At 67.6% G+C, this 57,671-nt stretch carries 49 protein-coding genes and 2 pseudogenes; 33 read left to right on the forward strand and 18 right to left on the reverse strand.

Translation table 11 applies throughout. The features are described 5' to 3' along the window. The 13 genes and pseudogenes from AC5Y7D_RS25030 to groL form a co-directional block, all read left to right on the forward strand. Window positions 1-364 (forward strand): hypothetical protein (locus AC5Y7D_RS25030; protein ID WP_499928520.1); only part of this gene is annotated, 364 nt, incomplete at its 5' end. 51 nt (window positions 365-415) lie between these two features. Next, window positions 416-733 carry a hypothetical protein gene (locus tag AC5Y7D_RS25035; RefSeq protein WP_499928521.1) on the forward strand — a complete coding sequence of 106 codons (318 nt, stop codon included), beginning with the start codon at window positions 416-418 and terminating at the stop codon, window positions 731-733. A gap of 4 nt (window positions 734-737) precedes the next feature. Then, window positions 738-1,610, forward strand: coding sequence for a hypothetical protein (locus AC5Y7D_RS25040; protein WP_499928522.1), 873 nt, complete (start codon window positions 738-740; stop codon window positions 1,608-1,610). A 110-nt stretch (window positions 1,611-1,720) separates the two neighbouring features. Further along, window positions 1,721-1,876: pseudogene (locus AC5Y7D_RS25045) on the forward strand (glutamate decarboxylase); the annotation flags it as partial. 155 nt (window positions 1,877-2,031) lie between these two features. After that, window positions 2,032-6,177: a PE family protein gene (locus AC5Y7D_RS25050; RefSeq protein WP_499928523.1), complete on the forward strand. Its 4,146-nt coding sequence runs from the start codon at window positions 2,032-2,034 to the stop codon at window positions 6,175-6,177. A 25-nt stretch (window positions 6,178-6,202) separates the two neighbouring features. Then, the gene (gene alr / locus AC5Y7D_RS25055; RefSeq protein WP_499928524.1) at window positions 6,203-7,369 is read left to right on the forward strand and encodes an alanine racemase; all 1,167 of its coding nucleotides are present in this window, start codon (window positions 6,203-6,205) and stop codon (window positions 7,367-7,369) included. Then, window positions 7,359-8,486 (forward strand): alpha/beta fold hydrolase, encoded by a 1,128-nt coding sequence (locus AC5Y7D_RS25060; protein ID WP_499928525.1) that lies wholly within the window; start codon window positions 7,359-7,361, stop codon window positions 8,484-8,486. Before alr ends, AC5Y7D_RS25060 begins: the two co-directional genes overlap by 11 nt. Beyond that, window positions 8,479-8,988 carry a tRNA (adenosine(37)-N6)-threonylcarbamoyltransferase complex ATPase subunit type 1 TsaE gene (gene tsaE, locus AC5Y7D_RS25065; protein ID WP_499928526.1) on the forward strand — a complete coding sequence of 170 codons (510 nt, stop codon included), beginning with the start codon at window positions 8,479-8,481 and terminating at the stop codon, window positions 8,986-8,988. Before AC5Y7D_RS25060 ends, tsaE begins: the two co-directional genes overlap by 8 nt. Then, window positions 8,967-9,605, forward strand: coding sequence for a tRNA (adenosine(37)-N6)-threonylcarbamoyltransferase complex dimerization subunit type 1 TsaB (gene tsaB, locus AC5Y7D_RS25070; protein WP_499928527.1), 639 nt, complete (start codon window positions 8,967-8,969; stop codon window positions 9,603-9,605). The genes tsaE and tsaB overlap by 22 nt, the downstream gene beginning before the upstream one ends. Further along, complete coding sequence (gene rimI / locus AC5Y7D_RS25075; RefSeq protein WP_499928528.1) at window positions 9,602-10,069, forward strand: ribosomal protein S18-alanine N-acetyltransferase; 468 nt, start codon at window positions 9,602-9,604, stop codon at window positions 10,067-10,069. Before tsaB ends, rimI begins: the two co-directional genes overlap by 4 nt. Beyond that, window positions 10,070-11,104, forward strand: a complete 1,035-nt coding sequence (gene tsaD, locus AC5Y7D_RS25080; protein ID WP_499928529.1) for a tRNA (adenosine(37)-N6)-threonylcarbamoyltransferase complex transferase subunit TsaD — start codon at window positions 10,070-10,072, stop codon at window positions 11,102-11,104. A 252-nt stretch (window positions 11,105-11,356) separates the two neighbouring features. Then, entirely contained in the window at window positions 11,357-11,659 is a 303-nt protein-coding gene (gene groES, locus AC5Y7D_RS25085) for a co-chaperone GroES (RefSeq protein ID WP_011739140.1), read from the forward strand. Window positions 11,660-11,766: 107 nt separating this feature from the next. Beyond that, complete coding sequence (groL, locus tag AC5Y7D_RS25090; protein WP_499928530.1) at window positions 11,767-13,383, forward strand: chaperonin GroEL; 1,617 nt, start codon at window positions 11,767-11,769, stop codon at window positions 13,381-13,383. A 165-nt stretch (window positions 13,384-13,548) separates the two neighbouring features. On the opposite strand, the gene AC5Y7D_RS25095 is transcribed toward groL, so the two are convergent. Next, entirely contained in the window at window positions 13,549-14,055 is a 507-nt protein-coding gene (locus AC5Y7D_RS25095) for a hypothetical protein (RefSeq protein WP_499928531.1), read from the reverse strand. 128 nt (window positions 14,056-14,183) lie between these two features. On the opposite strand from AC5Y7D_RS25095, the gene AC5Y7D_RS25100 reads away from it, so the two are divergent. The 4 genes from AC5Y7D_RS25100 to AC5Y7D_RS25115 all read left to right on the forward strand — a co-directional run bounded on the left by AC5Y7D_RS25100 (window position 14,184) and on the right by AC5Y7D_RS25115 (window position 17,102). Further along, complete coding sequence (locus AC5Y7D_RS25100; RefSeq protein WP_499928532.1) at window positions 14,184-14,939, forward strand: alpha/beta fold hydrolase; 756 nt, start codon at window positions 14,184-14,186, stop codon at window positions 14,937-14,939. Between the two features lie 46 nt (window positions 14,940-14,985). After that, window positions 14,986-15,378, forward strand: coding sequence for an ester cyclase (locus tag AC5Y7D_RS25105; protein WP_499928533.1), 393 nt, complete (start codon window positions 14,986-14,988; stop codon window positions 15,376-15,378). Between the two features lie 150 nt (window positions 15,379-15,528). Then, complete coding sequence (locus AC5Y7D_RS25110) at window positions 15,529-15,888, forward strand: YciI family protein (RefSeq protein WP_499928570.1); 360 nt, start codon at window positions 15,529-15,531, stop codon at window positions 15,886-15,888. Next, window positions 15,846-17,102: an RNA polymerase sigma factor gene (locus AC5Y7D_RS25115; protein ID WP_499928534.1), complete on the forward strand. Its 1,257-nt coding sequence runs from the start codon at window positions 15,846-15,848 to the stop codon at window positions 17,100-17,102. Before AC5Y7D_RS25110 ends, AC5Y7D_RS25115 begins: the two co-directional genes overlap by 43 nt. Before the next feature lie 9 nt (window positions 17,103-17,111). Here AC5Y7D_RS25115 and AC5Y7D_RS25120 read toward each other — a convergent pair whose 3' ends face one another. Next, window positions 17,112-17,606 carry a hypothetical protein gene (locus AC5Y7D_RS25120; protein ID WP_499928535.1) on the reverse strand — a complete coding sequence of 165 codons (495 nt, stop codon included), beginning with the start codon at window positions 17,604-17,606 and terminating at the stop codon, window positions 17,112-17,114. Between the two features lie 123 nt (window positions 17,607-17,729). Continuing rightward, window positions 17,730-19,079 carry a WS/DGAT/MGAT family O-acyltransferase gene (locus AC5Y7D_RS25125; protein ID WP_499928536.1) on the reverse strand — a complete coding sequence of 450 codons (1,350 nt, stop codon included), beginning with the start codon at window positions 19,077-19,079 and terminating at the stop codon, window positions 17,730-17,732. Between the two features lie 198 nt (window positions 19,080-19,277). Between AC5Y7D_RS25125 and AC5Y7D_RS25130 the strand changes: the two genes are divergently transcribed. Further along, window positions 19,278-20,552 (forward strand): PucR family transcriptional regulator, encoded by a 1,275-nt coding sequence (locus AC5Y7D_RS25130; RefSeq protein WP_499928537.1) that lies wholly within the window; start codon window positions 19,278-19,280, stop codon window positions 20,550-20,552. Window positions 20,553-20,671: 119 nt separating this feature from the next. Then, window positions 20,672-21,151 (forward strand): 2,4'-dihydroxyacetophenone dioxygenase family protein, encoded by a 480-nt coding sequence (locus AC5Y7D_RS25135; RefSeq protein WP_499928538.1) that lies wholly within the window; start codon window positions 20,672-20,674, stop codon window positions 21,149-21,151. A gap of 50 nt (window positions 21,152-21,201) precedes the next feature. On the opposite strand, the gene AC5Y7D_RS25140 is transcribed toward AC5Y7D_RS25135, so the two are convergent. From AC5Y7D_RS25140 to AC5Y7D_RS25150, 3 genes are read right to left on the reverse strand one after another with little or no spacing between them, the layout of a single operon-like run. Beyond that, on the reverse strand, window positions 21,202-22,767 hold the full coding sequence (locus AC5Y7D_RS25140) for an MFS transporter (RefSeq protein ID WP_499928539.1): 1,566 nt from the start codon (window positions 22,765-22,767) through the stop codon (window positions 21,202-21,204). A 21-nt stretch (window positions 22,768-22,788) separates the two neighbouring features. Continuing rightward, window positions 22,789-23,898: a PPE family protein gene (locus AC5Y7D_RS25145; protein ID WP_499928540.1), complete on the reverse strand. Its 1,110-nt coding sequence runs from the start codon at window positions 23,896-23,898 to the stop codon at window positions 22,789-22,791. A 15-nt stretch (window positions 23,899-23,913) separates the two neighbouring features. Then, complete coding sequence (locus AC5Y7D_RS25150; protein ID WP_499928541.1) at window positions 23,914-24,213, reverse strand: PE family protein; 300 nt, start codon at window positions 24,211-24,213, stop codon at window positions 23,914-23,916. Window positions 24,214-24,365: 152 nt separating this feature from the next. On the opposite strand from AC5Y7D_RS25150, the gene AC5Y7D_RS25155 reads away from it, so the two are divergent. Further along, window positions 24,366-25,580, forward strand: coding sequence for an Rv1453 family transcriptional regulator (locus AC5Y7D_RS25155; RefSeq protein WP_499928542.1), 1,215 nt, complete (start codon window positions 24,366-24,368; stop codon window positions 25,578-25,580). On the opposite strand, the gene AC5Y7D_RS25160 is transcribed toward AC5Y7D_RS25155, so the two are convergent. Then, a complete protein-coding gene (locus AC5Y7D_RS25160; protein WP_499928543.1) occupies window positions 25,577-27,781 on the reverse strand; it encodes an N-acyl-D-amino-acid deacylase family protein in 2,205 nt (734 codons plus the stop codon). The genes AC5Y7D_RS25155 and AC5Y7D_RS25160 overlap by 4 nt on opposite strands. A gap of 304 nt (window positions 27,782-28,085) precedes the next feature. On the opposite strand from AC5Y7D_RS25160, the gene AC5Y7D_RS25165 reads away from it, so the two are divergent. Next, window positions 28,086-29,738, forward strand: coding sequence for an amidohydrolase (locus AC5Y7D_RS25165; RefSeq protein ID WP_499928544.1), 1,653 nt, complete (start codon window positions 28,086-28,088; stop codon window positions 29,736-29,738). A 345-nt stretch (window positions 29,739-30,083) separates the two neighbouring features. Here the strand turns inward: AC5Y7D_RS25165 and AC5Y7D_RS25170 are convergent. Further along, window positions 30,084-30,482: pseudogene (locus AC5Y7D_RS25170) on the reverse strand (superoxide dismutase family protein); the annotation flags it as partial. A 191-nt stretch (window positions 30,483-30,673) separates the two neighbouring features. On the opposite strand from AC5Y7D_RS25170, the gene glnA reads away from it, so the two are divergent. Next, complete coding sequence (glnA, locus tag AC5Y7D_RS25175) at window positions 30,674-32,110, forward strand: type I glutamate--ammonia ligase (RefSeq protein WP_499928545.1); 1,437 nt, start codon at window positions 30,674-30,676, stop codon at window positions 32,108-32,110. Here the strand turns inward: glnA and AC5Y7D_RS25180 are convergent. The 4 genes from AC5Y7D_RS25180 to AC5Y7D_RS25195 form a co-directional block, all read right to left on the reverse strand. Continuing rightward, window positions 32,107-33,876: an NAD-binding protein gene (locus AC5Y7D_RS25180; RefSeq protein ID WP_499928546.1), complete on the reverse strand. Its 1,770-nt coding sequence runs from the start codon at window positions 33,874-33,876 to the stop codon at window positions 32,107-32,109. The two genes, glnA and AC5Y7D_RS25180, sit on opposite strands and share 4 nt — an antisense overlap. A 179-nt stretch (window positions 33,877-34,055) precedes the next feature. Further along, window positions 34,056-34,364 carry a WhiB family transcriptional regulator gene (locus tag AC5Y7D_RS25185; protein ID WP_065043238.1) on the reverse strand — a complete coding sequence of 103 codons (309 nt, stop codon included), beginning with the start codon at window positions 34,362-34,364 and terminating at the stop codon, window positions 34,056-34,058. A gap of 542 nt (window positions 34,365-34,906) precedes the next feature. Beyond that, window positions 34,907-36,247, reverse strand: a complete 1,341-nt coding sequence (locus tag AC5Y7D_RS25190; protein WP_499928547.1) for a PPE family protein — start codon at window positions 36,245-36,247, stop codon at window positions 34,907-34,909. Window positions 36,248-36,741: 494 nt separating this feature from the next. Continuing rightward, window positions 36,742-38,394 (reverse strand): PPE family protein, encoded by a 1,653-nt coding sequence (locus AC5Y7D_RS25195; protein WP_499928548.1) that lies wholly within the window; start codon window positions 38,392-38,394, stop codon window positions 36,742-36,744. 601 nt (window positions 38,395-38,995) lie between these two features. On the opposite strand from AC5Y7D_RS25195, the gene AC5Y7D_RS25200 reads away from it, so the two are divergent. From AC5Y7D_RS25200 to AC5Y7D_RS25210, 3 genes are all read left to right on the forward strand, one after another. Then, complete coding sequence (locus tag AC5Y7D_RS25200; RefSeq protein WP_499928549.1) at window positions 38,996-39,835, forward strand: hypothetical protein; 840 nt, start codon at window positions 38,996-38,998, stop codon at window positions 39,833-39,835. 80 nt (window positions 39,836-39,915) lie between these two features. Further along, window positions 39,916-40,491 carry an ECF RNA polymerase sigma factor SigD gene (sigD, locus tag AC5Y7D_RS25205; protein ID WP_499928550.1) on the forward strand — a complete coding sequence of 192 codons (576 nt, stop codon included), beginning with the start codon at window positions 39,916-39,918 and terminating at the stop codon, window positions 40,489-40,491. Then, entirely contained in the window at window positions 40,484-41,530 is a 1,047-nt protein-coding gene (locus tag AC5Y7D_RS25210) for an anti-sigma-D factor RsdA (protein ID WP_499928551.1), read from the forward strand. Before sigD ends, AC5Y7D_RS25210 begins: the two co-directional genes overlap by 8 nt. 15 nt (window positions 41,531-41,545) lie before the next feature. Here AC5Y7D_RS25210 and AC5Y7D_RS25215 read toward each other — a convergent pair whose 3' ends face one another. Continuing rightward, window positions 41,546-41,959: a DUF5319 domain-containing protein gene (locus AC5Y7D_RS25215; protein WP_065135424.1), complete on the reverse strand. Its 414-nt coding sequence runs from the start codon at window positions 41,957-41,959 to the stop codon at window positions 41,546-41,548. A 177-nt stretch (window positions 41,960-42,136) separates the two neighbouring features. On the opposite strand from AC5Y7D_RS25215, the gene guaB reads away from it, so the two are divergent. From guaB to AC5Y7D_RS25230, 3 genes are all read left to right on the forward strand, one after another. Next, a complete protein-coding gene (gene guaB / locus AC5Y7D_RS25220; protein WP_499928552.1) occupies window positions 42,137-43,726 on the forward strand; it encodes an IMP dehydrogenase in 1,590 nt (529 codons plus the stop codon). An 8-nt stretch (window positions 43,727-43,734) separates the two neighbouring features. Further along, window positions 43,735-44,862 (forward strand): GuaB3 family IMP dehydrogenase-related protein, encoded by a 1,128-nt coding sequence (locus tag AC5Y7D_RS25225; RefSeq protein WP_499928571.1) that lies wholly within the window; start codon window positions 43,735-43,737, stop codon window positions 44,860-44,862. Between the two features lie 109 nt (window positions 44,863-44,971). After that, complete coding sequence (locus tag AC5Y7D_RS25230) at window positions 44,972-46,708, forward strand: GMC oxidoreductase (RefSeq protein WP_499928553.1); 1,737 nt, start codon at window positions 44,972-44,974, stop codon at window positions 46,706-46,708. On the opposite strand, the gene AC5Y7D_RS25235 is transcribed toward AC5Y7D_RS25230, so the two are convergent. Then, the gene (locus AC5Y7D_RS25235) at window positions 46,709-47,608 is read right to left on the reverse strand and encodes a TauD/TfdA dioxygenase family protein (protein WP_499928554.1); all 900 of its coding nucleotides are present in this window, start codon (window positions 47,606-47,608) and stop codon (window positions 46,709-46,711) included. Between the two features lie 157 nt (window positions 47,609-47,765). Between AC5Y7D_RS25235 and AC5Y7D_RS25240 the strand changes: the two genes are divergently transcribed. After that, window positions 47,766-48,335, forward strand: a complete 570-nt coding sequence (locus AC5Y7D_RS25240) for a TetR/AcrR family transcriptional regulator (protein WP_499928555.1) — start codon at window positions 47,766-47,768, stop codon at window positions 48,333-48,335. A 98-nt stretch (window positions 48,336-48,433) separates the two neighbouring features. Next, a complete protein-coding gene (locus tag AC5Y7D_RS25245) occupies window positions 48,434-49,066 on the forward strand; it encodes a C39 family peptidase (RefSeq protein ID WP_499928556.1) in 633 nt (210 codons plus the stop codon). A gap of 156 nt (window positions 49,067-49,222) precedes the next feature. On the opposite strand, the gene AC5Y7D_RS25250 is transcribed toward AC5Y7D_RS25245, so the two are convergent. The 3 genes from AC5Y7D_RS25250 to AC5Y7D_RS25260 all read right to left on the reverse strand — a co-directional run bounded on the left by AC5Y7D_RS25250 (window position 49,223) and on the right by AC5Y7D_RS25260 (window position 52,859). Next, window positions 49,223-51,598 (reverse strand): glycoside hydrolase family 65 protein, encoded by a 2,376-nt coding sequence (locus AC5Y7D_RS25250; protein ID WP_499928557.1) that lies wholly within the window; start codon window positions 51,596-51,598, stop codon window positions 49,223-49,225. Then, window positions 51,595-52,386 carry a beta-phosphoglucomutase family hydrolase gene (locus AC5Y7D_RS25255; protein WP_499928558.1) on the reverse strand — a complete coding sequence of 264 codons (792 nt, stop codon included), beginning with the start codon at window positions 52,384-52,386 and terminating at the stop codon, window positions 51,595-51,597. The genes AC5Y7D_RS25250 and AC5Y7D_RS25255 overlap by 4 nt, the downstream gene beginning before the upstream one ends. 74 nt (window positions 52,387-52,460) lie before the next feature. Further along, a complete protein-coding gene (locus AC5Y7D_RS25260) occupies window positions 52,461-52,859 on the reverse strand; it encodes a cold shock domain-containing protein (RefSeq protein ID WP_499928559.1) in 399 nt (132 codons plus the stop codon). Window positions 52,860-53,015: 156 nt separating this feature from the next. Between AC5Y7D_RS25260 and guaA the strand changes: the two genes are divergently transcribed. Continuing rightward, the gene (gene guaA, locus AC5Y7D_RS25265; protein WP_499928560.1) at window positions 53,016-54,569 is read left to right on the forward strand and encodes a glutamine-hydrolyzing GMP synthase; all 1,554 of its coding nucleotides are present in this window, start codon (window positions 53,016-53,018) and stop codon (window positions 54,567-54,569) included. A 42-nt stretch (window positions 54,570-54,611) separates the two neighbouring features. Here guaA and AC5Y7D_RS25270 read toward each other — a convergent pair whose 3' ends face one another. Next, window positions 54,612-55,409, reverse strand: a complete 798-nt coding sequence (locus AC5Y7D_RS25270; protein WP_499928561.1) for a hypothetical protein — start codon at window positions 55,407-55,409, stop codon at window positions 54,612-54,614. On the opposite strand from AC5Y7D_RS25270, the gene imuA' reads away from it, so the two are divergent. Both imuA' and AC5Y7D_RS25280 read left to right on the forward strand, forming a co-directional pair. Further along, a complete protein-coding gene (imuA', locus tag AC5Y7D_RS25275) occupies window positions 55,408-56,037 on the forward strand; it encodes a DnaE2-dependent mutagenesis accessory factor ImuA' (RefSeq protein WP_499928562.1) in 630 nt (209 codons plus the stop codon). The two genes, AC5Y7D_RS25270 and imuA', sit on opposite strands and share 2 nt — an antisense overlap. 2 nt (window positions 56,038-56,039) lie before the next feature. Beyond that, window positions 56,040-57,620, forward strand: coding sequence for a DNA polymerase Y family protein (locus tag AC5Y7D_RS25280; RefSeq protein WP_499928572.1), 1,581 nt, complete (start codon window positions 56,040-56,042; stop codon window positions 57,618-57,620). Window positions 57,621-57,671 lie beyond the last annotated feature (51 nt).

A 57,671-nucleotide genomic window follows, 5' to 3' on the forward strand; every position in this document is an offset into this window, starting at 1 on the left:
GACCGGTGGCTTTGGTGGGGTCGGCGGGGTTGGGGGTATTGGTGATCTGGTGCAGGCCGGCGGGACCGGTGGGGTCGGCGGCACTGGTGGTGGGGCGGGTGCAGGGGTGCCGGTGGGGCCGGCGATTGGTTCGCGGCGCCTGGTGCGGTCGGTGCTGACGGGCGCGGCGGTGTCGGCGGTGTCGGGTGGGGTGGGAGGTGCGGGGTTCTCGGGCGGAGGCAGCAACGTGGCCGGCGCGGGTGGTGTCGGGGGTGCGGGGGGTGTTGGCGGTGCGGGTATCGGTGGTGTGGACGGCGGTGATGGCGGTGTCGGTGGGGTCGGTGGCCGCGGCGGTGACTGCGACGGCTTTGGTACCAGCTCATAGGTTGCGCAGTCCGGCGGTCTCGGGGGTGTCGGGGGTGTCGGGGGTGCGGGTGTGGATGGCGGCATGTTCGGCGCTGGTGGGGACGGGGGTGCCGGCGGTGCGGGTGCGGCCATCGGTGTGCAGGCCATCGCCGGCAGCGGCGGTGGGGGCGGGGCCGGGGGTGCTTCCTCTGCTAGTGGGCCCGGTTTTGGCGGCGGTGGGGGCGGCGGCGGCGGCGGTGCCCTCTTCGCGCAGTTGGACGGGGGTACCGCGGCGGGTAGCGCGACCGGTGGAGATGGTGGCGTGGGTGGGGCCGGCACGACCAGTGCCGCGGGCGGAACCGGTGGTACCGGGGGGGGCTGCGGCCGTCATCGCCGACGGGGCGGGTAGTTCTGTGGGCTTGGGCACCGTGCGTGCTGGCGATGGCGGTGGCGGTGGCGGTCGCGGCGGCGCGGCTGGCGTGCGCGTTTTTGGTGGCGGGGCCGCCGCCACCGTTGCGGCCACCGGTGGCAGCGGGGGCGATGGTATCGGCGGCGGCACCGGCGGTGCCGGCGGCGGCGCGCTGATTTCGGCTTTAGGTGCCGGCAGCACTATCGATGTCAGTGCTACCGGCGGTGCGGGCGGTGCCGGCAACGGTATCGGCAGCGTCGGCGGATTTGGCGGCGTGGCTTTTACATTCGCTGAGTCAGGCGGGACGGCGACCGGCACTATCGCCGGCGGTAGTGGAGGTGATGGCGTCGCCGGCGGCCGCGGCGGCGTCGGCGGCCGCGCGGATTTTTCAGTTGTCGGCGCCGGTAGCACTGCCGACGCAACTGTTGTCGGCGGTGAGGGCGGTGTGGGCAACGGTATCGGCAGCGTCGGCGGTCGTGGCGGCGCCAGTGTCGTGATAGTTGATTCCGGCGGGGCGCTGACCGGTACTGCCACCGGCGGCGGTGGAGGCGATGGCATCGCCGGCGGAAAGGGCGGTGCCGGCGGCTCCGGGAGGATGGAGGCCATCGCCAGCGGCACTGTCGGTGGTGATGTGGTCGGCGGTAACGGCGGTGTGGGCAGCGGTGTCGGCAGCATCGGCGGAGTTGGCGGCGGCGTGGTGGTGGCCGACGGTGCGGGTAGCTCTGCCGTCGGCTGCAGCGCGACCGGCGGTAGCGGCGGCAACGGCGGGGCGGGCCTGACCGGCGGCAACGGCACCGACGGATCCATCTTTGCCAGCCTCGGCCAGAACTTGGACGGGTCGACCGCTGTAGGTAGTCCCGGCGTCAACAATCCGTAGCATCCGGGCTGATCGCCCACCGTCGTTCCGGGGTCAAACCCAGCAGACCTTGGATGCCGGGTTCGCCGTCAGTGTGACGCGCAACTGATGGGTGCGCGCTACCCCGCTGAAACGCCACCGACGTGTCGGTGCTGCGCATCGTGGTCCGTGAGGAGCTGTCCGCCGACCTGGCTCGCGCGTTGCACGATGACGCCGTGAAGGCGCTGGCGTCGTTGGACAAGCTCCAGCTGGCAGGGCATCACGACGCCGAGCACTTCCCGCACTAAGTATGTGGATGTCGTGAGGCGATCCGATTCCCTGGTGCAGTGCCCGCCGATGAAGTAGAAAAAGAGGACGAAGTCTGCGGTACAGCATCCGTGGTCCGCACCACGCATCGATTGCCGGGCAGTAGGCGCCGGTCTGCTGAAAGGCTGTGATGTCCTTGTCGTTCGTTTCTCTCGCTCCGGATATCCTGTCAGCCGCTGCGGCCGACTTGGCCGGCATCGGTTCGTCGCTCTCGACGGCCACCGCGGCGGCGGCGACTCCCACCGTCTCGCTAGTGGCTGCCGCAGGCGACGAGGTGTCGGCGGCCATCGCGTCGCTGTTGTCCCGGCACGCGCAGGATTATCAGGCGCTCAGCGCTCGCGCGGCGGTGTTTCACACTCAGTTCATGCAGGCCCTCAGTTCGGGTGCCGAGTCCTATGCCGCCGCCGAGTCCATCAACGCGGGGCCGTTGCAACCTGTGCTGGATCTGATCAATGCGCCGACGAACGCGTTGTTGGGGCGTCCGCTGATCGGCGATGGAATCAATGGGGCGCCCGGAACCGGGGCTGCCGGCGGGCCGGGCGGACTGTTATGGGGCAACGGCGGCGCCGGCGGGTCGGGCAGGCCCGGGTTGTCCGGTGGGGCCGGCGGCGCGGCCGGGCTGATCGGCAGCGGCGGGGTCGGCGGCGCCGGCGGGGTGGGCGGTGGATCCGGTGGTTTGGGCGGTGCTGGCGGGTGGTTGTGGGGTAACGGCGGCGCCGGCGGGGTCGGCGGGGTGGGCGCCGCGGGCGTTACCGGCGGATCAGGCGGGTTGGGCGGCAGCGCGCTGTTGTTCGGCAACGGCGGCCCCGGCGGCGTGGGTGGGGCCGGGGTTGCCGGCACTGTGGGCAGCGCGGGCAGTCCGGGTACGTCGACGGCAGCGGGCGGCCTCGGGGGCGTCGGCGGCGACGGCGGCAACGCCGGCAACGGCGGGGCCGGTGGTAACGCCGGAGTGCTTTTCGGCACCGGCGGGCCGGGCGGGGCCGGCGGGGTGGGGGGTGTTGGCGGAACCGGTGGTGTCGGCGGGGCCGGGTGGGACGCCACTACCCCGGGGACGGCTGGCGGCGATGGTGGTGATAGCGGTGCTGGTGGCGATGGTGGTGACGGCGGCGTGGGCGGGGTCGGTGGCAAAGGATCGGCCTTGTTCGGGGTGGCCGGTGCGTACGGCAATGGCGGTGCCGGCGGGGCTGGTGGTAATGCCGGCGCGCCGGGCAATGGTGGCACCGGGGGGCCGGGTCTGCCTGCGTCGACGGCGGGTCCGGGCGGCAATGGCGGGGACCCGACCGGGGTGGGTGCCGGTGGTTCCGGTGGGGCGGCTGGTGGGCCGGGTGCGGCTGCGGGTGTCAACGGTGGGGCCGGTGTGATTATCCCCGGCAACGGCGGCAACGGTGGTACCGGCGGGACGGGCTTCAGCGCGATCTTCTCCGGCACCGGCGCGGACGGCGGTGCCGGTGGGGCCGGCGGGCTGTACGGCAATGGCGGTCAAGGCGGGGCGGGCGGCAACGGGGCGGGCAACGGCAACGGCGGCGCGGGCGGTGCCGGCGGCACCAGCGGGTCACTGGCCGGCAGAGGTGGTGACGGCGGCAACGGCGGCAACGGCGCCGGAACTGGCAACGGCGGCCGCGGCGGCGACGGTGGCGGCGCCATTTTCGGCGGGAGCACCAACCCCAACGCCGCCGACGGCGGCACCGGCGGAAAGGGCGGTAACGGTGTCAGCGGCGGGAACGGTGGTGGCGGCGGTCTGGCGTTTACCAGCGGAACGGGCAGTGCCACCGGCGGCACCGGGGGCGCCGGCGGTACGGGTAGCACCGGTTCCGGCGGGTCCGGTGGCCCGGGAGGTGCCGCGTCGATCGACAACAGCATCTCCACGGCGGCCGCGACCGGCGGTGTCGGCGGAAATGGCGGCGGCGGTGTCAACGGCGGTGCTGGCGGCATCGGCGGTTTGGCGCAGACCACCGGCCTCGGCGGCGTCAACGGCGGGTCCGGCGGCGGTGGCGGAGACGGGAGCACCGGCGGCGGGGGAGCCGGCGGCACCGGCGGCAACGCGATCATCAGCAGCAGTGCCTCCGCGGCGACCACGACATCGGGCAAGGGCGGCCACGGCGGCAACGGGGTCACCGGTGGCGGCGGCGGCAATGGCGGATTGGCGTCCACCAAGGGCACCGGCAGCGGCATCGGCGGGGCGGGCGGCGACGGGGGCGCTGGGACCACCGGTGTCGGCGGGTTCGGTGGCGGCGGGGGTTTCGTCGAGATCGCCAACAGCATCTCCAACGGGACCGCTTCGGCCGGCGACGGCGGCAAGGGCGGCACCGGCGGCACCGGCGGCTCCGGCGGGGGCGGTGGCTTCGGCGGAAGGGTGACCACCAATGGAGCGGGCAGCGCCTTCGGTGGCGACGCTGGTCAGGGGGGCGATGGAACGGTCTTCGGCGGGCCCGGGGGCCGTGGCGGCAGCGTGACCAGCAAAGGAATAGGCAGCATCACGGCCGGTCGCGGCGGTGATGCGGGTTCTGGGATCACCAGCGGGGCAAATGGTGGCACTGGCGGGGACGGCGGTCAGGCGAATATCGACAATGTCGCCTCTACCGGCATCGCGACCGGCGGCCGGGGCGGCGACGGCGGCGACGGCCGCTTCGCGGGCAGCGGCGGCTCCGGTGGGGATGCTAGCTCCTCCGGAACCGGGAGCGTGATCGCTGGTGATGGCGGCGACAGCGGCACCGGCACCGACGGAGCAGGATCTAGCGGCGGCGGCGGCGGCTCTGCGCGGATCGGAAACAGTGCCTCTGCCGGGACCGCCATCGGCGGCAAGGGCGGCAACGGTGGCGACAGTGGCGCCAGCGGCGGGTCCGGCGGTACAGGTGGTTCGGCGAGCAGCGACGGCCTGGGCAGCGTGACCGGCGGTGCCGGCGGGCTGGCCGGCAACGGGATCACCAGCAGCGGCGGCTTCGGCGGCTCGGGCGGTGCCGCGACTAACTCCAACAGCGCATCCACCGGAACCGTCACCGCCGGCGGCGGCGCGAACGGTGGAAACGGCACCTCCGGCGGGCTCGGCGGCTCCGGCGGCTCGGTGTCGACCCAAGGCCTCGGCAGCGCCATCGGCGGCACGGGCGGTGACGCCGGCAACGGGACCGCCGGCGGCGGCGGGATAGCCGGAGGCGGCGGTTTTGCCACTATTACCAACAGCGCCTCTACTGCCTCCGCCATCGCGGGCAACGGCGGCAAAGGGGGCAGCGGTACCACCAACGGCGGCACCGGCGGTCAGGGTGGTTCCGCGTCCACGCTGGGGACCGGCGCCGTGAATCCCGGCGCGGGAGGTGCCGGCGGTAACGGAGGCACCAGCAGCGGCGGATCGGGCGGCTCCGGCGGCAACGCGAGCATCAGCAACAACGCCAATGCGCAGGACGCCGCCGCCGGGGTCGGCGGCCGGGGTGGCGACGGGGCGAGCGGCGGGGGCGGCGGCTCGGGCGGTTCGGCGCTTTCCTCGGGAACCGGCAGCATCGCTGGCGGCAAAGGCGGCGACGGCGGCAACGGCACCACGGGCGGCGGTGGGCAGGGCGGCCTGGGCGGTTTTGCAAATAACTTCAACAGCGCCGCAACCGCCTTCGTGACCGCCGGCGACGGCGGGAATGGCGGCTCCGGCACCTTCGGCGGCGACGGCGGCGCCGGCGGCGGGGCGTTCACCCAGGGAGCCGGTACGGTCAACCCGGGTGCCGGCGGCAAGGGTGGGGTAGGCAGCGCGGGCATGGGCGGTGCCGGGGGCGACGGCGGATTCGTCGGCATCAACAGCAACGTCAACGCCAATGACGCTGTCGGTGGAGCCGGGGGCGCGGGCGGGGCCGGCAGCACCGATGGTGGCAGGGGCGGGGCGGGCGGCGGCGCCGCCAACATCGCCGACGCCTCACGGGCCATCGGCGGCGACGGCGGCGACGGCGGTGTCGGAGGCACCGGCTCCGGCGGGGTGGGTGGCGCGGGTGGTTCGGCATCAAACCAGGGGTCCGCCGGCGCGGCCGGCGGCATCGGCGGCGACGGCGGCGACGGCGTCAGCGGAGGGGTCGGGGGCGGCGGCGGTTCGGCGAAGGCTTCCGGCGGCGGACTTGCCACCGGTGGCAACGGCGGCGACGGCGGCAACAGCACCGCAATAGGTTTCGTGGGCGGTAAGGGTGGCAACGGCGGCGACGCCTTCGCCAACCCGGTGTCTGCTGCCACCGCCGGCACGGGCGGGACCGGCGGCGACGGTCCGGGTGGCCAGGGCGCTAACGGTTCGCCCGGCATCACCGGACCTGCCTAGCCGCGGCTCTGGGACAATGGTCGGCGTGTCCGTCACGCCGATCTCCCTGACTCCGGGTATCCTCGCCGAGGCCGTCATCGACCTGGGCGCCATTGCGCACAACGTGCGGCTGCTGCGCGATCACGCCGGAGATGCGCAGGTCATGGCCGTGGTGAAGGCCGACGGCTACGGCCACGGCGCCACCCGCGTCGCCTACACCGCGCTGGCCGCCGGTGCCGCCGAACTGGGCGTAGCCACCGTCGACGAAGCACTTGCACTCAGGGCCGACGGCATCGTCGACCCGATCCTGGCCTGGCTGCACCCGCCCGGCTTCGACTTCGCCGCTGCGCTGCAGGGCGACGTGCAGATCGCGGTCTCCTCGGTGCGCCAGCTCGAGGAGTTGCTGGACGCGGTGCACCGGACCGGGGTACCGGCCACCGTCACCGTCAAGGTGGACACCGGCCTGAACCGCAACGGCGTGGCCGCAGCGCACTACCCGGCCATGCTGACGACGCTCAAGCAGGCCGTCGCGGACGAGGCGATCAGGTTGCGCGGGCTGATGTCCCACCTGGTCTTCGCCGACGCTCCCGAGCAGCCCATCAACGACATCCAGGCCGGGCGATTCCGCGAGATGCTGGCCTACGCCGCCGACCAAGGGGTGCGGTTCGAGGTGGCGCATCTATCCAACTCGTCGGCCACCATGGCCCGGCCCGACCTGACGTTCGACCTGGTGCGGCCGGGCATCGCGATCTACGGGCTGAGCCCGGTGCCCAACCTGGGCGATATGGGTTTGATTCCGGCAATGACCGTCAAATGCCCTGTGGCACTGGTCAAGTCGATCGGCGCCGGGGAGGGTGTGTCCTACGGGCACACCTGGATCGCCCCGCGCGACACCAATGTGGCGCTGCTGCCGATCGGCTACGCCGACGGTGTGGTCCGATCCCTCGGCGGCCGCCTGGACGTGCTGATCAACGGCCGGCTGCGGCCCGGGGTGGGGCGGGTCTGCATGGACCAGTTCGTCGTCGACGTGGGACCCGGGGAGCCCGACGTGGCCGAGGGCGACGAGGCGATCCTGTTCGGGCCCGGCACCCAGGGCGAGCCCACGGCACAAGACTGGGCGGAGCTGATCGGGACCATCCACTACGAGGTGGTCACCGGGATCCGCGGGCGAATCAGCAGAACCTACCGCGAGGTCGACGCCGTTGAGCGCTGACGACACGCACCGTACCCAGAAGGGCAAGGCCTGGCTTGCCGGCAGCGCCGGGCTGACCGCGGTGGCCACCCTGGTCGGCGCGTCGGCCCGCAAGTCAATCATCGAACGCACCTCATCCGACGAAGATCCCTGGGCCGGTGAGGATTTCGAGCGACTCGACAGCGATCGCGCCCACGTGGTGACCACGCCCGACGGCGTGCCGTTGGCGGTACGCGAGGCCGGACCGGCGGACGCCCCGCTGACCGTCGTCTTCGCGCACGGGTTCTGTCTGCGGATGGGCGCCTTCCACTTTCAGCGGATGCGACTCGGCGAGGTGCTAGGCGCACAGGTACGCATGGTGTTCTACGACCAGCGCGGGCACGGTCAGTCCGGCGAGGGCGAGCCCGACTCCTACACGCTCACCCAACTCGGCCAGGACCTGGAGGCGGTGCTGCAAGTGACCGCGCCGCGTGGGCCGATCATCCTGGTCGGCCACTCGATGGGCGGCATGACCGTCCTGTCGCATGCCGGACAGTTCCCCGACCGGTACGGCCGCCGGATCGTGGGCGCGGCGCTGATCTCCTCGGCCGCCGAGGGTGTCACCCGCTCACCGCTGGGGGCGTTCCTGAAGAACCCGGCGTTGGACGCCATCCGGTTCACCGCCAAATCGGCACCCAAGCTGATGCATCGCGGGCGCAACGTGTCGCGCTCGCTGATCGGCCCGATCCTGCGCGCCGCGTCCTACAGCGATCTGCAGGTCAGCCGCAGCCTGGACGCCTTCTCGCAGCGGATGATGAACGGCACGCCCATTGCCACCCTGGTCGGCTTCCTGCGAGCCCTGGAGACCCACGACGAAACGGCCGGATTGTGGACGCTGCTCAAGATCCCCACGTTGATCGCCTGTGGTGACCACGATCTGCTGACTCCCGACGAGTACTCCCGGTTGATGGCGGCGTCGCTGCCGCGGTCGGAGTTGGTGATCGTTACCGGCGCCAGCCACCTGGCGCTGCTGGACAAACCGGAAACGATCAACGACGGGCTGATCCGGCTGATCGAGCGGGCGCAGCCCGGGAAGCTGACGTGGCGCTACCGGCGATTCGGCGAGCGGTTGCGCGAACGGTTCCGGCGTCATGGCTGAGCCCGATGGCGGCGACCCGCAGCGCCCGGCTTCGCCGCCCTTGCGATCGCCGCGGCAGGAGACCCTCGAGCGCGTCGAGGACACCGTCGCACTCGGATCGAAGCTGGGCAAACAGCTGCGCGCCGGCGACGTGGTGGTGCTCTCCGGCCCGCTCGGCGCCGGAAAAACCGTGCTGGCCAAGGGTATTGCGACGGCGATGGACGTCGACGGCCCGGTGACCTCGCCGACGTTCGTGCTGGCGCGGGTGCACAAGGCGCGCCAGGCGGGTCGTCCGTCCATGATCCACGTCGACGTCTACCGACTGCTCGACCAGCACGGCGCAGACCTGCTCGGCGAGCTCGACTCGCTGGACCTTGATACCGATCTCGAAGATGCGGTTGTGGTGGTGGAGTGGGGTGAGGGACTCGTCGAACGCCTCGCCGAGCGCCACCTCGACGTCCGGCTCGAACGCGTCACCCATTCCGACGTGCGGATCGCCACGTGGGAGTGGGTGAGCTCGTGATCCTCCTCGCCCTCGACACTTCCACCCCGGCCGTCACCGCAGGCATCGTCAGGGTCGACGACTTCGCGACGCTGGCCCAGCGGGTCACCGTCGACGCCCGGGCGCACGCTGAACGGCTGACGCCCAATGTCGTTGCCGCACTTGCCGATGCGAGCCTGACAATGGCCGACCTGGACGGTGTGGTGGTGGGCTGCGGGCCTGGTCCGTTCACCGGACTGCGGGCCGGCATGGCGACCGGTGCCGCCTATGGGCACGCTTTGGGCATCCCGGTGCACGGGGTGTGCAGCCTGGACGCCATCGGTGTGCTCACCAGCGGCGAGACGCTGGTGGTCACCGACGCCCGCCGCCGCGAGGTCTACTGGGCTCGCTACCGCGACGGTGTCCGCACCGCCGGCCCGGCTGTGAACGCCCCGGCCGACGTCGACCCGGGTTCGGCGCGGACGGTCGCCGGGTCACCCGAGCAAGCGGCCCTCTTCGGTCTGCCGTATTGCGAACCCGCGCACCCAACCCCGGCCGGTCTGGCGCGCGCGGTGCCCGATTGGTCGGCCGAGCCTGCACCGCTGGTGGCGCTGTATCTGCGTCGCCCCGACGCAAAGCCGTTGGTGGCCAAGCGATGACCGCCCATGTCGAGCCCGTCACCATCGGCCCGCTGACTCGCGCGGACGCCGACCGGTGCGCCGAACTCGAGGCGCTGCTGTTCGACGGCGACGATCCCTGGCCGGCCGTCGCTTTCGAACGCGAACTGCACAGTAAGACCAACCACTATGTGGGCGCCCGCAGCGGCGGCACCCTCGTTGGCTATGCCGGCATCTCCCGGCTCGGGCGGGTGGCGCCGTTCGAGTACGAGGTGCACACCATCGGAGTCGACCCTGGCTGCCAGGGGCAGGGCATCGGCCGCCGGTTGCTCGAGGAGTTGCTGGACTTCGCGGACGGGGGAGTGGTGTTCCTGGAAGTCCGGACCGACAACGAGGCCGCCATCAGCCTGTACCGCAGCATGGGATTCGAGCAGATCGGGCTGCGCAAGCGGTACTACCGCGTCAGTGGCGCCGATGCCTACACGATGCGACGAGAGGCGCGGTAGATGACAACCATTTTGGCCATCGAAACCTCCTGTGATGAAACGGGTGTCGGGATCGCTCGGCTGGACGGCTCCGGTCCCGGTGCCACCGTGACCCTGCTGGCCGACGAGGTGGCGTCCAGTGTCGACGAGCATGTCCGGTTCGGTGGAGTGGTACCCGAGATCGCGTCCCGCGCGCATCTGGAAGCGCTGGGTCCCGCGATGCGCCGGGCGCTGGCCACCGCCGGTGTCGACCGGCCCGACATCGTCGCGGCCACCATCGGACCCGGGCTGGCGGGTGCCTTACTGGTGGGAATCGCTGCGGCCAAAGCGTATTCGGCCGCCTGGGGCGTGCCGTTCTACGCGGTGAACCACCTGGGCGGACATCTGGCCGCCGACGTCTACGAGCACGGCCCACTGCCCGAGTCGGTCGCCCTGCTGGTATCGGGCGGGCACACGCATCTACTGCACGTCCGCTCGCTCGGTGAGCCGATCGTCGAACTCGGCAGCACCGTCGACGACGCCGCCGGTGAGGCTTACGACAAGGTGGCGCGGCTGCTGGGCCTGGGCTACCCCGGCGGCCGGGTGCTCGACGAGCTGGCACACACCGGTGATCGCGGCGCCATCGTGTTTCCGCGGGGCATGACCGGGCCGCGTGACGATCGCTACGCCTTCAGCTTCTCCGGGCTCAAGACCGCTGTCGCGCGTTACGTCGAGAGCAACCCGGGCTTCGCGGCCGCCGACGTGGCCGCTGGATTCCAGGAGGCCGTCGCCGACGTGCTGACCCGCAAAGCAATTCGTGCGGCGACCGAGCTGAATGTGTCGACGCTGCTGATCGCCGGGGGGGTGGCCGCTAACTCGCGGCTGCGCGAGCTGGCGATCGAGCGTTGCCGCGATGCGGGCCTGACGCTTCGGATTCCCAGGCCCCGGCTGTGCACCGACAACGGGGCGATGATCGCTTCGTTCGCTGCGCACCTGGTGGCCGCGGGCGCCCCGCCGTCAGCTCTGGACGCGCCCAGCGACCCGGGGTTGCCGGTGGTCAACAGTCAGATTCGGTGATGTTCGCCGTGGGCGTACCCGACGACACGCAAGAAGCACCGGGGTACCCTTGAGTGCTAGCACTCTCATGTATAGAGTGCTAGGTGGCAGTCGGACGACCCCTGTGTCGGCACCCGCGACGACGGCGCGAGGGCCCGGACGATTGCCGAATCATCTGGTAATTCGGACGGTGCGGGGTAGCCCCGGGCCGACCGCCAACTCCGGTCAGGGCATACGCTCCGGACCCGATTCAACTAGTGGAGGGCTCCAATCGTGGCGAAGGTCAACATCAAGCCACTCGAGGACAAGATTCTCGTACAGGCCAACGAGGCCGAGACCACGACCGCATCCGGTCTGGTCATTCCCGACACCGCCAAGGAGAAGCCCCAGGAGGGCACCGTCGTCGCAGTCGGCCCCGGCCGTTGGGACGAGGACGGCGAAAAGCGGATCCCGCTCGACGTCGCCGAGGGCGACACCGTCATCTACAGCAAGTACGGCGGAACCGAGATCAAGTACGGCGGCGAGGAATACCTCATCCTGTCGGCGCGCGACGTGCTGGCTGTCGTTTCCAAGTAACACGGTCGTTTTTCAAGTACCAACGTGTCCCGCCCCGGCGATCCCCGCGCGTAAGCGCGGGTGATTTCCGGGGCGGCACGCGTTAGGCAGTTTGGCGAAGGAGCCTCATGAGCAAAATTATCGAGTACGACGCGACCGCGCGTCGCGCTATGGAAGCGGGCGTGAACAAGCTCGCGGACGCGGTCAAGGTGACGCTCGGGCCCGGTGGTCGCCACGTGGTGCTGGCAAAGGCGTTCGGCGGACCCCAGGTAACCAACGACGGCGTCACCGTCGCCCGTGAAATCGACCTGGAAGACCCGTTCGAGAACCTCGGTGCGCAGCTGGTGAAGTCGGTTGCCACCAAGACCAACGACGTCGCGGGCGACGGCACCACCACCGCGACGGTGCTGGCCCAGGCCCTGATCAAAGGCGGACTGCGACTGGTCGCCGCCGGGGTCAACCCGATCGCCTTGGGTTCGGGCATCAGCAAGGCGGCCGACGCGGTATCCGAGGCCTTGCTGGCCGCCGCCACGCCCGTGTCCGGCAAGGAAGCGATCGCCCAGGTGGCCACCGTCTCCTCGCGCGACGAGCAGATCGGCGAACTGGTCGGCGAGGCCATGAGCAAGGTCGGCCATGACGGCGTGGTCAGCGTGGAGGAGTCTTCGACGCTGAACACCGAGTTGGAGTTCACCGAAGGCGTCGGCTTCGACAAGGGTTACCTGTCGGCCTACTTCGTCACCGACTTCGACGCCCAGCAGGCGGTGCTCGACGACCCGCTGATCCTGCTGCACCAGGACAAGATCAGCTCGCTGCCCGACCTGCTGCCGCTGCTGGAGAAGGTCGCCGAATCGGGCAAGCCGCTGCTGATCATCGCCGAGGACGTCGAGGGTGAGGCGCTGGCGACGCTGGTCGTCAACTCCATCCGCAAGACGCTCAAGGCGGTAGCGGTCAAGTCGCCCTACTTCGGCGACCGGCGTAAGGCGTTCCTGCAGGACCTCGCCGCCGTCACGGGTGCCGAGGTGGTCAACCCCGACGCCGGCCTACTGCTGCGCGAGGTGGGTCCGGAGGTGCTGGGCTCGGCCCGACGCGTGGTGGTCAGCAAGGACGACACCATCATCGTCGACGGCGGCGGCTCCGCTGAAGCGGTGGCTGCGCGCGTCCAACTGCTGCGCAACGAGATCGAGCGCAGCGACTCCGACTGGGACCGCGAGAAGCTCAGCGAGCGGCTGGCCAAGCTGGCCGGCGGAGTTGCCGTCATCAAGGTCGGCGCCGCCACCGAGACCGCGCTCAAGGAGCGCAAGGAGAGCGTCGAGGACGCGGTCGCCGCGGCCAAGGCTGCGGTCGAGGAGGGCATCGTCCCCGGCGGTGGCTCGGCGCTGATCCAGGCCCGCCACGTGCTCGAGTCGCTGCGCAACGAGCTCGACGGCGACGAGAAGCTCGGCGTCGACGTGTTCGCCGAGGCGCTGACCGCTCCGCTGTACTGGATCGCGACCAATGCCGGGCTCGACGGCGCCGTGGCGGTCAACAAGGTCAGCGAGCTGCCCACCGGGCAGGGCCTGAACGCGGCCACCCGGGAGTATGGTGACCTCGGCGCCGCCGGGATCGTCGACCCGGTCAAGGTGACCCGTTCGGCCGTGCTGAACGCCTCGTCGGTGGCCCGGATGGTGCTCAGCACCGAGACGGCCGTCGTCGAGAAGCCGGCCGAGGAGGCCGACGACCACGGGCACGGTCATCACCACCACTGAGTAGTCGACGGAACACCCCCGGATCATGTGGTCCGGGGGTGTTTTCGTCGTGGCGACGAGCTCGCTGCGCGAGATATAAGCCACGCACACGCTTCTCGGCGTGTCGTGTGCGTCGTTTTAGTGTCGCGTCGGATGTGGTTGGGTCGCGGTGTTCGTAGTGCGGGACTAGTGCGACGTCGGCTGAATGGATACCAGCCGGAACCAACCCTGCTGAGAGTCGTCGGGCGTGAACCGGACCACCAGGACGTCGGGCGGGAACTGGCTGGCGAGGTCGTTGAGAGTCCTCGGCAGGAACGCTCTGGCCTTGGCGTTGCCGTACCAATTGGGATCGTTCGGATCGAGACTGCCGACACCGTCGATCGTGGTGTCCCAGCGTTGAATCGGGCCCGGGGGCGTGGCTCCGAATCCCGCGGACTTCAGGTAGGCCTCAGCTTGGCCGCTGAGAGTGATCGCCGTCCCGCCGCCGACCGGCTTCCCGGTGATCGTCCCGTCGGTCACGTTGGCCGTCACCGATGCCAAACGCACCGTGCAGACATTGTCGACGACAGACTGCGGCGCGCAGAAATCAGGCAGCGGTGCGCCCTGGGCTTGTGGAACGTTCAGAACGGCCGGAAGCGACAGTACGGTGATGGCGGCGCCGATGGCGGCTACCGCACGACTGCGGGTCGACATCCCTGCACCTTATATAGGCTTCGGGCATGCAGTCATTGCCGCAGGCGCGGGAGGCGTCGAGCGCGCGATCGGCGTCACTGTCCAACGGTGTCACCGCCTACCACGTCGCAGGTGACCACGGTCCGTGGGTGGTGCTGGTGCACGGCCTTGTCACGCCCGGCTACGCGTGGGAGCCGCTGTCGGAACTGCTTGTCGCGCAAGGATATCGGGTACTGCGCTACGACCAGTTCGGTCGCGGCCTCTCCGACCGGCCGCGAGTCAGGTATGACCTCGACCTGTACGTCCGGCAACTTCGTGAACTGGTGGACACGGTCGGCATTGAGAGCATGCATCTGATCGGTTGGTCGATGGGTGCCGTGATCGTGACGCGGTTTGCCGCGGAGTGTCCCGACCGCGCCGCCAGTATCGCGCTCATCGCGCCCGGCCTCTATGCGAGTGGATCAGTCAAGGTCGCGGCTCAGCTCCTGCTCCGCCTGCCGGGCGCGCGCAAACTCGTCGCCTCCCGCATCGGTGACGTCATCGACCGATTGCCGCAGCAGCACCTGAGCCGTCCACACACGTTCCCGGACTACAGCGAACGCGCTCGGGAACAGCTTCGTTTTCCGGGAATGGCTGAGTCCTTCGCGTCGACGGTCGCGCACTATCCTGCTCAAGCCGGCGACCAATGGGCCTCGGTCGCAGAACATTCGCGCCCGGTGCTGGTGGTATGGGGCACCGAGGACGCCGTCACCCCGTTCGCGAACAGCGCCCGCGTCTTGCGTCTGTACCCCGGCGCGGAATTCCTGGCGGTCAAGGGTGCGAAGCACGCCCCGCATCTGGACCACGCCGAGGTCGTCTTCCCGGCGATCCTGCGGCACCTGGAGCCGGCGGGCGACCGATCCTGACCGGGCCGCCGCCACCGCGAGCAGGTCAGCGTTGGATCATGTTGCGGTGACTGAATACAACGACTACCGATCCCTTTATCAGGCCTATCTCGAACACTGCAACAACCACGATTTCGGATCAATGGCCTCGTTCTATTCGCCCTCCATCCGGGTCAACGGCGACCCCATGGACCCGGCGAAGGTGGCCGAGCAATTCGCGCCGATCATCGCGGCTTTCCCCGATTGGCACTGGGACATCAGGCACATCGTCACCGACGACGAGACCATCGTCGTCCACTTCGCGGTCACCGGCACCCATCGGGGAACGTTCCAGGGGATCGAGGCGACCGGTCGGCGGTTTGAAGTTTCCGAGTTCACGCTGTACCGCGTCGAGCAGGGCAAGTTCGCCGAGGTGTGGGATCTGCTCGACATGGATGCGCTGATGAAGCAGATCGGTTGAGGGCCCGCGTCGCGGGGTAGGACTGTCATCGTTCCGGCATGACGTCCGATGAATTTTCTTGCCGGGGGATGTCATATCCGGCGTGCCGTCTTCGTAGACATCATGACGGGCAGCCATCCGGGGCCGTCCGCGGAGTTCAAGGAGCTTGTGATGCCGCAATACTTCCTGGCCGTCCACCACGACGCCGCTGACACCGCCGCGATGGCAGAGATGACCGCCGAGCAGATACAGCCGATCTTCGAGGCGGTCGACGCGTTCAACAATAAGTTGCAGGCCGAAGGCGCCTGGGTCTTCGCCGGTGGTCTGACGGCACCCGAGTCGGCAACCACCGTCGACAACACCGGTGATAAGCCGATCGTCACCGACGGGCCGTACACCGAGTCGAAGGAGTACCTCGGCGGATTCTGGATCATCGAGGCGGCCGACCTCGACGCCGCCCTGGACTGGGCGAAACAGGGGTCCAGGGCATGTCAGGGCCGGGTCGAGGTGCGGGCGTTCCAGGAGGGTTGAACGAGCGCGTGGACGCGATCGAGCGGGTCTACCGCGAAGAGTACGGGCGGGTGGTCGCCTCGCTGGTGCGTCGCTTCGGTGACATCGATGTCGCCGAAGAGGCGGCCGGCGAGGCACTGCTGGTCGCCCTGGAGCGCTGGCCGCGGGACGGGATTCCACCCAATCCGGCCGGCTGGCTCACGACCACCGCGGCCAACAAGGCGATCGACCGGCTGCGCCGAGAATCACGACGCTGGTCAAAACATCTGGCGGCAAACATGATTCACGACGGCACCGCACCTGAACCGACCGGTCCGGTCGATGACGACCGGCTCCGGTTGATCTTCACCTGTTGTCATCCGGCGCTCGCGCCCGAGGCCCGGGTGGCGCTGACGCTACGACTGCTCGGCGGGCTCACCGTCGCCGAGATCGCCGCCGCGTTCCTCGTCAGCGAGACGACGATGGCTCAGCGGATCAGCCGGGCGAAGAAGAAGATCGCGGATGCGCATATCCCTTATAGCGTGCCCGCGACCGAGGACCTCGGCGAGCGGGCCGCGGCCGTGCTCGCCGTGATCTACCTCGTGTTCAATGAGGGTTACCTGTCCACCTCTGGCCTCCCGGTGCGCGACGACCTCACCGCAGAAGCGATCAGACTCGCCCGGATCCTGCACGCGTTGCTACCCGAGGTGCCCGAAGTGATGGGTCTGCTGGCCCTGATGCTGCTAACCCAGGCCCGGCGTGCGAGCCGGATCGCCGCCGGCGAACTGGTCCCACTGCACGAGCAGGACCGCAGCTTATGGGATCGCGAGCTCATCGACGAAGGACACGCTCTGGTTCGAAAGTGCCTGTCCGTCAACAGACCCGGTCGCTACCAGGTGCTTGCGGCGATCAATGCGGTACACACCGACTCGGCGACCGCTGCCGACACCGACTGGTCTCAGATCGCCGAACTGTACAAACAACTGATGATTTTCGACGCCGGCCCGGTCGCCGAACTCAACTACGCGATCGCAATCGCTGAACTGGACGGTCCCGAGGTTGCGCTGGCCCGGGTGGACCGACTGCCACTCGCGAACATGCAGCGCTACCACGCATTCCATGTCACGCGCGCCGAATTGATGCGTCGCCTCGGGCGGTCGGATGAGGCGAGGGCAGCCTACGAGGCGGCTATCGACCTCGTCGACAATTCCGCAGAGCGGGCGTATCTCACTCGCCGTCGGGACCAACGGTACTAGCGGACGTGCCTATTGCGCCGTCGGCTGAATGGATACCAGCCGGAAAACGCCCGGCTGCGAATCGTCGGGTGTGAACCGGACAACAAGGCTGCCCGCGGGAAACTGGGTGGCAAGGTCGTTCAGCGTTCTGGGCAGGAACGCCAGGGACTTGGCATTGCCGTACCAGTTGGGATCGGACGGGTCGGGACTGCCGACACCGTCGATCGCAGCGTCCCAGCGTTGCACCGGGTTCGGTGGCGTGGCGCCAAAGCCGATCGATTTGAGATACGCATCCAATTGTCCCGCAAGGGTAATCGCCGTCCCGCCACCGGTCGGGGTCCCAGTGATCGTCCCGTTGACGACGTCGGCCGTCACCGATGTCAGCCGTGCGGTGCAAACGTTGTCCACTACGTTGGGCGGCACGCAGAAGGCCGGTAACGGGGCGGCGTGCGCGTGGGCGCTGTTCAGTAGGGCCGGAAAAGCCAGGGCAGCGATCGCGGCCAGTGCGGGGCGAGCACTCGGCATAGGGACCTCCTTCGCAAGGAGGGCGTCATTGCACTGTATTCGGTGGAGTTTTGCGCAGCGAGGCGCGGTTGCACGCCCGCGGTACCCGAGCCGGGGGCGTGCTCGAATCGGCGGCTGGAGCACTCAGATGCCTACGGCCCGCTCCAGGTCTTTGAGAGAGGTCTCCAAGTGGTCCAGCAATCGCTGCAGGTGCGGCACCGCGCGGCGGCACCCCACCAGGCCGAAGTCCAGCCTGTCGGCACTGCCCACCAGCGTGATGTTGAGCGCCTGCCCGTTGGCGGCGATCGACATCGGATAGCTACCTTCCAGCCGGGCACCCCTGGCGTACAGCGGGTTGCGGGCAGCAGGAACATTCGAGATGCACACGTTGAAAGGCGGAGGGGCAGCCGCGCTTCCGGTCAGACCGCCCAGCGCGACCGGCGCCAGCAGCATCATTCCCATAGCGATGGCCTGCTGCCTGGGCAGGCCGGCCACGACGGCCTTGCTCGCGCGCATGGACGAGCTGATCGTGGCCAGCCGCTTCGCGGGATCATCGAGGTGCGTGGCCAGATCGGCCAGTACGGCGGTCACCGCGTTTCCTCCGGCGCCCTCGCCCGCGGTGCGCAGGCTGACCGGAACCATTGCCACTAAGGGCTTTTCGGGGAGGGCGTGCTGATCGGAGAGGTAAGCGCGCAGTGCGCCGGCGCACATGGCCAACACGACGTCGTTCACGGTGACGCCGGCGGCGTTCTTGACGTCCATGATGCGCTGCATCGACCATGACTGCGCGGCGCACCGGCGGGCTCCGCCGATCGGCACATTGAGCATGGTGCGCGGTGCGCGGAACGGCAACGTCAGCTGCTGTTCGAGCAACGCGGCGCGTGCTAGCCGAAACGTCGAAGTACCGGAACGCGGAATGGCTTTGACCGCTCGGGCCAGCATTTGCAGTCGGGATGTCGCGGCGGCCGGATCCGCGACGCGAGGCGGCAGTGACCACGGTGCCCGGACCCCGTCATCGAGCGGATCGGCACTGAGCGACCCCTGCAGAAGGTCGATCGCCGAGACGCCGTCGACGAGGGCGTGATGGATTTTGGTGTAGACGGCGAACCGTCCGTCAGCCAGCCCTTCGATGACGTGGGTTTCCCACAACGGGCGGTGCCGGTCGAGTATGCCGGAATGCAGCCGCGAGGTCAGTTCCAGCAGTTCCCGCACCCGCCCCGGAGCGGGCAGCGCCGAGTGCCGCACGTGGTAGTCGAGGTCGACGTCGGCCGCGGAAGACCAGCCGTAGTTGAGGCCGCCGGGTAGCGCCGCCGGGCGCTTGGCGAACAGGGGTGCGACGTCATCGCACGCCCGCAGCGCCTGGTAGTAGTCGCGGATGAATTCCGGCCCGGCGCCCTCCGGTGTCCGGAAGAGCTGCACTCCGGCGACATGCATCGGGTGCCCGGGCGACTCGGCGAGCAGCATCATCGATTCGACGGGTGACATCAGGTCCATGACGTGTCCTCTGGTGCGTAGTTGGTTCGGTGTGTTGCGGCCCGCCGGTTACGCAGAAGTTAGGCCCTCGGCGTCGATGAGCGCTCGTCCTCGGGTGCCAAGATCGATGCCCGGTTTTGTAAGGCGATCACAAAAGGCCGTGATCAAATTGACCGATGTCGGTGGCCTCGCGGCGGCGACAGAGTATGTTCAGCCGCCATGAAGCCCACCTGGGAACCCTTCCGTGAACCCGATGCGCAACGGGTGTGGGAGGCCTTGCTACGCCCTCTGGCGATCGAGTTACGTTCGTGTGCAGAAGAATTCGCCGAACAGGCGGTCGCCCGCGTGCAGGACGAGATGCCGGGGTTGTTTCCGGACCCGCAGTCGGTCGAGGAGAACGTCGTCAGCACCGCGGCGAGTTTGCGCAATGTCGCTGACCTCCTCGACATCGGTGGCGACCCTCGCGACGCCGAACTATCGGCGCCAACCCGGGCCGTCGCTCGCGCCGGGGTGAAGCGCCAGGTACCGCTGGCCAGCCTGCTGCGCTTCTATCGCGTGACGCACGAGTTGCTGTGGCAGTGGATGTGGGATCGCATCACGGCCAGCGCAGTGGATCAGTCGCAGCAGGCCGCGACGCTGCGACTGGCCACCAGCTGGACGTTCGGTTACGTCGACGCCGCTCAGAACCGTGCGGAGGAAGCCTACGAAGCCGAACGGGAAGTCTGGCTGCGGAACGCGGCAGCCGCCCGCACCGGCGCCATCGAGGAGATCAGGGCACAGCGCGAACGTGACCCGCAGCGGGCCTCCAAGAGGTTGCGCTACGACGTCAACCGCCATCATGTCGGGGCGGTCGCATGGCTGGACGCGATGGGCGATGACGGCGACGCGCAGGCTGTGTTGAGTGAGGCGCTGAACGTGGTTTCGCGCGCCATCGGCGGCGAGACCACTCTGATCCACCCCGCCGGCTCGCTGGTGGCATTCGGTTGGTTCAGCGGCCGAAATGCCTTCGGCACGACCGATCTCGATGTGCCAGTGCCCACTTTTGCGGCGGGCGTCCGGGTGGGCATCGGCGAACCGGGCTACGGCCTGAAAGCTCTCCGCTGCAGTCACCTGGAAGCCTCGAATGCTCGTCGGGTCGCGGCATTGCTCGGGGCAAACGCCGGCACGTTGACCCGCTATCGCGATGTCGCGGTGGCCGCGCTGGCCAGTTGCAACGGCGAACTCGCCGAGGGGTTCGTCCACCGGGTGCTGGGGCCGCTGGCCGCCGACGACGAGGCCACCTCCCGGGTCGCTTCGACGTTATCGGTGTACCTGCAGGAGAACCGAAGCCGGGCCCGAACCGCGCGTCGACTCATCGTGCATCCGAACACGGTGAGCTACCGCGTCGATCAGGCGCAGATGATCCTGGGTCGCAGCATCGACACCGATAGCCTCGATCTCGCGGTGGCATTGGCGTTACTGCCCACGTTGTCGGGTCTGGCCGGGGAGTTGTGATGTCAGTACAAGTGGGGCCACCGAGTCTGGTACCGGGTGCCAAGTATTTCGCGGGATCCGTCCCTACCGTTTGGGGCAGTTGGCCGACCGGCCACCAACGTGCAGGCAAGGAGACCCCGATGCAGACCCCGATGCAGACCAGGCAAGAACTCGACGTCAACTACATGAGCGGTGCCGACAACCCCTGGATTCCGTTCACCCCGCTCAGCGAACAGGTGTTTCTGAAGTACTGGAAGGTGGATCCGGTCCGAGCCGAGATCGTCGTCTCGATGAAATTTCCGGCGGGACTCGAACTGGCTCCGCACTACCACACCGGAATCGTGGTCGGGCACACCGTCAAGGGGGCATGGCGCTACAAGGAGAACAACTGGGTCTCGCGCGCGGGTGACACCGTCTACGAGGTCGCCGGCTCGCGGCACACTCCGGAGAGTGTGGAAGACACCGAGGTGTTCTTCTTCATCGTCGGTGAGCTGCTGTTCATCGACGAGAACAACACCATCCTGTGGCAGGAGAACCACCGGACCTCGATCGAGCGGTACACGAATTACTGTGCTGCTCAGGGCATTCCCGCTCGCGATCTGACAAGTTGGGACGCCTAGACTGGTTCGGGGTCCGGTGCGTGCGGCGGCAGGGTGTCCGACGTCCCGTGTCATCCAGCCTCCAGCGCGGGACCGCGCGGGAGGAGCAGCCATACGGCTACCGCGGCGGCCGCGGGGACCAGGGCCATCAGCAGGCACGTGGCGTGCAGCGCGGAAACCATTGATTCCTGGCTTGCCGCCATGACTCGGTGAGCCAACTGGTAATCGAGGTGGTCGAGTGCGCCGCCCGGGTTGCCCGCCCGCGAGCGCGACGCCTCCAGGGCGTTGGCGGCTTGGCCAGGAGAGACGCCCGTGCCGGCCAGCGCCGTATGCGCGTGCGCGGTGTAGAGCGTGGTAGCGAGCAGGGTGACCACAGTGGGCCCGAGCGAGTAGAAGGACTGCCCGGCGCCGGGTTTGACCGCCGACACTGACCCCTCCAATCCGGGGGAGGCGTAACTCATCATCACGCTGGCCTGGGGAGCCTCGACAAGGCCGGCTCCGGTACTGAGCAGCACCACGCTCAACCCGATCACACCCAGCGACGTGTGCAGATCGAAGGTGGCGAAGGCGGTGGCGGCCAAGGTGAGTAGCCCGATACCGCACAGCATGGTGGCCCGCGCCGAGGTAGCGACCATCAGCCGACCTGCCGCGACGGCTGCGGGCGCCTGCGCTGCGGCGGCCAGCACCAACAGCAGGCCCAACACGGTCGGCGGATAGCCGCGCACCACGGTGGCGTAATAACTAAGGACGAGGATGAGCCCGGCGGTCAGGAAGTTGAACGCCGCCCCGGCGATGATTGCCGAGTTGAAGGGACCGGCCCGAAAGACCCGCAACTGCAGGGCCGGCTGATCGGCACGTCGCTCCCACCAGACGAAGAAAGCCCCGGAAGCCAGCCCCACCGACACCGGCAGCGCCGCGGCGCCAGGCCCGTGGGCGAGACGGGAGAGCCCATAGACCAGGCCTACCAGCGTGACGCCGGCCGCCGCCAACCCCGGGTAATCAATGCTGCGGTCCTCGATTCGGAAGGTTTCGGGGACGAACCGCAGCGTGACGGGGATGGTGAGCAACGCAGCGGCTGGGGCGATGAGCAACGCCCAACGCCACCCCAGCGACTCCACCAAGACGGTGCCGAGGAGCGGCAACGGAGCGACGATCAAGAACGCGGCTCCGAGGAAGAGGCTGATCGCCCTGGCGCGCTGGGCGGGCGGAAAGACGGCGTTGACGATCGCCAACGACAGGCCCAGCAGGAAGGCGAAGCAGACGCCGGTCACGGCGCGGGTCACCATCAGCATCACGGCGTTGAATGACACGGCGGACAACAAGCCGCTGACGACTAAGCCGATCAGCCCCAGCAGATACATCCGGCGCTTTCCGTAGATGTCGCCCAGGGTGCCCGCGGCCAGAATGGTTGCGGCCAGCGTGAGAGTGGCCAGACTGGCGGTGAAGCCGGCGCTGGCGGTGGACATGTGCAGGCCCTCGCGCACCGGCACCAGGTTGCTGGCGAAGATCGCCGGGTCGGCGCCGGTGATGGCAAAGCCCGATGCCATGCTGAGCAGCGTCATCCGTTGAGCCAGAGTCAGTGTGTCCTGTCGCGGCTGCGATGGGGTGGGTGCGGTGAGCATCGGGGTGTTCTCCATCTGAGTCAGACGACGGTGTTGTTATCCGGCAGCCGGTGAGCCCACGACGAATTGCGGGCGGCGCAGCCCGTTGCGGGTCAGGCCGGCGCTGCCTTTGTCGGCGGCTGAGCTCACCGGCGGCAAACTGCCCATCAGGGGGGCGGCTGCATCAGGAGCCATCGCGGAGGCGGACGCCAGCCCGGGGCTTGGCAATGCGGTGCCGGCGTGGCCGAGGGCAGGGGTCGCGGCGCTCCAAGCCTTCGGTACCGACAGGGCCCCGACCGAACTGGCGTGGCCCGCGGTCGCCATCACCACTGTGCCACGGCCCAGACCCGGCATCTTGAGTCCGAAGTTGGTAGTCCCCGACGCCAACGGTGCCACTGCCCCGGCGGCCGCGTGCCCCACCGACATCAGAGAATTCAGCACCGACGTGCTGGACATCGACGCCGACGTACTCCCCGCGACGACCTCTATCGGTGTCAACAACCCTTCTTCCACCGTGACCACGCCCGCGACCAACGGACGGGTGCTGAACCACTTCAGCGACGTCGGCACGGAAGTGATCAGCTGAGACAGCCTCGACGCGGTACTGGCACTCGCCGAGTGGGCGGCCGTTTGCCCGGCCGCGAGCGCGACCTGCGGCGGAATGGTGAACGGGTTCAATCGGGTTGCGGCTGCCGCCGTGCCGGCGTAGCCGTACATCGCCGCGGCGTCCTGGGCCCACATCATGGCGTAATGGGCTTCGGTGGCCGCGATCGCCGGACCGTTCTGGCCGAGGAAGTTGGTCGCTACCAGTGCCATCAAGAGCGTCCGGTTGGCCGCGATCTCCGCCGGCGGCACCGTCAGCGCAAACGCTGTCTGGTACGCGGCCGCGGCCGCCCTCGCCTGACCGGCGGCCTCGTCGGCCTGCCCGGCCGTCACGCCCAGCCACGCCAGGTAGGGGGCGGTCGCGGCCGCCATCGCCGCCGATGCCGCACCTTGCCACGGACCACCGGCCAAATCCGAGATCACCGATGAGCATCGAGCGGCGATGGAGGACAAGTCGGCGGACAGCCCGTCCCAGGTTGCCGCCGCAGCCAGCAACGGCCCGGCACCGGCTCCGGCATACATGCGCGCGGAGTTGATCTCCGGCGGTAACGCTGCAAAGTCCATCTCGGGCGGCTCAGCTCAAACGAGTGCGGTCGCGTTGGCGGCCTCGGCGGCCGCGTAGGACGCGGCATTGCAGCCCAAGGTCGTCACCAACTGGTCATGAATGGTCGCCGCGTAGGCGCTGACCTCTTGGTACAGGACGGCGTGCGCAACGAATTGACTCGCGATGAGCGCAGACACCTCGTCGGCCGCGGGGGGAACGACCGCGGTGGTCGTGACCGCCGCGGCGGTGTTGTGCGCGTTCATCGCCATGCCGATGCCCAGCAGGCCGCCTGCCGCGGCGATCACGGCGTCTGGCTGAACGGTCAGAAAAGACATGCGCTTTACCTCTCTGCGTTGACCTTCTAGCTCGTTGCCGAGCTACCAACGCTTTCTATGATCGAGACCACAGCAGCGCGGCCCAAGGTCGAAAATCACCCAATCTGGGCGATAAATGGTGCAAGAACGTGCAGCGCAGATATCGTGGGCGGATGGTGTGGCAACGTCCGTCCCCGCAGGTATGTGAGCTGATCCGGCAGGGCGCGCGAATGGTTCTGGACGCCCCCAAGGAATGGCTGCACAAATTCGATATGGCATCCATGGAGTCCAACCCGGCGGTGGGTGAAGACCCGGTGCTGGCGGAGGCCACCCGCCGCAGTATCCGATCCAGCCTGATGCACTGGGCCGCGGCCAATGTGAGTAACCCTGGCGCTCCGGTGCCGGCGAATCTCGGCCCGGAGCCGCTGAGCATCGCGCGCGACATGGCACGCCGCGGCCTCGAGCCGTTCACCTTCCGCCCCGCACAGCGCGTGGGCTGGCAGCTGTGGATGGAGATCGCGTTTGCGCTCACCTCCGACCCGGACGAGCTCCGCGAGCTGTTCGAGGTGTCGTTCCGCTCAATCAGCGACTTCATTGATGCGACGTCGGCCGGCATCGCTGACCAGATGCGGCAGGAACGCGAGGAACTGACTCGCGGTACCCACGCCGAACGCCGTGAAGTCACCGCGCTGATCCTCGACGGCGCGCTGATCAGCCGCCAGCGCGCCGAGGCGCGACTGGGCTACGCCCTCAACCGCGTCCACACCGGCGCCGTCATCTGGAGCGACGATCCCGACGGTGACTTCAGCCAGCTCGACCGAGTCGCCGAAGCGTTCGGCCACGCCGCTGGATTCGCGCGGCCGCTGACGGTGATCGCCAGCGCCGCCACCCGTTGGGTGTGGGTGCCCGACGCCACCCTCGACGTCGAGCGGGTTCACCAGGCCGTCGGGCGCACCCCGGGAGTACGAATCGCGATCGGGACCGAAGCCAAAGGAGTCGAAGGGTTCCGGCGCAGCCACCTCGAGGCGCTGACCACGCAGCGGATGGTGGCCGTGCTGCATTCCCAGCAGCGGGTTGCGTTTTTCGCTGACGTCCAGCTGATCGCCTTGATCACGCAGAACCCGGAAGCTGCCGACGATTTCATCAAGAACACCTTGGGCGACTTCGAGTCGGCCAGCCCCGAACTGCACAAGACCGTGCTGACATACGTCAGCGCGCAGTGCAGCATCGGGCGCACCACCAAACTCCTCTACGCACACCGCAACACGCTGCTGCGCCGACTTGAGCGTGCTCAGCAACTCCTGCCCCGACCGCTCGAGGACAGCAGCGTGCACGTCGCCGTCGCGCTCGAGGCCCTGCAATGGCGTGGCAAACCTACCGATGTCTAAGGTCGCCCCATACCGCCCATCCCGCTTGGGCCGCCCATTCCCCCCGGGCCACCCATTCCACCGGGGGTGCCGGAGATTCCGGTTTGGGGCACACCGGGTATGAACGGTTCACCGGGCAGCATAGGACCACCCGGTCCGCCGACTCCGAACAGTCCGCCTGGTCCAAACTCTCCGCCTGGTCTCCCTGGCGGCGGGGGCCCGATAGGTGTGGGAGTCGTGGGTCCAGACATCAGATCAATCTCACAGCGTTGCGACACGGGGTTCCAGGTCCAGCCGATGGGGCAATTGTCATCGGTCCGGCCGATCGCCGGCGCGCCGAGTCCGATCACCGGCAAGAATGCCAGTATTGAAGCCAACGTGGTGATCGCGGCACCGCGCCGTAGGTAGGTTTTCATCGCAGCCTCCTTTGTCACTGGGCGGTGGTCGGTGTGGGTGGACGGCAAAAACTGTCCATAACAACGAGATTGGCCGAGGTCGGCCGCGTAGCCATGTTCTTGGGTGTAGGCCTTGCGGCCGTTGACGAGTACGGCGTGTACGGCGTCGTCGTTGCGGTTGACCACGCGGTCGAGTCCGAAAGCGTCGGGCGCGGGTGCTTCGGTGATCTCGAAGACGCGGTCGGTCAGCCCGTCCGGGTTGATCACGACGACGTCGGCGCGGGCGCCGACGCTTAGCCGGCCGGCCTCGATGCCCCACCAATCAGCCAGATCCGAGGTCAACTTGCGCACCATCTCGGCCACGGTGATCTTCGGGCGTGCCGATTGCTCTGCCCATTTGGCCATGGTCAGGGCGCGCAACCCGAAGTTGTAGTTCGCCAGGCTGCGCAGATGCGCCCCGGAATCGGCGAAGCCGATGTGGGTGCCGGGGCTGGCCAGCAGGTCGAGCACGATGTCGGGGCGGTGATTACCCACCACGGTGTACCAACGCAACTTGTCGCGCCAGGTGGCGGCCAGATCCAGGAACACCTCGGCGGGGTGTTGCCCACGATCCCGGCTCAGGTCTTCAAAGGTGCGGCCGACCAATTGCGAATCGGGGCAGTCGATGATCACCGCGTCGTCGAAGCGCCGGTTCCACAGTCCGTTCATCATGAATCCGCCCATGTCCTTGATGAACCGGGACCGGAAGTCGGGGTCGCTCAGCAGCGCGTACTGGTCGTCGGCGGTGCGTAGGTTGCGCAGTGTGACGCCACTGCCGAACTCTTCGAAGGCCGCGAAGTCCACCCCGTCGACATAAATCGTCATCGGGCCGGGTAGTGCCTGAAATCGCAAGTTGCCCTTGAGTACTCGGTTCGTCAGATACGCCAGCAGGCGCGCCACCCGATGCAGCATCGGGTTGGACTTGAAATCCAGCGCAGTGAGCAGGCTGGTACGTAGCGGGCGCCGGCCGATGCCGGCCGAGGTCAGCGCGAACGCGAACACGTTGACCTGCGTCTCGGCGTTGGGGGCGCTCTGCAGGACCCGGGCCCGCCGGCGCAACCGCTTGTGCAGGCGCCGGTACTCGCGCCACCTCGCGAACGTCGAGGGCAAGGGCTGTGCCCAGGCCCGGTCGCCGGCCAGCTTGTCACGCCGTGTGGTCATCGTCGACAATCCCAGGAAACCCTCGTCGAGCGCGTCGTCCAGAATGCGTTCCATCGTCGCCAGTTGGGACACGCTGGGCCGGAAGTGCTTGTCGGTCGCAGTCTTCAGGCCCAGCACGCCGACCCGCAGATCGCTGTGACCCAACATGGCCGCGACGTTGGGGCCCAACGGCTGCTGTTGGAGCCACCGCCGGTACTCGCGGGGTGTGCTCCAGGACTTGTCCTTTCGCAGGATCGCCGTGATGCCCGAATGCGGGATGGCCTCTACCCGAGCGAACAGGTCCGCTGCATCGTCGGCCTCCACGGTCACCATGCTCAGCGAACAGTTCCCGGTGACCACCGTGGTCACCCCGTGCCGCACCGACTCCGGTAGCCCGGGGGAGGTCACGATTTCAGCGTCGTAGTGGGAATGAATCTCCAAGAAACCTGGCGTGACCCATTTCTTGTCGGCGTCGATCACCTCGTCGAAATCCGTGGGATCCAGCGGTCGCCGGGACATGGCGATCACCACCCCGTCGGCAATGGCGATGTCCTGGATCGCCCCGGGCCCGCCGCTACCGTCGAAAACCAGCCCTCTCGAGATCAAGACTCGCCCGCCCCGTGTGCCGGCGGAAGCTGTGGTGTTCATGGCCTGATCCCCTTCGGCTCGCTCGGCGCGACGTGGTGACATGTTGCCCATCTTCGAGACCGCGACACCGCGGCCCAAGGGCGAAAAAGTCCTACTTCTATCGAAGAATGGTGCAAAAATGTGCATCCGCGACCCGCGTTGAGCGGCTAGCCTAGTGGCGATCCCCCGATTGCCCGATCAGCCATGATCGGTTAACCCATTGCACGACAAAGTATTTGCGCTATCCTGCCCGGCCGCGACCGAGTGATCGGTGCATTCGCCGGGCACCGAATTAACATGACTTTTCGATCCCGAGGAGGTCACCATGACCGGCGCCGCTGATGCCATCTACACCAACGGCCACATCGTCACCGTCGACGACGCGCAACCCACGGCTGAAGCCGTTGCCGTGAAGGATGGCCGCATCGTCGCGGTCGGGCCTCGCGACGACGTCGAGGCCCGGCACCGCGGCCCGCGGACGCGCTGGGTTGATCTTGACGGAATGGCTTTGTTGCCGGGCTTTCTGGACCCGCATAGCCACTACCTCAATGCGCTCACGGTAGCCAACCAGGTCAACTTGTTCGCGCCGCCGGCCGGTCCGGGTGCAGATGTCGACGCCATCCTCGAGGCGCTGAGAAGCTTCCGCGACGCGCGCAACATCGGTCACGGCGAGCTGATCATCGGCTACGGCTACGACGAGACGGCCCTGTCCGACAACCGCACGCTGCACCGCGAAGACCTGGACCGGGACTTCCCGGACAACCCGGTGCTGGTCGGTCACGTCTCGCTGCACGGGGCGGTGCTCAATTCCGCGGCGCTGAGAATGTTCGGGATCTCGGCAAGCACGGTGACCCCGCCCGGCGGCGTCATCGTTCGCCAGGAAGGGTCGAACGAACCCGACGGGCTGGTGATGGAGACCGCGTTCCTGCCGATCTTCGGTGCGCTTCCCAAGCCCACGCGGGAGCAAGAGGTCGAGTGGAGCATCGCAGGCCAAAAGCTTTATGCGGCAGCTGGTATCACCACCGCCCAAGAGGGCTTGACCCACGCGTCCGACGTCGCCTTGCTGCAGCGGGCGGCCGCCGGTGGCGCCACCCTCATCGACGTCGTCGCCTACCCCTTCATCCTGGAACTTGACGAGGTGCTGCGCGACAACCCCCCCGGGACGTTCGGGACCTACCACAACCGCGTCAAGCTGGGTGGGGTGAAGATCACCCTCGATGGTTCGCCGCAGGGTCGGACGGCCTATTTCACCACCCCCTACCTGGTCGACGGACCCGACGGAGAGACGAACTGGACCGGCGAGCTCGGCTTTCCACAAGAGACTGTCAACTCATGGTTCAAACGTGTCTACGACCTCGGCCTGCCGCTGAACATTCATGCCAACGGCGACGCCGCGATTGACGTGCTGCTGGGGGCGCATGAATATGCCGCCGCCGGCGATCTCGGAAAAGACCGCCATACCACGGTCATTCATTCCCAGTTCGTGCGCCGCGACCAGCTCGACAAATACGTCGAGTACAAGCTGATTCCCTCGCTGTTCACCGAGCATGCCTTCTACTTCGGCGACACTCACGTCCGGCTGCGCGGCGCGGAGCAGGCCCATTTCCTGAGCCCGATGCGGGCCGCCATCGATAAGGGGTTGCGTCCGACCAACCACACCGACTTCAACGTCTCACCCCTGGACCAGATGTTCGTGATGTGGACGGCCGTCAATCGAGTGTCGCGTGGCGGCGAGGTCATCGGTGCCGATCAGCGCGTCACTCCGCTCGAGGCGTTGAAAGCGATCACCATCAATGCCGCGTATCAGTACGGCGAGGAGCAGTCCAAGGGCTCGATCGAGGTTGGCAAACTGGCCGATCTGGTCATCCTGGACAGCGACCCGCTCACCGTGGACCCGATGCGAATCAAAGACATCAAGGTCGTCGAGACAATCAAGGAGGGGCACACGATCTATCGGAGGGCCACCGTGGCGGTGTGAGCTGGCGGCGCCACGGTAGCTGGCCGGGCTCAGCAGGCCGAACGGCAACAGCGCCAGCCCCAGCGTGACGAGCGCGGTTTGCATACGCCGGCCTAGGGCGTTCAATCCACCGGGCGGAGTGGTCACCGTCTTGGGCGCCGTGGACGTCGTGGTCGGGGTGCCGGTGACCGTCACGGTGGTGCTGGTGGCCGTACTGGCGCTGGTTGTCGTCGAAGTGGCAGACGTCTTCGACGTGGTCGACGTGGTCGACGTGGTCGACGAGGACGTCGTCGCGGACGCCGCCGCGATGACGCCGCACGCGACCCGCTTCCCGGCCTCTTCCGTGGCACCCTGGCCAAGGTCGCCGGGGTCGGCGGAGATCACCAGCGAGGTACCGGAGCTGTTCCGAAGGTCAGCGGCGGTGAACCCACCGGTGGTGGTGACCAGTTTCGCCGAGCCGTCGGGCCGGACCTGCAATGCGGCCAGCTGCCCGTTGGCGGGATAGCCGGTATGGCCGGACGCCTGGTAGACGCCTCCCGCGGACTCGAAAGCGCCGGGCTCACAACTGCCCACGGAGTGACCGCGAGCCCGTGGAAACCGGGGATCAGCGCCGCATTTGGGCCGGCCTCCACGGTGACCGTCGCGTAGCCGTTTCCGAAATCGAAGTTGGCCGTGGCGATTTGGCTGCCGTCGGTGCCTTTCAGCTGGGTGCTCATATTTTCCGCGCCGCTCTGCCCGCCCGACACGAGGTGGATCCCGAGTCACCGCCCTGATTCGAGCAGGCGGCCAACGGCGCGACGGCCGTGGTCAGCACCGCGACCGCGAGGTGATGCCCTTTTTCATCAGGCGTGCCTACCCCGGAGTATCCGGGGCGAAACTTTCCGGATGCGGCGTGCGGCACGGCGTGCCTCAATTGGGGGGCGCCCAACAGCGTGTTGCCGAAAAAGGAGCAGCCCGTGTCCGAAAAGACGCCCGACGACATCTTCAAACTGGCCAGGGACAAGAACATCGAATATGTCGATGTCCGCTTCTGCGACCTGCCGGGCACCATGCAGCACTTCACGATTCCGGTCTACGCCTTCGACGAGAATGTGTTCGAGGAGGGACTGGCCTTCGACGGCTCGTCGATCCGGGGATTCCAGTCGATCCACGAGTCCGACATGCTGCTGCTCCCGGACCCGGAGACCGCAACCGTCGACCCGTTCCGCAGGGCCCCGACGCTGAACGTGAACTTCCATGTGCACGACCCGTTCACTCTGGAGCCTTACTCGCGCGATCCGCGCAATGTCGCCCGCAAGGCCGAGAATTACCTGATCAGTTCCGGCATCGCCGACACCGCCTATTTCGGGCCCGAAGCGGAGTTCTACATCTTCGACTCGGTGAGTTTCGACTCGCGCATCGACGGCGCCTTCTACAAAGTGGACGCGACATCGGGGTGGTGGAATACGGGGGCCGAGACGGAACCCGACGGCAGCCCCAACCTCGGTTACAAGGTCCGCCCCAAGGGCGGGTATTTCCCGGTTGCGCCCACCGACCACTACGTCGACCTGCGTGACGAGATGCTCACCCACCTGACCAACGCCGGCTTCGACCTGGAGAAGGGTCACCACGAGGTGGGCAGCGGCGGCCAGGCGGAGATCAACTACCGGTTCAACACCTTGCTGCACGCGGCCGACGACCATCAGATGTTCAAGTACATCGTCAAGCAAACGGCATGGCAGGCGGGCAAGACCGTGACCTTCATGCCTAAACCGCTGTTCGGTGACAACGGCTCCGGGATGCACTGCCACCAGTCGCTGTGGAAGGGCGGCATCCCGCTGATGTACGAGGAGGAGGGATACGCCGGTCTGTCCGACACCGCCCGTCACTACATCGGCGGATTGCTGTACCACGCGCCATCATTGCTGGCGTTCACCAACCCCACCATCAACTCCTACAAGCGCCTGGTGCCCGGCTACGAGGCGCCCATCAACCTGGTCTACAGCCAGCGCAACCGCTCGGCGTGCGTGCGCATCCCGATCACCGGCAACAACCCGAAGGCCAAACGGCTGGAGTTTCGCTGCCCGGACGCGTCCGGCAATCCCTACCTGTCGTTCGCCGCCATGCTGATGGCCGGATTGGACGGCATCAGGAACAAGATCGAACCGCCCCCGCCGATCGACAAGGACCTCTACGATCTGCCGCCCGAAGAGGCCGCGGACATCGCACAGGCGCCGACTCAGCTCTCCGCGGTGATCGACCGCTTGGAGGAAGACAGCGAATACCTCACCGAGGGAGGCGTTTTCACCCCCGACCTGATCGGGACCTGGATCAACTACAAGCGCGATTACGAGCTGGCGCCATTCAACCTGCGGCCCACCGCATTCGAGTTCGCGTTGTACTACGACGTCTAGATCTCGGCCTCCTGTGCCCACCTGGGCGGGCGGACATCGGGCCGGCGCGCGGCCGCGAGCGTCGTCGTGCGCTCGCCGTTGATCGCTGTCAGCGGTGGCGGCTGGCCCTTGCGCAGCGTCGCGATGAGTTCGCGGTAGGGGCCGACGAGGTAGACGGTGTCGCCGGCCCTCAGCCGGGCGTCGCGGCGGGGCCGCAATCTGATCGGACCTTCCGGTCGGATGATCGCGATGACCCGAGTCTGGGTGGACAGTTCCAACATCATCAACCCATCCAGCTCGCTACCCGCCGCCACCAGCATCCCTCCCACCATGAAGGAGCGTTGACCGACCCAGAATGTGCCCAGCACCTGCAGACCCATTGCCGCGCCGATGAACCAGGGAGCAGCCAGGTCCACGATTGAGCGGACGTTTTCAAAGCCGAACCGCCGGTTGATCGCAGTGCCCAGTGCGCGTCCCTGCACCCGCATGACGATCGGCACCTTCGTGTCGCTTCCGAGAATCTCGAGCAGCACGATGCCGGTCTCGATGTTCTCCATGTCGTCTCTGGTCACCACCGCTACCCCGCGGGCGTGCTCGACACGGGCCGATTCCAGCGTCTGACGCATCGTCGAATCACCGAAGATGACCGGCACGTCCAGTTCGGCCACGGTCTGCAGAAAAGGATTGTTCTCGTTCTGTTCGATGACCAGGACGTCGTAACCGGCGGCGGTCAGATCGGTGACGACCCGGACGCCGATGGAACCCAGGCCCACCACGACGATGTGGCCGCGCATGTGGCGTGCCCGCAGCCGCCCGGTCGTCTGGACGAACCGGCGGGACAGCAGCAGATCAGCCAGGAACGCGGTGAGGATTGCGGTGATGATCACTCCGCCGAACATCAACCCGACCGCGAACAGCCGCAGGAAAGGCGATTGATAGGCGAAATTGAAGTCGCCATAGCCCACCGTGGTGATGGTCTCGGAGGCGAAGTACAAGGCGTCGAGCCACGACAGTTCCGGGTTGTGGTGCCCAAGACGCACCGCCACGGTCGAGCCGAGCGTCAGCAGCAGCGTGAACACGAGCGAGGGATACACCATCGGGTTGAGGTCGTCGCGCATGGCACGGGCCGCATCGATGGCGCGCCGCATCCGGGAATGACGCGATCGCGTCGCCGTCGGCGGCGGCACGGTGATGCCGCGGGCCTCCAATTCGTCTTTGACGCCGATCATGGACGTCCAGTCCCCGGCGTAGACCCGTTGATCACGTCCCGGGCACGCCACCACCTCGCCGGGGACAGGAGAGTTCTTGCCGTGCACCACCGCGACCGGCGCCAGGTCGGCATGGATTTCGCGCAGCGTCCCGTGTTGAGGCGCCTCGGATCCCCAGACGACGAAATCGATACCGGCAGCTTCGAATTGGTGCGCGTTGCGGGACAGTACCGCCTCGACTATGGATGGGGTGGCGAGATCGGCGAGGTCCAGGATCGCGCCAGGACCGTTGACGGCGGCCACGCCCCGGCGCAACACCTCGTTGGTCAGGCGGGCAACCACACGTATGCTCGGACTGAATTCCCGCGCCAACAACGCGATTTCGAGGTTCACGGCATCGTTGGGCCCGGCGCAGACCACGGCGCGGGCACGGTGTACACCAGCGGCACGAAGGTCGGCGGCACTGTTGATTTTGATGATCCGCGCACCCGCGCCCCGGAGTTCCTCGGCGATCGTCCTCGACAGCGGGTCGTCACCACTGACGATGATCTCACGGTGAAACTGGAAAACCTCGCCCATCTGGTGCGGTCGTTACGGTCGTTCGGTACCAGGCGATTTCGACGCTGGCTTGGTGATTTTCGGCATTCGTACATCCACTCCCGGGTAGTTCCTGTGACTATCGGCCACGGCGTCGGATGTGCCGATCGAAGAACACAGGCCCGGGGTACTTCACCCGGGCCTGCGTCGTCTTGCAGCAATCAGGCCGAGCGCCGGATCCCGCGGTTGCGTCCGATCGAGCCCTTGAGCAGCATGTCGCGTTCGGACTCCGACAGGCCGCCCCACACCCCGTAGGGTTCGCCCACGTCCAGCGCGTGGGTGCGGCACTCATCGATCACCGGGCAGCGCCGGCACATCTCCTTGGCGCGCTGTTCGCGCTGCATGCGCGCACGGCCGCGCTCACCGTCGGGATGGAAGAACATCGACGAGTCGACACCGCGGCACAACCCCTGTAACTGCCAGTTCCAGATGTCGGCGTTGGGTCCAGGTAGCTGTTCCGGCTGTGGCATTGCTGATTCCCTCTCTGCAGGGCACACCTGAGGCGGGCAGGCTCGCTAACGAGGCGAGTTGTGCAAACTGAATGGCAGTGGCGTCACCGATGACTACACCGAACACGTTAGACGCTAGGTGGGCTATCGAAATTCAGTCAATAGGCGCCAGGTGTGGTGAAAAACTGCCCCGTTGTACCAGAATTAACTCCACGTTCATCTGTGACGCTATTGGTGAAGGCTAGGTGTGCTAACCGCCTGCGATCGCGACGGTAAAACACCAGCTCAGAGCCATTGTGTCGACAGGCCGCAATTAGCGCCACCCGGCCCGTAGGTAATATGTCGGTAACGCAGAACGCACAAACTTTTTACTAATGAACCGCAGTTATCACGGTGATTGAAAGTCGCCAAACACCAAAAGTTGCGCGATTGCCGGGCGCAGGGGTCGGGACTACCGGCGGTAACTCTAGAGGCACGGCGGCCTACGCCGGGCATGCTGCAGCCACTCCGCGCCGGCCGGTGCCGGGCGCAGAGCGGTCGCAGTTTGCCGAGCCGGCTCCGGCTCAGGCCGGCTGGCCGATTCCCAGCTGACCCGCCAACTGAAGGGCCAAAGCTCTCAATTGGGCCGCCAGTGCCGGATTGGTTGCCTCCAGTTGCGTGAACGCCCCAATCAGCTGGGACGCCAGAGCGGGATTGCTCTGCACCTGGTCGACCAGGCTCAATACCAGCTGCGGGTTGCTGGCCAGCAAGTCGAATGCCCCGGTAACCAGCGCGGGATTGCTGGTCAGCAGGGACACGACCAGGTTGAGCTGCGCCGGATCGGCCAACGCACCCGTAAGCAAGCTGGATAGCAACGCCGGGCTCAGGCCGAGCTGACTGATCTGCGTCGCAATTGCTTGTTGGAAGAGCTGCAGGGCCGGCGATTGTCCGGTCACAGTGGCGGCGACATTGTTCACCGTGCCCGCGACCTGGGCGGCGACCGGCGCGATGGCGGCGTTGGCCGCGGCCGCCAACGGAGACTCGGCAATTGCCCTGGCCACCGGTGCGATGGCGGTATCCGCGCCAGCCACGACCGCGTCGGCGCTTACTGCCGCCGCTGCCACAGCAGTTGTCACCGCTCTGGTCGCAGACGCACCCGCCGCTGCTACGGCCGCTCCGATAGGCGTCTCGATGATTGCTCTGGTCACCGGGGCAAGGACTACATCCACCCTCGTTCCCAGCGCGGCCGCAGCCGACGTCGCCGCCCTGACCCCCGGTTCCAGGGTGGCGGCGGTTATCCCTATGAAGCCGGCGATCAGCCCGTATTCAATGGCCGTGGCGGCCGGCGCGGGCGGCAACGGCGCGGCGCCGATTCCGGCAGCAGCGGCAACCTGGCCCGGCAGCGCTTTCAGCGCGCTTTGCCACGGCACCAGTTGCTCGGCGATCGCGCTGGCGCCGCCGTGATAGCCGACCATGGCGGCGATGTCCTTGGCCCACATCACTTCGTATTCGAACTCCTCGGCCGCGATCGCCGGTGCGTTGAGGCCGAAGATGTTGCTGAGCGCCAGTGAGACCACCCGGTTGCGGTTGATCGCAATCTCGACGGGGTGTACGACGGCGGCCCGGGCCTCCTCGTAGACGGTCGCTACTGCCTTGGCCCCCGTGGCTGCGCCGCCTGCCTGGGTGGCCGCGCCGCCGAGCCACTGCGCGTAGGTTCCGGCTACTGCGGTCATCGCGCGTGCTGCCGGCCCCTGCCAGGCCGAAGTCGCAAGGTCGGAGACAAGCGAGGAAAACGAGCTGGCCGCCACACTCAACTCTTCGGCCAGGCCGTCCCAGGCCGCGGCGGCGGCCAACATCGGTCCCGATCCTGCGCCGGCGTACATGCGCGCCGACGTAACCTCTGGCGACGACAGCAGGAAACTCATTGCAGATTCCTTCCTGGCCGGCCTTCCCGGCCTGACCGCCACCCGAATGACGGCCCCGAGGATTTACTTGTTCGCCCCCGCTGTTGCCGCCGCCTCCAACGGCGCCGGATTCATGGTGGTCGCCCGCCACGTACCCGAGGTCGTCGCCATTCCCGCTCGGTCCGCCACCATTCGCACCACGTTCTTTCGACGGAAGCACCTGGCGATGAAGCCGAAGCTCGAGAATCGTGACAGAGGAAAACATAATGGCAATCGCGCCCAAATGTCAGGCAATTCGCGCAAATTCTGCGAGAAAACCAGGTGGAGACGAACCGTCACGTGATGACGTGGCGTGGGCCGGCTGTGGCGAACCCATTTCTTGCGTCCTTGCGGTGCGGGCATGCGCCGGTTCCGGTGATCGCGCCGGGATTTGTGGTGGCCTTGGTGCCATACCATTCTCGGCCCGGATTGTCTATATCATCCGCGATCGGTACTTCTCCTTGCTTCTCCGCAATTCAGAGATGCAGCGCCGGCTGGGAGACCCAGGCCGCGTCGGTGTCGACAATCGTGATGGGTGTGGTGGCGACGGCGGTGCTGAGTTGGGCGGCGCTGTCGGCCAGGGTGATGGGTGTGGTGGCGACGGCGGTGCTGAGTTGGGCGGCGCTGTCGGCCAGGGTGATGGGTGCGGTGGCGACGGCGGTGCTGAGTTGGGCGGCGCTGTCGGCCAGGGTGATGGGTGCGGTGGCCACGGCGGTGCTGAGTCGTGCGGCGCTGTCGGCCAGGGTGATGGGTGCGGTGGCCACGGCGGTGCTGAGTTGTTGGACGGTCCGGGTGAGCAACGCGGGATTGGCCGCGATAACGGACAGTTGGGTGGCCGCCTCGGCGAGCAGACTGGGATCGGCTGCGACGGCGGACAGTCGCGTGGCCGTCTGGGTGAGCAGGCTGGGATCGGTCGCAACGGCGGACAGCTGCGTTGCCGCCTGCGTAAGCAGGGTCGGGTCGACGACCGTGGCGAGCAGCGCCGGGTTGGCCGCGACCGCTGACAGTTGGGCGGCGGCCTGAGTCAGCAGGACGGGGTTGGCGGCGACGGCGGACAGTTGGGCGGCGGCCTGAGTCAGCAGGATGGGGCTGGCGGCGACGGTAGACAGTTGGGTGGCTGCCCGGGCGAGCAGTTCGGAGTCGGCGAACGCGGTGAGAAGTGCCGGGTTGGCCGCCACCGCGGACAGTTGTGACGCCGCCTGCGTGAGGAAAGTCTGGTCGCCCGCTACCGCGGCAAGCAACGTGGGACCGGCGGCAACGGCAGACAGCTGCGCTGCCGCACGGGTGAGGACCGTCGGGTCGACCGCAACGGCGGACAGACGTGAAGCGGCTTCGGTGAGCAGCGCGGGATTGGCGGCGACGGCGGACAGCTGCGCTGCCGCCTGGGTGATCAGCACTGGTCCGGAGCGCAGTTGCGACGCCAGTTGGGTCAGCCGATCCCTCGCGACGGCCAACGGCGTATCCAGGGAAGCCATGATGCGAAGGCCGCCAGTGAGCCGCGAGGACACCAGTGCGGCGATCAACCCGTACTCGACTGCAGTGGCGGCCGGCGCCGGCGGCAACGCGGTGGCTCCGCTCGCTGTTACGGCGGCCATCTGCCCCGACAGGCCGGTGAGCGCGTTTTGCCATGGTGGGAGCTGTTGAGCGATCGCACTGGCGCCGCCGTGGTAGGCCACCATAGCGGCGACGTCCTTCGCCCACATTTCTTCGTACTCACCCTCATTGGCGGCGATCGCCGGAGCATTGAGCCCGAAGATGTTGGTCAAAGCCAGTGACACCAACCGGTCGCGGTTGATGGCGACCGCGATGGGGTGTACCACGGCGGCCCGCGCCGCTTCGTAGACGGTCGCCACCGCTTGGGCTCCGGTCGCCGCCCCGCCCGCCTGGGTGGCTGCCTGGTCGAGCCATCGCCCGTACGACCCGGCTACGGCGGTCATGGCGATCGCCGCCGGGCCCTGCCAAGCCGAAGCCGCCAGGTCCGAGATCAGCGATGAAAACGAACGCGCCGCCGCGCCCAGTTCTTCGGCCAGCCCGTCCCATGCTGCGGCCGCGGCCAGCATCGGTCCGGATCCCGCACCGGCGTACATTTGCGCTGAATTGACCTCCGGTGAGGACATCAAGAAGCTCATTGCACCCAGTCCTTCCTGGCCGGCCCGCCGGCCTTGCCGCCGTCGCGGTGACGGCCTCGGGATTACCTCACAGACCCGCTGCCACCGACCACCGGGCGAAACTCACCGCAGAACATGCGCATCGAACTGGGCGACTATCGACTATTTCGCACACAGCAATCACGGCAGTAGTAAACATAATGGCGAGCGCCACGAATGTCAGCCCCCTTTTTTTGCCGAATGCGGGCACACATTCGAATACGATTCGCCTATTGCGAATGCACGGCAGGCCGGAGGTGCGCTGCCGCTCGGCATGGCGTCGCCCGCCACCCGCCGCGCTAAAGCGGCGAACGCCCGAAATCGCCGGGTCAGGACGCAGGGATGAATTCAAATTGCGTGGGTAACTTGTAGCGGATGTCCTCGCGACAGTGGCTGACGAAGTTTCGCCCCGTTATTCCGGTGCCCGAAATAGCCCTACGATAAATTCATTCGGTCGCATGACTTCAGGCCCGATGACCCCTGTCCTCAAGTTCTCCAGGGAGACGTGCCGTAATCTTTCGACCGGCGATTTGCCGAAGCATCGACCAGGTCGCGGAGATCGGGCAAGGGGCGAACCATCAGCGTGAGCGAAGCTCCACACCCGGCTGACTTGGAGAAGGTGTTGCAGGACGCCGCCTTCGGCGACAGCCCGGGGAATTGGCCGCTGCCCATGGCCACCACCGCGCGCCAGCTGTGGCTGCGTGCCGTCGCCGCCGGAGGGCAGGGCCGGTACGCCAGCGCGTATGCCGACCTGTCCACGCTGCGTGCGCAGCCCAACGCCGGCCCACTTGCGTCGCTGGCGCACAGCACGCACGGATCGTTTCTGCGCCAACTGGGTTGGCACACCCGGGCCCGCGGTTGGGACGGGCGGGCATTCGCGCTGGCGGGCGACGACCCCGAGGCCCGGGCCGACGCGCTGATCGGGCTGGCCGCCGACGCCCTAGGGGTCGGCCGCTTTCCTGCGGCGGCGACGCTGTTGACCCGCGCGGACGCCGCATTGGAGGGGTCCGGGCTGACGGCGCTGACGGCGGACCGGCTCGGGGTGCGCCGTGGCTGGGTAGGCGCGGAGCTGGCGATGGCATCCGGTGACGGCGCGACGGCTGTGCGCCGCGCCGAGGAAGCGGTCGAAAAGGCGCGGCTCATGACCGGCGGATCGGCGAGGCACCGCGTCAAGAGCGCCGTCGTGCTGGCCGCCGCGCTGTGCAGCGCCGGGGCCGTCGAGCGGGCCCGAGCCGTCGCGGAACGGGCACTTCAGGATGCCGAACGGCGCGGGCTGACCCCCCTTCGCTGGGCGCTGGCTTGCTTGCTGATCGATACCGGAAGCGTCACGGTTCCGCCACAGGGGCTGCCCGAACTCCTCAAAATTCGGGATATTTGCGCAGGTGAAGTACAACGCGCCGGTGGGACCTGGCGTATCGCCTGAAAACTTGTCCGCCCGATATTGTCGCTCAGCGAGTTAGCCCGGGATGTGTCCCGTCCGTGACTTTGGAGAAACCACCGTCGATGACAATGCAGGGAGAACGTCTCGACGCTGTGGTTGTGGAAGCCGCTGCAGGGGACCGCAATGCGCTTCGGGAGGTGCTGGAGACCATCCGTCCGATCGTTGTCCGATACTGCCGAGCGCGGGTCGGCACCGTCGAACGGGGCGGGCTGTCTGCAGATGACGTGGCTCAGGAGGTGTGCTTGGCCACCATAACGGCGTTGCCGCGCTACCGGGACCGAGGACGTCCGTTCCTGGCCTTCCTGTACGGCATCGCAGCACACAAGGTCGCCGACGCACACCGTGCCGCCGGCCGCGATCTGGCTTATCCCGCCGAAGAGGTGCCCGAACGCCGATCCTCCGACGCCGGGCCCGAACAACGGGCCATCGAGGCCGATTCGGTGAGCAGGATGAACGAGTTGCTGGAGATCCTGCCGGCCAAACAACGCGAGATCCTCATCCTGCGTGTCGTGGTGGGTCTGAGCGCCGAGGAGACGGCCGCCGCTGTCGGCAGCACGACGGGTGCGGTTCGGGTTGCGCAACACCGCGCACTCCAACGGTTGAAAGACGAAATCGTCGCGGCAGGTGACTATGCATAATCTGAATTTCGGTAATGGCCGGCCGGCCCTGGACGAGGTGTCCCAGACGGACCTGCTCCTGGATGCCCTGGCTGCCCGGACCGAGTCGGTGTTCGGCGACGCCGACGATCATGCGCTCGCTGCACTGCTCGGCGAATGGCGCGACGACCTGCGATGGCCGCCGGCGAGTGCGTTGGTGTCCCAGGACGAGGCTGAGGACGCGCTGCGCGAAGGCATGATGGACCGCAATCGGGGCCGGCGCAGCCTGGCCGCAGTCGGGTCGGTGGCCGCCACCCTGCTGATGCTCAGCGGCTTCGGCGCCGTTGTGGCCGACGCCAAACCAGGCGACCTGTTGTACGGCCTGCACGCCATGATGTTCAACGAGCCGCGAGTCAGTGACGACCAGATTGTGTTGTCCGCCAAAGCCGATTTGGCCAAGGTGGAGCAGATGATCGCCCAAGGCAAGTGGGACCAGGCCCAGACTCAGCTGGCCGAGGTCAGCAGCACGCTACAGGCTGTCAACGACGGCGACCGCCGGCAGGGGCTACTCGACGAAGTGAACCAGCTCAACACCAAGGTGGAAAAGCGCGATGCCAACGCCACGGCGCCGCCCGCCGCGCCACCCACCACGGAGTTGGCAGTGCCCAGCGCGCCGGCGAACACCCGGATGCCGCAGCCCCTTGCTCCTGCGACCGAGCCACCTCCGCCGGTTGCGGTGGAAGAGCCGAGTTCGTCGGATGTGCCGGAGCCGGCCGAACCGAGCGGCCCGTCGCTGACGCCGGCTCCTACCACGACGCCACCGGCGCTCCCGACCACGTCAGCCGGTCCGTCGACCACCACGACCACGCCCAAGACGTCGACCACCACGCCGACGACCACCACCCCGACAACCAAGGGCAAACCCAAGTCGAGCACTTCGGTGACGCCCGGCGTGACACCGCAGTCGCCCGCGGCCGGCCCAAGCTCACCGGTCCCGTCGACAACGTCGGGTCAATTGTGGGACAGGACATCGGGGCCGGTCACGCCGAGAACACCGTTCCCGAACAGCACTCGGCCTTAACCCAAAGGCCTGCGCTCAGAGGTGGCGGCGGAACCCGTCCGCGTCTGACGTCGCTTCGTTGAGCGAGGCGTCGGCATACCCACGGCAGTAGTCCCACGTGACGTAGGCGTCGGGCTCGGGGTCATACGCCGGCTCGTGCGGACGCACGGTGCCGTCGATCAGCAGCTGCAGCAGGTTGGCGCGCAGCATGTCCCAGTCGTGGTAGTGATCCTGCTGACATTCGTCGCAGCAGACCACCAGGCCACGGATGCCGCGGTGCGCCAACAGCGCCTCATATACCGCCAGGTCGGCCAGGTCCGCCTCTACCGCCATTCGCTCCTGTTGATCGAGCGGCTGACCAGGTTCGACGGCCTCCAGAGCCGCCGACGGGTCGCAGGGGTCGTCGGCGAAGGGATCGGGCGGCAAACCCGGCGGGAGGTGGTCGCGCACCCCCATAGCCTACGCAGGCCGGTAGTGATAACGCCAGAAATTGCCGAGGCGCGCCTCTGGTGGGTCGGTTCTTGTTCTGGCCAGGCTTTCGGCACTGCGAAGTCGCGAGTTGGGCTGTCGGTGCAAGCCGATAGGATGATCTTTCTTACCCCAGCCTGCATTTGGAGGGCCCTGCCGATGTCCCGTGGCATGTCCGGCCTCGAAGACAGCTCCGACCTGGTCGGCAGCCCGTACGTGCGCGTCGGCGGCCTGACCGAGGACCCGGTGCCCACCGGGGGCGACGACCCGCACAAGATCGCGATGCTCGGCCTGACGTTCGACGACGTCCTGCTGCTACCCGCGGCCTCCGACGTGGTGCCGGCCAGCGCGGACACCTCCAGCCAGCTCACCAAACGGATCCGCCTCAAGGTGCCGCTGGTCAGCTCGGCGATGGACACCGTCACCGAGTCCCGCATGGCGATCGCGATGGCCCGCGCCGGCGGCATGGGCGTGTTGCACCGCAACCTGCCCGTCGCCGAGCAGGCCGGCCAGGTGGAGATGGTGAAGCGCTCGGAGGCCGGCATGGTCACCGATCCGGTCACCTGCCGCCCGGACAACACGCTGGCCCAAGTCGACGCGCTGTGTGCCCGGTTCCGCATTTCCGGACTGCCGGTGGTCGACGACGACGGCGCCCTGGTCGGCATCATCACCAACCGCGACATGCGATTCGAGGTCGACCAGAACAGGCAGGTCGCCGAGGTGATGACCAAGTCGCCGCTGATCACCGCCCAGGAGGGCGTCAGTGCATCGGCGGCGCTGGGCCTGTTGCGCCGCAACAAGATCGAGAAGCTGCCCATCGTGGACGGGCACGGCCGGCTGACCGGGCTGATCACCGTCAAGGACTTCGTGAAAACCGAGCAGCACCCGCTTGCCACCAAGGACAGCGACGGCCGGTTGCTGGTGGGTGCGGCGGTGGGCGTCGGCGGCGACGCCTGGGTGCGCGCGATGATGCTGGTGGACGCCGGGGTGGACGTGCTGGTGGTCGACACCGCGCACGCACACAACCGCCTGGTGCTCGACATGGTGAACAAGCTCAAGCTCGAGGTGGGTGACCGGGTCGACGTCGTCGGCGGCAACGTCGCCACCCGCTCGGCGGCGGCTGCCCTGGTCGACGCCGGCGCCGACGCGGTCAAGGTGGGCGTCGGGCCGGGATCGATATGCACCACACGGGTCGTCGCCGGTGTCGGCGCACCACAGATCACGGCGATTCTGGAGGCCGTCGCGGTGTGCCGTCCGGTGGGTGTGCCCGTCATTGCCGACGGCGGGTTGCAGTACTCCGGCGACATCGCCAAGGCGCTGGCGGCGGGCGCGTCCACGGCCATGCTCGGCTCCCTGCTGGCCGGCACCGCGGAGGCTCCCGGTGAGCTGATCTTCGTCAACGGCAAGCAGTACAAGAGTTACCGCGGAATGGGCTCGCTGGGTGCTATGCAGGGCAGGAGCGGCGGCAAGTCCTACTCCAAGGACCGTTACTTCGCCGACGACGCCCTCTCCGAAGACAAGCTCGTTCCCGAGGGCATCGAGGGGCGGGTACCGTTCCGCGGTCCGCTCGGCTCGGTGATCCACCAACTGACCGGCGGTTTGCGAGCTGCCATGGGCTACACCGGTTCGCCGACGATCGAGGTGCTGCAACAGGCGCAGTTCGTCCGCATCACACCCGCCGGACTCAAGGAAAGCCACCCCCACGACGTCGCGATGACCGTCGAAGCACCGAATTACTACGCACGTTGACGGCGACCATGGTGGAGATCGGCATGGGCCGCAGCGCGCGTCGTACCTATGAACTCAGCGAAATCAACATCGTTCCGTCCCGGCGTACCCGCTCGTCGCAGGACGTCTCCACGGCCTGGCAGCTGGACGCCTACCGGTTCGACATTCCGCTGCTGGCCCACCCGACCGATGCCCTGGTTTCTCCGGAGTTCGCCATCGAGTTCGGCCGGCTCGGCGGGCTGGCGGTGCTCAACGGCGAAGGATTGTTCGGCCGCCACCCCGACGTGCAGGCCAAGATCGCCCAACTGATCGAGGCGGCCTGTAAAGAGCCCGAGCCGTCCGCGGCGATCCGGCTGCTGCAGGAGCTGCACGCTGCCCCGCTGGACCGCGACCTGCTCGGGGCGGCGGTGGCGCGCATCCGCGAGGCGGGCGTCACCACCGCGGTGCGGCTCAGCCCGCAGAACGCTCAGGCGCTCACCCCGGTGCTGCTGCAGGCCGGCGTGGATCTGCTGGTCATTCAGGGCACCATCATTTCCGCCGAACGCGTCGCGAGCAACGGTGAACCGCTCAACCTCAAGACCTTCATCTCCGAGCTGGATGTTCCCGTCGTCGCCGGCGGCGTGCAGGACCACCGCACCGCTCTGCACCTGATGCGCACCGGCGCGGCCGGTGTCATCGTCGGCTATGGCTCCACCAGGGGAGTGACCACCACCGACGAGGTGCTGGGCATCAGCGTGCCGATGGCGACGGCGATCGCCGATGCCGCCGCGGCCCGGCGCGAATACCTCGACGAGACCGGCGGTCGCTACGTGCACGTGCTGGCCGACGGCGACATCCACACCTCCGGCGAGCTGGCCAAGGCCATCGCCTGCGGCGCGGACGCGGTGATGCTGGGCACCCCACTGGCCGAATCGGCCGAAGCGCTCGGTGAGGGCTGGTTCTGGCCGTCTGCCGCCGCGCACCCGTCGTTGCCCCGCGGCGCACTGCTGCAGATCGCTGTCGGTGAGCGCCCGCCGCTGGAGCGGGTCCTCAACGGGCCGTCCGACGACCCCTTCGGCACCCTGAACCTGGTGGGCGGTTTGCGGCGGGCGATGGCCAAGGCCGGATATTGCGATCTCAAGGAATTTCAGAAGGTCGGCCTGACCGTCGCCAGCTGACCGCCGAACAGGCGCAAAAGCACCCCTTTTCGCGCCGAATGAGGGAGCTTTTATGTCTGCTCGGCAGACCTGTTGACGCCTTCGATGTAAAGCGGGTCATACTGCACCGATGAAGCCGGATTTTGACGTCCTGATTATCGGTTCGGGTTTTGGTGGCAGCGTGAGTGCGCTGCGCCTGACGGAGAAGGGCTACCGCGTAGGCGTGCTCGAAGCCGGCCGCCGGTTCTCCGACGAGGACTTCGCGAAAACCTCGTGGAACCTCCGGAAATTCCTGTGGGCCCCGAGACTGGGCTGCTACGGCATTCAGCGCATCCACCCCCTCAAGAACGTGATGATCCTGGCCGGGGCGGGCGTGGGCGGTGGCTCGCTGAACTACGCGAACACGCTCTACATCCCGCCGGATCCGTTCTTCAACGACCCGCAGTGGAAGCACATCACCAACTGGCACGACGAGTTGATGCCGCACTACCAGCAGGCCCAGCGGATGCTGGGCGTGGTCTACAACCCGACCTTCACCGACGCCGACCGCATCTTCAAGGAGGTCGCCGACGAGATGGGTTGCGGCGACACCTGGGTGCCCACTCCGGTAGGGGTGTTCTTTGGCCCCGACGGCACCAAGACGCCGGGAAAGACCGTGCCCGACCCGTTCTTCGGGGGCGCGGGACCGGCACGCACCGGCTGCCTGGAGTGCGGATGCTGCATGACGGGATGCCGTCACGGCGCCAAGAACACCCTGCTGAAGAACTACCTCGGCCTCGCGGAATCGGCCGGCGCGCAAGTGATTCCGATGACCACTGTGAAAGGCTTCGAGCAGCGCCCCGACGGGCTGTGGGAAGTGAAGACCGTCCGCACCGGCAGCTGGCTGCGCCGCGACCGGCGTACCTACACCGCCTCGCACCTGATCCTGGCCGCCGGCACCTGGGGCACCCAGCACCTGCTGTTCAACATGCGGGATAAGGGCAAGCTGCCGCGCCTCTCGGAGCGGTTGGGCGTGCTGACCCGGACCAACTCCGAATCAATCGTCGGCGCAGCGACGTTGAAGGTGGACCCGAGGCTGGACCTTACCCACGGGGTGGCGATCACCTCCTCGATCCACCCCACCAGCGACACCCATGTCGAGCCGGTCCGCTACGGCAAGGGTTCGAACGCGATGGGCCTGTTGCAGACCCTGATGACCGACGGTGCCGGGCCCCAGGGCACCGATGTACCGCGCTGGCGCCAACTGTTCGACCAGGCCCGCGCGAATCCGAAGCTGATGATGCGCATGCTCAACCCTCGCCAGTGGAGCGAGCGCACCACGATTGCGCTGGTGATGCAGCACCTGGACAACTCGATCACCACGTTCACCAAGCGCGGCAAGCTGGGCATCCGTTGGTATTCCAGCAAGCAGGGCCACGGCGAGCCCAACCCGAGCTGGATCCCGGTTGGCAACGAGGTGACCCGGCGCATCGCGGAGAAGATCGACGGCGTGGCCGGCGGCACCTGGGGCGAGCTGTTCAACATCCCACTGACCGCCCATTTCCTCGGCGGCGCAGCGATCGGGGACAGCCCGTCCAACGGAGTCATCGACCCGTACCACCGCGTTTACGGTTACCCGACACTGTTCGTGGTCGACGGCGCGGCCATCTCGGCCAATCTCGGCGTCAACCCCTCGTTGTCTATCGCCGCACAGGCCGAGCGCGCCGCGTCGCTCTGGCCCAACAAGGGCCAGAACGACCTGCGGCCGCTCCAGGGTGATGCCTACCGAAGGCTGGATCCGATCGCACCGGAACAGCCGGTGGTGCCCGCCGACGCGCCGGGTGCGCTGCGGTGGTTGCCTATCGACCCGGTCGGCAAGACCGGCTGATCAGCTCGCCAAAGCCAGCGGGGCCCCGCTGACCACCCGGCTGCGCTGCCCGTGCACGTCGACGGGCACGTCGCCCATCAGCGTCACCCGGTTCATCAGCCGGTACTGGTCGTCGTAGTCGTCAACGGCACGGTGCTGGGTGGCCCGATTGTCCCAGACGGCCACGTCACCTGGCTGCCAGTTCCAGCGGATTGTGTTCTCCGGCAAGGTGATCCGGTTCTGTAGAAGTTCGAACAACGCGCTGGACTCCCGGCTGTCCAGGCCGATGAAGCCGCGCACGAAATCACCCGCCACCAGTGTCCGTTCGCCGGTCTCGGGGTGAATTCGCACCACGGGATGTTCGGTCCGGAAGTCGGTCTTCTCGAACGCCTGCCGGAATGCGCGCTGCAGGTCGGTCGTCTGCTCATTCCTGACTGTTTTGTCCAGGTAGTCGTAGCGGTTGGTGTGCAGCGCCCACAGGTTGTCGGCGAGGCACTTCAGCGGCTCGGGCAGGTCGGCGTAGGCCGTCGCGGTGTTGGCCCACAGCGTGGAACCACCGTAGCCGGGCAGGGTGACCGCCCGCAGGATCGAGGCGGCCGGATAGTTGGCGGCGAAGGTGACGTCGGTGTGCCAGCGGTTGGCCTTGCCGAACTCGGAGTTGATCGGCGTGATGACCGGGGCGTCCGGGGCCAGCGAGGTCGCCGCGGGATGGCCGATCGGGGTGCCGAGCAGCGCGGCGAACGCCAGTTGCTGCTGGTCGTCGAGGTGATGCTGATCGCGGAAGAAGATCACCTTGTTGGTCAACAGGGCCGCGCGGATCTCTTCCACCGCGGTGGGGGCAAGGTCCCCATCGAGGCGAACGCCGCTGATCTCCGCGCCGATGCGGCTGCCCAGCTTCTGCACTGCTATCGAACTTGTCATCGCTGTTCCTTCACGGAAGAGGGATGTAGTCAGTTGACTACATCGATGCCGAGTGTAGTCAACTGACTACGCGACGGCAAGGGGAGCGCCGCGCGCATTTGCCGCCCAGCCCGGGCGCTCTGGTGTAGTCAGTTGACTACCGCGTTAACGTAGACGCGTGACTACACGGGCGGCAAGCGTTTCGCGCGGCGCGATTCCCACCGGGCGCGAGGAGGTGGCGGCCGCCGTGCTGCAGGCGGCCGCCGAGCTGTTCGCCGAGCGCGGACCCGCCGCGACCTCCATCCGCGACATCGCCTCCCGGTCAAAGGTGAACCACGGCTTGGTGTTTCGTCACTTCGGCACGAAGGAGAAGCTGGTCGGCGCGGTGCTCGATCACCTGAGTGCGGCCACCACCGCGGCGCGGCAACGCGGCGCCGCGGACGCAGAGGCTGAGCAAGCCGCGGAGCGGCATATGCGGGTGATCGCCCGCACCCTGCTGGACGGCTACCCGGTTGGTCAGCTGCAGACGCAGTTTCCCGGCATGGCGCAGCTGCTCGATGCGGTGCGCCCGCATTTTCCCGATGATCGCAGCGCGCGGCTGGCGGTAGCCAATGCCGCTGCCCTGCAATTCGGCTGGCGGCTGTTCGAGCCGTTCCTGCGCGCATCGACCGGGCTGGACGACCTGACGGACGCCGAGCTGCGGCAGTCCGTAATTGCCGAGCTGGCTCGCGTGGTCCAACCGCACTGAGTCGGCAGCCCCCGCTGAGTAAGGCGCTGGCTGCGGCGCAAGAATTTTGCAGGTATTTCCCAAAGATCTGGCGAGCGCTTCGGCCGATCCTTTGCATCATGACGACGAAAGCATCGAAGCAGTTGGGCTTCACGGCCGCGCTGGTAACGCTGGCCACCGCCTCAGTGATCGCATATCCCATTGCTGCGCAAGCTAATCCCGGGGGCGGTGGCGCCCGGATGTATGGTGACCCCGCCGCGGCAGCACCGTTCTGGCGCCGCCAGCACGGCTTGGACTGCGCAGAGGTCGCGGTGGCCGATGTGGTCGGTGAGCTCACCGGCAACCAACCCAGCGAGGACGAGGTCAGAGCGCTGTCGGAGAACACCCCGAGCTCGGTTCGGCCCGGGCCGATCTTTCAGAACGGAGGCACCGAGAACCGGGACATACCGATTCTGCTGGGGCACTACGGTATTCCGACCGTTATGGGTCTGTTCACCGTTGGGACGCTGGCACCGGAGTTGGGTGCAGGCCGCAAGGTGATCGCCGGGGTCAACGGCGAGACGCTGTGGAATCAGAGTGGCGACCGTACCCACGAAGACCACTTCGTCGTCGTCACCGGCATCGACACCGGGGCCGGTGTTGTGCACCTCAACGACAGCGGCATCGACTGGGGCCGCGACGAGGTGATTCCCATCTCCGTCTTCGAGGCGTCGTGGGCCACCAGCAACCACTTCGCCGTAGTGGCCAAGTAGACGGCGAACGGGCCGCGGCCCGGCCGGCAAGTGCGGGGCCGCAATCCGACTGGTGAGCCGCGCGGGTGAGCGCACCGCACTGATCGCCTGAGCGGCGGCCGCTACCAGTCGACTATCGGACGGCAAGTGGAAACGCGTAGACACCCACCGGACCTACTAGGTCGACGGCGCCATCCTGGCCAGGCTCCGGCGGTGCAGCGGCTCACGGCCCGGCGGTTGTACCGGCGGGGGCAACAGCGCCGCGCGGGGGCGCACCGCGAAGGTCGAGGGCTCCGCCGTGCTCAGGGTGGCCTCCTCGCCGGCATGCTGGATGACCAGCTCGCCGCCGGGGCCGTCGCGCAAGGTGTAGGTGACGTTCTCGTGGTCGGCGTCCACCGTCACGCGAAAACCGCGCCAGCGCAACCGGAATCGCAGCCGGGAGATGCCGTCGGGCAGTTGCGGGTCGATGGACAGTACGCCTTCGTCGTCGCGCAATCCGCCGAAGCCGGCGACCAGCGCCGTCCAGGCCCCGGCCAGTGAGGCCATGTGCAGACCGTCGCGGGTGTTGCGGTGCAGATCGCGCAGGTCGATGAGCGCAGCCTCGCAAGCGTAGTCGTGGGCCAGCTCCAGGTGGCCGACCTCCGCGCACATCACCGCCTGGGTGCAGGCCGACAGCGACGAGTCGCGGACCATGCGCCGCTCGTAGTAGTCGACGTTGCGGGCCTTCTGTTCGGCCGTGAACGCATGGCTCTGCCACTGCATGGCCAGGACCAGGTCGGCCTGCTTGATCACCTGTGCGGGGTAGAGCCGCACATACGCCTCGTGCATCAGCAGCGGGTAGGTGGCATTGGTTTGGAAGTCCCACTCGGCGAAGGTCGTGAATCCTTCGCACTGTTGATGGACGCCCAACTCCTCGTCGTAGGGGATGTGGACCGCACTGGCGGCGTCGCGCCAGGCGGCCATCTCCTCGGTGGTGACGCCCAGCGCGCCCGCCTTGTCGGGATGGCGCTTGGCGGCCTCGGCGGCGATGCGCAGATTGTTCGCCGCCATCAGATTGGTGAAGACGTTGTCCCGCACGATCGCGGTGTACTCGTCCGGGCCGGTGACGCCGTCCAGATGCCATACGCCGTGCCGGTCGTGGTGTCCCAATGACATCCACAGCCGGGCGGTCTCGATCAACACCGGCAGCCCGCACTCCTCTTCGAGCGAATCGTCGCCGGTGACAATGCGGTAGCGCTCGAAGGCCATCGCGATGTCGGCGTTGATGTGCCAGCCGGCCGTGCCCGCCGGCCAGTAGGCCGAGCACTCCTGCCCGCGGATGGTGCGCCACGGGAAGGCGGCACCGTCGAGGCCGAGTTCGGCGGCGCGTTCCTTGGCCAGGTCCAGCGTCGAGGCCCGCCAGCGCAGGGCGTCGGCGACTGCATGCGGCACGGTGTACGTGAGTACCGGCAATACGAAACCTTCGGTGTCCCAGAAGGCGTGGCCGTCGTAGCCGGTCCCGGTGAGGCCCTTGCTGGGGATCGCCCGGCGCTCGGCGCGCGCGCTGGCCTGCAGCAGGTGAAACATGCCGAACCGCACCGCCTGCTGGCTCTCCGGATCACCCTCGACTTCCACGTCGGCCGCGTCCCAGAACAGGTCCAGGTAGGCCCGCTGCCCGTCGAGCAGGCCCTGCCAGCCGCTGTAGCGGGCGCTGGACAGAGCAGCGGCGGCCTGGTCACGCAGACCCGGCCGGGACCGCAGGCTGGACCAGCCGTACGCCAGATATTTGACGATGCGCAGCTTCTGCTTGGGCCGCAGACCGCAGATCACCGTGGTGCGCGCCAGGTCGGCACGGGCATCGGTGCTGATCTCGTACCGGCCGGGAACCTCGACCTCGTGGTCCATCGTGGCGGCCATCATCAGTGCGCTGCTGCGCGTCCGGTGCATGAGAAGCGCTCTGCCCTCGGTGATTTCGTGATCGACGGCCTCGAGCGGATTCTCCAGGATGGCCGACACCCGCGGGTCGTCGGAGGTCTGCGGCTGGTCCTCGTTGGTGACGAGTTCTGATTGCACCGTCACTCGGGAGAAGTCGTCGATGGCTTCGACCACGTACTCGATCGCCGCGACGCTGCGGTGCACCAACGACACCAGCCGGGTGGAAGTCACCTTGACCTGCTTGCCGGTGGGGGAGCGCCAGTGTGCGCAGCGGGTCAGAGTGCCGGCGCGCAGGTCGAGAATGCGTTCGTGGTCGAGCAGCTCGCCGTAGCGGACGTCGAACGGCTCGTCGTCGACCATCAAGCGGATGATCTTGCCGTTCGTCACGTCGACGACGGTCTGGCCGGCCTCGGGGTAGCCGTATCCGGCCTCGGCGTAGGGCAGCGGCCGGATCTCGTAGAACGAGTTCAGATACGTGCCGGGTAAACCGTAGGGCTCCCCTTCGTCGAGGTTGCCGCGTAATCCGATGTGCCCGTTGGACAAAGAGAACAACGACTCCGACTGTGCCAGCAGGTTCAGATTGAGCCGGGTCTCGCGAATCTGCCACGGCTCAACCGGGAACGCCTCCTCGGAGATCATGATGCTGCCCCGCCGTCAGCATCGAGCTGTTCACCGACTCCGAGCAGTTCGGCGAGATCGGTCACCACCACGTCGGCACCGTTGTCACGCAGATCTTGAGCCTGCCCGACCCGGTCGACTCCCACCACGAGCCCGAAGTGACCGGCCCGTCCGGCCTGCACCCCGGACAATGCGTCCTCGAACACCGCGGCGGCCTCCGGTTGGACGTCGAGAAGTTGCGCCCCGCGCAGGTACGAGTCCGGAGCCGGCTTACCGGCGATGTTCTCCTTGCGCAGTGTCACACCGTCGACGCGCTGCTGGACGAATCGGTCCAGACCGGTGATCTCGAGCACGTCGCGGGTGTTCGCGCTCGACGACACCACCGCGATCTTGAGGCCGGCCCCCTTGGCCGCCTCCAGGTAGCGGCGCGACCCGTCGAACACCTTGACACCGTCCTTGTGCAGAACGGCTTGGAACGCATCGTTTTTCCGGGTGCCCAGGCCGTGGACGGTCTGGGCGTCGCCGGGATCGTCGGGGCCGCCGTCGGGCAAATCGATGCCCCGGCTCTGCAGGAAAGACCGGACGCCGTCCTCGCGTTTCTTGCCGTCGACGTACTGGCGGTAGTCGGAGTCCGGGTCGAAGGGAACGAATTGTTCGCCCGACTGCTCGGCGCGCTCCCTCAGGAAGGCGTCGAACATCTCCTTCCAGGCTTTGGTGTGCACGCTCGCGGTGTCAGTGAGCACACCGTCGAGGTCGAACAGGCAGGCACGCACTTTCGCTGGCAGACCGAGCCCAGATACCACTGGCACAACCCCGCTTCCATGTAGTTGGCGATGTAGTTGGCAACACCCCTGCACATGCCCGGTGAGGCGCCGGCGGCAAACTATGAATCTATCAAGCCGTGTTTGCGGGCAACCTCTTCAAAGCTGCTCCGCACCGCAAGGATCTGTTGAGCATTCAGTGCTGGAGTTATGTGCAGTAGCTTCTCGGTAATTGTGTGGCGGAATTCTTCCGGCGAAAGCACGTCGAAATATTCGTCGCCGGCCACTGACGGATCGTCGTCAACGGGCGCGGAACCGTTCGACAAACGCACTTCGCGCGCGAATTTGCCTCGATTTCCCTCGTCAATCTCAAAAGACACCTGGGCGCCCCGTACGGCGCGGTTTTTCTCCATTTCGAGGTCATTGACGTGCAGAAACACGTCTTCACCACCGATATCCGGTGTGATGAACCCATAACCGCGCACCCCGTCAAACCGCACAATTCTGCCCGTTACCCGCACCCGTTTAACCCCTGATCGATCCGTCACCTGCTCCGGCGATTATACCGCCGGAGACCGGTTACCCGACGCCGGGCCGATTCGGGTGAACGGCCCAATTGCTGCCGCTCGACTTGCGGGTGGGCGGCTCGGACGAAGCAGCCACTACACTCAGTGCCCGTGGAATCAGCCTCGCCGCGGCCCGTGTTGGTCGTCGACTTCGGTGCTCAATACGCCCAGTTGATCGCCCGCCGGATCCGCGAGGCGCGAGTCTTCTCGGAGGTGGTTCCGCACACCACGTCGGTGGAAGAGATCCGGGCTCGTGATCCGTTGGCGGTAGTGCTGTCAGGGGGCCCGGCCAGCGTCTACGCCGACGGCGCACCGCAACTGGATCCGGCGCTGTTCGACCTCGGTCTGCCGGTATTCGGCATCTGCTACGGGTTCCAGGCCATGGCCCAGGCACTCGGTGGCACCGTCGCGCACACCGGCACCAGCGAATACGGCCGTACCGAATTGAAAGTTCTTGGTGGGGAACTGCATTCGGATCTTCCCGGTCTGCAGCCGGTATGGATGAGCCACGGCGACGCGGTCACGGCGGCGCCCGACGGGTTCGAGGTGGTGGCCAGCAGTGCGGGGGCGGCCGTGGCCGCTTTCGAGGCACGCGAACGTGGCCTGGCCGGCGTGCAGTACCACCCGGAGGTGATGCACACCCCGCACGGGCAACAAGTGCTCAGCCGGTTCCTGCACGAGTTCGCCGGGATCGGCGCGGACTGGACGCCCGCCAACATCGCCCACTCGCTGATCGAGCAGGTGCGTGAGCAGATCGGCGACGGGCAGGCCATCTGCGGCCTGTCCGGCGGGGTGGACTCGGCGGTGGCCGCCGCACTGGTGCAGCGGGCCATCGGCGACCGGTTGACCTGCGTCTTCGTCGACCATGGTCTGCTGCGGGCCGGGGAGCGCGCCCAGGTGGAGCGCGATTTCGTCGCCGCCACCGGGGCGAACCTGGTCACCGTCGACGCCGCGCAGACCTTCCTCGAGGCGCTCTCGGGCGTCAGCAATCCCGAGGGCAAGCGCAAGATCATCGGCCGGCAGTTCATCCGGGCCTTCGAGGGCGCGGTGCGGGACGTGTTGCACGGCAGCGAAATTGACTTCCTGGTGCAGGGGACGCTGTATCCGGACGTGGTGGAGTCCGGCGGCGGCAGCGGCACGGCCAACATCAAGAGCCACCACAACGTCGGCGGTCTGCCCGGCGACCTGAAGTTCAAACTCGTGGAGCCGCTGCGCCTGCTGTTCAAAGACGAGGTGCGCGCGGTCGGACGCGAGCTGGGCCTACCGGAGGAAATCGTTGCGCGCCAACCGTTCCCGGGCCCCGGACTGGGCATCAGGATCGTGGGAGAGGTCACCGCGGAACGGTTGGAAACGTTGCGGCGCGCCGATCTGATCGCGCGGGAGGAACTGACGGCGGCGGGCCTGGACAACCAGATCTGGCAGTGCCCGGTGGTGCTGCTGGCCGACGTCCGGTCGGTGGGCGTGCAGGGCGACGGGCGTACCTACGGACATCCGGTCGTGCTGCGCCCGGTATCCAGCGAGGACGCCATGACCGCCGACTGGACCCGGGTGCCCTACGAAGTGCTGGAGCGCATCTCGACCCGCATCACCAACGAGGTCCGCGAGGTGAACCGCGTGGTGCTGGACGTCACCAGCAAACCTCCCGGAACCATTGAGTGGGAGTAGCCGCTACCCGCTCTGATCGCCCCGTTCGGCGTCGACGCGAGATCAACTCCCAGGGCATCCGGGCGGCACCGGCGACGGCGGGGGTGCTGCACAGGGGCTGACCAAGGCGCGGTTGCCCAGGGTGATGGTTCCGGCGGCCCAGTCTGCGCCGGCCGCGTCGACGAGTCGGCGGGCAATGCCGAGATCGTCTTTGTCGGCGACCAGGATCAAGGTGTGTTCGGCGGTGGTGACTGATCCGCCCGCCAGTCGGTGGTGCGCGGCCGCATCGGCGACGAAGGCGTCGCGGAAGCGCGCCAAGTCCACGTCCGGCACCCGAATGGTGACCGCGTCCGCCCTGCTTTCGTCTGCGGACAGGTAGTGGAAGGTCAGTACGGCCTGTTGGTTGAATTGTCGGCGCAGTGCCTCGGCGGCAGTGTGTAACGCGGCTTCGTCGGCGACGCACAGGTGAAACTGACGCGCCTGCTCAAAGGTGACCTGCTGCAGTTCGTCGGACCAGAACATGCCGTCAAGCAGGGTCGAACCCGTCACCACCGCGCCGTTGAGCGCCAGGGTGACCGCGGCCTGCGCCTCAAACAGCCGTAGTTCATCGAGGGCGCCCGGGTTGTCGTCGCCGGTGGCGAACAACTCGGCCGGACGGCAGGTGCCCGGGGTCGGTTCACCCTTTGCTGGAACAGCCGCCACACCAGTGGCACAGCATATCAGCAGCCACACCAGCACCAGGGCGGATCGGCATGCCATGGCGTGGTGGTCCCGCAGGCGCCTTGACGGTGTCGGGGGGTGGGTGTTTACTCGAATCGTATCGAACATACTTTCGAAAAACTTTGGGGAAAGGCTGGTCATGACTTCGGCTTTTGCCTCCGATCTACGCCAGGAAAACCGGATTGAACAGCTAAAACAGCTGCGCCAGAAGATCGCCGTGATGTCCGGAAAGGATACCGCCCGCGCCGAGGATCTGGTGCCGACGGGTCCGGCGCTGTTACCGCGTGGGACGGTCGCGGTGCTCTCGGGAGCGCGGTCGCTGTTGCTGCGCATGGTGGCCACAGTGACGGCCGACGGGGGCAATGCGGTGATCGTCGGCCAGCCGGATATCGGGTTGCTGGCGGCGGTGGAAATGGGGGCGGACCTGAGCCGGCTCGCGGTGGTGCCGGATCCCGGAAACGATCCGGTGGAGGTGGCCGCGGTGCTCATCGACGGCATGGATCTGGTGGTCCTCGGCCTGGGTGGGCGCCGGGTGACTCGGACACGGGCTCGGGCGGTGGTGGCCCGTGCCCGTCAGAAAGGGTGCACGGTGCTGGTCACTGACGGCGACTGGGAAGGAGCGTCGACGCGACTGGAGGCCAGGGTCTGCGGTTATGAGTTCACTTCCTCTTTCGAAGGTGGGCTGTCCCCTGGGTTCGGACGAATCAGTGAGGTCCGGTTGCAGATCAGCCGGTGTGGCCGGTCGATCGGGCGAGCGCGAACCGGTTGACTCTGATGGGCTCATCTCGAGTATTGGCGATCTGGTGCATGGACTGGCCCGCAGTTGCGGCGGCGGCGGCCGCAGGGCAGTCCGCGACGGATCCGGTCGCGGTCACCTTGGCGAATCGGGTGATCGCCTGTTCGGCAACGGCACGGGCGGCCGGGGTGCGGCGTGGCCTGCGGCGACGGGAGGCGGCGGCGCGGTGTCCGCAACTGCACATCGTAGCCGCCGACGTGGACCGCGACGCCCGCTTCTTTGAAGGGGTGATCGCCGCGGTGGAGGATTTGGTGCCGCGCCCCGAGGTGCTGCGTCCCGGGCTGCTGGTGTTGCCCGTGCGCGGCGCGGCCCGGTTTTTCGGATCCGAGCAACAGGCGGCCGAACGGCTCATCGATGCGGTGGCAGCGGCCGGCGCCGAGTGTCAGGTCGGCATCGCCGATGGGTTGTCCACCGCGGTCTTCGCCGCGCGTGCGGGCCGCGTTGTGGAGCCCGGAGGAGATGCGCGGTTCTTGTCGGCGCTGTCTGTCCGCCAGCTCTCCACCGAGCCAAGCCTGTCCGGTCCGGGTCGTGAAGAATTAACAGATCTGTTGTGGCGGATGGGAATTCGCACCATCAGGCAGTTCGCAGCACTGTCGCGCAGTGACGTCGCTTCCCGCTTCGGAGCCGACGCGGTGACCGCGCACCGATTCGCCCGGGGTGAGCCGGAACGGGGTCCCTCCGGGCGTGAACCAGCGCAGGAACTCGGCGCCGTGCTGGACTGTGATCCGCCGATCGACCGGGTCGACACTGCGGCATTCGCCGGGCGCTCGCTGGCGGCCGCACTGCACCAGGCGCTGCTGGCCGCCGGAGTGGGGTGTACCCGGCTGGCGATTCACGCGGTCACCGCCAACGGCGAAGAACTCAGCCGGGTGTGGCGGTGTGCCGAACCGTTGACCGAGGATGCCACCGCCGACCGGGTGCGCTGGCAACTCGACGGGTGGCTGAGTCATCGGATCGCGCGCGGGCGCCCCTTGGACGCACCTGTGACGCTGCTGCGGTTGCAGGCCGTCGAGGTGGTCTCGGCCGGGGCGCTGCAGCTGCCGCTCTGGGGTGGTCTTGGCGAGGAGGACAGGCTTCGGGCCCGACGCGCATTGGTGCGGGTGCAGGGATTGCTGGGCCCGGAGGCAGTGCAGGTGCCGGTGCTGTCCGGAGGTCGGGGGCCGGCCGAGCGCATCACGTTGACCCCGCTGGGTGACGAGCCCGTGCCCGGGAATGACCCTACTCAGCCGTGGCCGGGTCAACTGCCCGACCCATCGCCTGCGGTTTTGGTTGACGATCCGGTGGAATTGCTTGATGGACAAGGGAATCCGATCCGGGTGACCAGCCGTGGGTTGTTCTCCGCCGTCCCGGCGCGGCTGGCCGTCCGGGGCCGGGACGAACAATTGCGCTGGTGGGCCGGACCCTGGCCGGTCGACGAGCGGTGGTGGGATGACCGGCCTGAGGCCGGTCAACGGGTAGGTCGGGTCGCCCGTGCCCAGGTGCTGGTGGAGAGCGAGCGCGCGCTGTTGCTGTGCTATCGGCAGCGGAGGTGGTTTATGGAGGGGATCTACGAGTGACACCTTGACAAAAACGACCAGATCTTCACCGATTCGCAAATCTGTTGTGCG

Source organism: Mycobacterium sp. NGS49 (assembly GCF_059812565.1).

Coding starts and splice junctions, on each gene's coding strand:
- AC5Y7D_RS25120 (WP_499928535.1), bottom strand. CDS start 17,606: ATGCCGAGTGCTCGCCCCGCACTGGCCGCGATCGCTGCCCTGGCTTTT.
- AC5Y7D_RS25190 (WP_499928547.1), bottom strand. CDS start 36,247: ATGAGTTTCCTGCTGTCGTCGCCAGAGGTTACGTCGGCGCGCATGTAC.
- AC5Y7D_RS25230 (WP_499928553.1), top strand. CDS start 44,972: ATGAAGCCGGATTTTGACGTCCTGATTATCGGTTCGGGTTTTGGTGGC.
- AC5Y7D_RS25245 (WP_499928556.1), top strand. CDS start 48,434: ATGACGACGAAAGCATCGAAGCAGTTGGGCTTCACGGCCGCGCTGGTA.
- AC5Y7D_RS25115 (WP_499928534.1), top strand. CDS start 15,846: ATGTCAGGGCCGGGTCGAGGTGCGGGCGTTCCAGGAGGGTTGAACGAG.
- groL (WP_499928530.1), top strand. CDS start 11,767: ATGAGCAAAATTATCGAGTACGACGCGACCGCGCGTCGCGCTATGGAA.
- AC5Y7D_RS25095 (WP_499928531.1), bottom strand. CDS start 14,055: ATGTCGACCCGCAGTCGTGCGGTAGCCGCCATCGGCGCCGCCATCACC.
- AC5Y7D_RS25195 (WP_499928548.1), bottom strand. CDS start 38,394: ATGAGCTTCTTGATGTCCTCACCGGAGGTCAATTCAGCGCAAATGTAC.
- AC5Y7D_RS25225 (WP_499928571.1), top strand. CDS start 43,735: ATGGTGGAGATCGGCATGGGCCGCAGCGCGCGTCGTACCTATGAACTC.
- tsaD (WP_499928529.1), top strand. CDS start 10,070: ATGACAACCATTTTGGCCATCGAAACCTCCTGTGATGAAACGGGTGTC.
- AC5Y7D_RS25235 (WP_499928554.1), bottom strand. CDS start 47,608: ATGACAAGTTCGATAGCAGTGCAGAAGCTGGGCAGCCGCATCGGCGCG.
- AC5Y7D_RS25185 (WP_065043238.1), bottom strand. CDS start 34,364: ATGCCACAGCCGGAACAGCTACCTGGACCCAACGCCGACATCTGGAAC.
- AC5Y7D_RS25110 (WP_499928570.1), top strand. CDS start 15,529: ATGCCGCAATACTTCCTGGCCGTCCACCACGACGCCGCTGACACCGCC.
- AC5Y7D_RS25150 (WP_499928541.1), bottom strand. CDS start 24,213: ATGTCTTTTCTGACCGTTCAGCCAGACGCCGTGATCGCCGCGGCAGGC.
- AC5Y7D_RS25165 (WP_499928544.1), top strand. CDS start 28,086: ATGACCGGCGCCGCTGATGCCATCTACACCAACGGCCACATCGTCACC.
- rimI (WP_499928528.1), top strand. CDS start 9,602: ATGACCGCCCATGTCGAGCCCGTCACCATCGGCCCGCTGACTCGCGCG.
- AC5Y7D_RS25155 (WP_499928542.1), top strand. CDS start 24,366: ATGGTGTGGCAACGTCCGTCCCCGCAGGTATGTGAGCTGATCCGGCAG.
- AC5Y7D_RS25145 (WP_499928540.1), bottom strand. CDS start 23,898: ATGGACTTTGCAGCGTTACCGCCGGAGATCAACTCCGCGCGCATGTAT.
- AC5Y7D_RS25130 (WP_499928537.1), top strand. CDS start 19,278: ATGAAGCCCACCTGGGAACCCTTCCGTGAACCCGATGCGCAACGGGTG.
- AC5Y7D_RS25210 (WP_499928551.1), top strand. CDS start 40,484: ATGCATAATCTGAATTTCGGTAATGGCCGGCCGGCCCTGGACGAGGTG.
- AC5Y7D_RS25180 (WP_499928546.1), bottom strand. CDS start 33,876: ATGGGCGAGGTTTTCCAGTTTCACCGTGAGATCATCGTCAGTGGTGAC.
- AC5Y7D_RS25135 (WP_499928538.1), top strand. CDS start 20,672: ATGCAGACCCCGATGCAGACCAGGCAAGAACTCGACGTCAACTACATG.
- sigD (WP_499928550.1), top strand. CDS start 39,916: ATGACAATGCAGGGAGAACGTCTCGACGCTGTGGTTGTGGAAGCCGCT.
- AC5Y7D_RS25125 (WP_499928536.1), bottom strand. CDS start 19,079: ATGGACCTGATGTCACCCGTCGAATCGATGATGCTGCTCGCCGAGTCG.
- guaB (WP_499928552.1), top strand. CDS start 42,137: ATGTCCCGTGGCATGTCCGGCCTCGAAGACAGCTCCGACCTGGTCGGC.
- imuA' (WP_499928562.1), top strand. CDS start 55,408: ATGACTTCGGCTTTTGCCTCCGATCTACGCCAGGAAAACCGGATTGAA.
- AC5Y7D_RS25250 (WP_499928557.1), bottom strand. CDS start 51,598: ATGATCTCCGAGGAGGCGTTCCCGGTTGAGCCGTGGCAGATTCGCGAG.
- tsaE (WP_499928526.1), top strand. CDS start 8,479: ATGGCTGAGCCCGATGGCGGCGACCCGCAGCGCCCGGCTTCGCCGCCC.
- AC5Y7D_RS25270 (WP_499928561.1), bottom strand. CDS start 55,409: ATGACCAGCCTTTCCCCAAAGTTTTTCGAAAGTATGTTCGATACGATT.
- AC5Y7D_RS25160 (WP_499928543.1), bottom strand. CDS start 27,781: ATGAACACCACAGCTTCCGCCGGCACACGGGGCGGGCGAGTCTTGATC.
- AC5Y7D_RS25140 (WP_499928539.1), bottom strand. CDS start 22,767: ATGGAGAACACCCCGATGCTCACCGCACCCACCCCATCGCAGCCGCGA.